This window comes from Micromonospora sp. NPDC049139 (assembly GCF_055586845.1).
Genome location: NZ_JBVJHK010000011.1, coordinates 1 through 57,671, shown reverse-complemented (window position 1 = coordinate 57,671; position 57,671 = coordinate 1). Strand labels below are relative to the sequence as shown.

The 57,671-nt window shown below is 69.1% G+C and carries 43 protein-coding genes (1 of these 43 running past the window's edge); 25 read left to right on the top strand and 18 right to left on the bottom strand.

Going from position 1 to position 57,671, the window contains the following annotated elements:
* The 12 genes from ACZ6Q9_RS19555 to ACZ6Q9_RS19500 all read left to right on the top strand — a co-directional run.
* On the top strand, window positions 1-630 hold the end of the coding sequence (locus ACZ6Q9_RS19555; RefSeq protein ID WP_396827220.1) for a hypothetical protein. 1,392 nt of this gene lie to the left of the window's left edge; 630 of the gene's 2,022 nt are visible here — the last part of the coding sequence; its start codon lies off the left edge, out of view; its stop codon occupies window positions 628-630.
* Between the two features lie 18 nt (window positions 631-648).
* Complete coding sequence (locus ACZ6Q9_RS19550) at window positions 649-2,118, top strand: SCO6880 family protein (protein WP_396827219.1); 1,470 nt, start codon at window positions 649-651, stop codon at window positions 2,116-2,118.
* Complete coding sequence (locus ACZ6Q9_RS19545; protein ID WP_396827217.1) at window positions 2,115-3,686, top strand: hypothetical protein; 1,572 nt, start codon at window positions 2,115-2,117, stop codon at window positions 3,684-3,686. Before ACZ6Q9_RS19550 ends, ACZ6Q9_RS19545 begins: the two co-directional genes overlap by 4 nt.
* Window positions 3,686-5,536: a type IV secretory system conjugative DNA transfer family protein gene (locus ACZ6Q9_RS19540; RefSeq protein WP_396827215.1), complete on the top strand. Its 1,851-nt coding sequence runs from the start codon at window positions 3,686-3,688 to the stop codon at window positions 5,534-5,536. The genes ACZ6Q9_RS19545 and ACZ6Q9_RS19540 overlap by 1 nt, the downstream gene beginning before the upstream one ends.
* Window positions 5,536-6,138, top strand: a complete 603-nt coding sequence (locus ACZ6Q9_RS19535; RefSeq protein WP_396827213.1) for a hypothetical protein — start codon at window positions 5,536-5,538, stop codon at window positions 6,136-6,138. Before ACZ6Q9_RS19540 ends, ACZ6Q9_RS19535 begins: the two co-directional genes overlap by 1 nt.
* Window positions 6,135-6,389, top strand: a complete 255-nt coding sequence (locus ACZ6Q9_RS19530; RefSeq protein WP_396827211.1) for a hypothetical protein — start codon at window positions 6,135-6,137, stop codon at window positions 6,387-6,389. The genes ACZ6Q9_RS19535 and ACZ6Q9_RS19530 overlap by 4 nt, the downstream gene beginning before the upstream one ends.
* A complete protein-coding gene (locus tag ACZ6Q9_RS19525; RefSeq protein ID WP_393270006.1) occupies window positions 6,386-6,625 on the top strand; it encodes a hypothetical protein in 240 nt (79 codons plus the stop codon). The genes ACZ6Q9_RS19530 and ACZ6Q9_RS19525 overlap by 4 nt, the downstream gene beginning before the upstream one ends.
* The gene (locus tag ACZ6Q9_RS19520) at window positions 6,622-7,113 is read left to right on the top strand and encodes a hypothetical protein (RefSeq protein ID WP_396827209.1); all 492 of its coding nucleotides are present in this window, start codon (window positions 6,622-6,624) and stop codon (window positions 7,111-7,113) included. Before ACZ6Q9_RS19525 ends, ACZ6Q9_RS19520 begins: the two co-directional genes overlap by 4 nt.
* Window positions 7,110-8,189 carry a M23 family metallopeptidase gene (locus ACZ6Q9_RS19515; protein WP_396827207.1) on the top strand — a complete coding sequence of 360 codons (1,080 nt, stop codon included), beginning with the start codon at window positions 7,110-7,112 and terminating at the stop codon, window positions 8,187-8,189. Before ACZ6Q9_RS19520 ends, ACZ6Q9_RS19515 begins: the two co-directional genes overlap by 4 nt.
* Window positions 8,190-8,381: 192 nt before the next feature.
* Window positions 8,382-8,906 carry a MarR family winged helix-turn-helix transcriptional regulator gene (locus tag ACZ6Q9_RS19510; protein ID WP_396827205.1) on the top strand — a complete coding sequence of 175 codons (525 nt, stop codon included), beginning with the start codon at window positions 8,382-8,384 and terminating at the stop codon, window positions 8,904-8,906.
* Window positions 8,907-8,997: 91 nt separating this feature from the next.
* Window positions 8,998-10,317 (top strand): MFS transporter, encoded by a 1,320-nt coding sequence (locus tag ACZ6Q9_RS19505; RefSeq protein ID WP_396827203.1) that lies wholly within the window; start codon window positions 8,998-9,000, stop codon window positions 10,315-10,317.
* Window positions 10,318-10,755: 438 nt separating this feature from the next.
* Window positions 10,756-13,860 (top strand): NACHT domain-containing protein, encoded by a 3,105-nt coding sequence (locus tag ACZ6Q9_RS19500; protein WP_396827201.1) that lies wholly within the window; start codon window positions 10,756-10,758, stop codon window positions 13,858-13,860.
* 325 nt (window positions 13,861-14,185) lie between these two features.
* On the opposite strand, the gene ACZ6Q9_RS19495 is transcribed toward ACZ6Q9_RS19500, so the two are convergent.
* Complete coding sequence (locus ACZ6Q9_RS19495; RefSeq protein ID WP_396827199.1) at window positions 14,186-17,419, bottom strand: hypothetical protein; 3,234 nt, start codon at window positions 17,417-17,419, stop codon at window positions 14,186-14,188.
* A 696-nt stretch (window positions 17,420-18,115) separates the two neighbouring features.
* Window positions 18,116-22,384, bottom strand: coding sequence for a MobF family relaxase (mobF, locus tag ACZ6Q9_RS19490; protein WP_396827197.1), 4,269 nt, complete (start codon window positions 22,382-22,384; stop codon window positions 18,116-18,118).
* Between the two features lie 235 nt (window positions 22,385-22,619).
* Between mobF and ACZ6Q9_RS19485 the strand changes: the two genes are divergently transcribed.
* Window positions 22,620-23,048: a hypothetical protein gene (locus ACZ6Q9_RS19485; protein WP_396827196.1), complete on the top strand. Its 429-nt coding sequence runs from the start codon at window positions 22,620-22,622 to the stop codon at window positions 23,046-23,048.
* A 128-nt stretch (window positions 23,049-23,176) separates the two neighbouring features.
* On the opposite strand, the gene ACZ6Q9_RS19480 is transcribed toward ACZ6Q9_RS19485, so the two are convergent.
* From ACZ6Q9_RS19480 to ACZ6Q9_RS19435, 10 genes are all read right to left on the bottom strand, one after another.
* Window positions 23,177-23,545, bottom strand: a complete 369-nt coding sequence (locus ACZ6Q9_RS19480) for a hypothetical protein (RefSeq protein ID WP_396827194.1) — start codon at window positions 23,543-23,545, stop codon at window positions 23,177-23,179.
* A gap of 195 nt (window positions 23,546-23,740) precedes the next feature.
* A complete protein-coding gene (locus ACZ6Q9_RS19475) occupies window positions 23,741-24,382 on the bottom strand; it encodes a GGDEF domain-containing protein (protein WP_396827192.1) in 642 nt (213 codons plus the stop codon).
* A gap of 238 nt (window positions 24,383-24,620) precedes the next feature.
* On the bottom strand, window positions 24,621-26,147 hold the full coding sequence (locus tag ACZ6Q9_RS19470; RefSeq protein ID WP_396827191.1) for a hypothetical protein: 1,527 nt from the start codon (window positions 26,145-26,147) through the stop codon (window positions 24,621-24,623).
* A 507-nt stretch (window positions 26,148-26,654) separates the two neighbouring features.
* On the bottom strand, window positions 26,655-27,347 hold the full coding sequence (locus tag ACZ6Q9_RS19465) for a hypothetical protein (RefSeq protein WP_396827189.1): 693 nt from the start codon (window positions 27,345-27,347) through the stop codon (window positions 26,655-26,657).
* Window positions 27,348-27,589: 242 nt separating this feature from the next.
* The gene (locus ACZ6Q9_RS19460; RefSeq protein WP_396827187.1) at window positions 27,590-28,009 is read right to left on the bottom strand and encodes a hypothetical protein; all 420 of its coding nucleotides are present in this window, start codon (window positions 28,007-28,009) and stop codon (window positions 27,590-27,592) included.
* 378 nt (window positions 28,010-28,387) lie between these two features.
* Entirely contained in the window at window positions 28,388-29,173 is a 786-nt protein-coding gene (locus ACZ6Q9_RS19455) for a hypothetical protein (RefSeq protein ID WP_396827185.1), read from the bottom strand.
* Window positions 29,174-29,524: 351 nt separating this feature from the next.
* Window positions 29,525-31,213 (bottom strand): ParB/RepB/Spo0J family partition protein, encoded by a 1,689-nt coding sequence (locus ACZ6Q9_RS19450; RefSeq protein WP_396827183.1) that lies wholly within the window; start codon window positions 31,211-31,213, stop codon window positions 29,525-29,527.
* A gap of 161 nt (window positions 31,214-31,374) precedes the next feature.
* Window positions 31,375-31,911 carry a hypothetical protein gene (locus tag ACZ6Q9_RS19445; protein ID WP_396827181.1) on the bottom strand — a complete coding sequence of 179 codons (537 nt, stop codon included), beginning with the start codon at window positions 31,909-31,911 and terminating at the stop codon, window positions 31,375-31,377.
* A gap of 198 nt (window positions 31,912-32,109) precedes the next feature.
* On the bottom strand, window positions 32,110-33,249 hold the full coding sequence (locus ACZ6Q9_RS19440; RefSeq protein ID WP_396827179.1) for a DUF932 domain-containing protein: 1,140 nt from the start codon (window positions 33,247-33,249) through the stop codon (window positions 32,110-32,112).
* A gap of 681 nt (window positions 33,250-33,930) precedes the next feature.
* Window positions 33,931-34,455, bottom strand: coding sequence for a hypothetical protein (locus ACZ6Q9_RS19435; RefSeq protein WP_396827177.1), 525 nt, complete (start codon window positions 34,453-34,455; stop codon window positions 33,931-33,933).
* A 355-nt stretch (window positions 34,456-34,810) separates the two neighbouring features.
* On the opposite strand from ACZ6Q9_RS19435, the gene ACZ6Q9_RS19430 reads away from it, so the two are divergent.
* Window positions 34,811-35,634, top strand: a protein-coding gene (locus ACZ6Q9_RS19430; RefSeq protein WP_396827561.1) for an IS5 family transposase whose coding sequence is annotated in 2 segments (ribosomal slippage) — window positions 34,811-35,098 and window positions 35,101-35,634 — 822 coding nt in all. Because the reading frame shifts where the segments join, the coding sequence is not laid out codon by codon here.
* A gap of 302 nt (window positions 35,635-35,936) precedes the next feature.
* Here ACZ6Q9_RS19430 and ACZ6Q9_RS19425 read toward each other — a convergent pair.
* Entirely contained in the window at window positions 35,937-37,343 is a 1,407-nt protein-coding gene (locus tag ACZ6Q9_RS19425) for a hypothetical protein (RefSeq protein WP_396827175.1), read from the bottom strand.
* Between the two features lie 438 nt (window positions 37,344-37,781).
* Here ACZ6Q9_RS19425 and ACZ6Q9_RS19420 point away from each other — a divergent pair, with 438 nt between their 5' ends.
* From ACZ6Q9_RS19420 to ACZ6Q9_RS19400, 5 genes are all read left to right on the top strand, one after another.
* A complete protein-coding gene (locus ACZ6Q9_RS19420) occupies window positions 37,782-39,230 on the top strand; it encodes an NAD(P)-binding protein (RefSeq protein ID WP_396827174.1) in 1,449 nt (482 codons plus the stop codon).
* Window positions 39,227-40,507, top strand: coding sequence for a hypothetical protein (locus tag ACZ6Q9_RS19415; protein ID WP_396827172.1), 1,281 nt, complete (start codon window positions 39,227-39,229; stop codon window positions 40,505-40,507). Before ACZ6Q9_RS19420 ends, ACZ6Q9_RS19415 begins: the two co-directional genes overlap by 4 nt.
* A 4-nt stretch (window positions 40,508-40,511) precedes the next feature.
* A complete protein-coding gene (locus ACZ6Q9_RS19410) occupies window positions 40,512-41,387 on the top strand; it encodes a class I SAM-dependent methyltransferase (protein ID WP_396827170.1) in 876 nt (291 codons plus the stop codon).
* Window positions 41,384-41,998, top strand: a complete 615-nt coding sequence (locus ACZ6Q9_RS19405) for a GTP cyclohydrolase II (protein ID WP_396827169.1) — start codon at window positions 41,384-41,386, stop codon at window positions 41,996-41,998. Before ACZ6Q9_RS19410 ends, ACZ6Q9_RS19405 begins: the two co-directional genes overlap by 4 nt.
* Before the next feature lie 197 nt (window positions 41,999-42,195).
* The gene (locus tag ACZ6Q9_RS19400; protein ID WP_396827167.1) at window positions 42,196-43,587 is read left to right on the top strand and encodes a UDP-glucose dehydrogenase family protein; all 1,392 of its coding nucleotides are present in this window, start codon (window positions 42,196-42,198) and stop codon (window positions 43,585-43,587) included.
* A gap of 436 nt (window positions 43,588-44,023) precedes the next feature.
* Here the strand turns inward: ACZ6Q9_RS19400 and ACZ6Q9_RS19395 are convergent, their stop codons facing one another.
* Entirely contained in the window at window positions 44,024-44,857 is an 834-nt protein-coding gene (locus ACZ6Q9_RS19395) for an SAM-dependent methyltransferase (protein ID WP_396827165.1), read from the bottom strand.
* 161 nt (window positions 44,858-45,018) lie between these two features.
* Between ACZ6Q9_RS19395 and ACZ6Q9_RS19390 the strand changes: the two genes are divergently transcribed.
* Window positions 45,019-46,029, top strand: coding sequence for a DUF6545 domain-containing protein (locus ACZ6Q9_RS19390; RefSeq protein ID WP_396827164.1), 1,011 nt, complete (start codon window positions 45,019-45,021; stop codon window positions 46,027-46,029).
* Here the strand turns inward: ACZ6Q9_RS19390 and ACZ6Q9_RS19385 are convergent.
* From ACZ6Q9_RS19385 to ACZ6Q9_RS19375, 3 genes are all read right to left on the bottom strand, one after another.
* On the bottom strand, window positions 45,988-48,378 hold the full coding sequence (locus ACZ6Q9_RS19385; RefSeq protein WP_396827162.1) for an EAL domain-containing protein: 2,391 nt from the start codon (window positions 48,376-48,378) through the stop codon (window positions 45,988-45,990). The two genes, ACZ6Q9_RS19390 and ACZ6Q9_RS19385, sit on opposite strands and share 42 nt — an antisense overlap.
* Before the next feature lie 546 nt (window positions 48,379-48,924).
* Window positions 48,925-49,725 (bottom strand): class I SAM-dependent methyltransferase, encoded by an 801-nt coding sequence (locus ACZ6Q9_RS19380; RefSeq protein WP_396827160.1) that lies wholly within the window; start codon window positions 49,723-49,725, stop codon window positions 48,925-48,927.
* Window positions 49,722-51,356, bottom strand: coding sequence for a helix-turn-helix domain-containing protein (locus ACZ6Q9_RS19375; protein WP_396827158.1), 1,635 nt, complete (start codon window positions 51,354-51,356; stop codon window positions 49,722-49,724). The genes ACZ6Q9_RS19380 and ACZ6Q9_RS19375 overlap by 4 nt, the downstream gene beginning before the upstream one ends.
* Before the next feature lie 1,036 nt (window positions 51,357-52,392).
* On the opposite strand from ACZ6Q9_RS19375, the gene ACZ6Q9_RS19370 reads away from it, so the two are divergent.
* The 5 genes from ACZ6Q9_RS19370 to ACZ6Q9_RS19350 all read left to right on the top strand — a co-directional run bounded on the left by ACZ6Q9_RS19370 (window position 52,393) and on the right by ACZ6Q9_RS19350 (window position 56,873).
* Window positions 52,393-53,691 carry an aminotransferase class I/II-fold pyridoxal phosphate-dependent enzyme gene (locus ACZ6Q9_RS19370; RefSeq protein WP_396827156.1) on the top strand — a complete coding sequence of 433 codons (1,299 nt, stop codon included), beginning with the start codon at window positions 52,393-52,395 and terminating at the stop codon, window positions 53,689-53,691.
* 3 nt (window positions 53,692-53,694) lie between these two features.
* Window positions 53,695-54,606, top strand: coding sequence for a dihydrodipicolinate synthase family protein (locus ACZ6Q9_RS19365; protein ID WP_396827154.1), 912 nt, complete (start codon window positions 53,695-53,697; stop codon window positions 54,604-54,606).
* A 191-nt stretch (window positions 54,607-54,797) separates the two neighbouring features.
* Window positions 54,798-55,796: a hypothetical protein gene (locus ACZ6Q9_RS19360; RefSeq protein WP_396827152.1), complete on the top strand. Its 999-nt coding sequence runs from the start codon at window positions 54,798-54,800 to the stop codon at window positions 55,794-55,796.
* The gene (locus ACZ6Q9_RS19355; RefSeq protein ID WP_396827150.1) at window positions 55,789-56,514 is read left to right on the top strand and encodes a B3/4 domain-containing protein; all 726 of its coding nucleotides are present in this window, start codon (window positions 55,789-55,791) and stop codon (window positions 56,512-56,514) included. The genes ACZ6Q9_RS19360 and ACZ6Q9_RS19355 overlap by 8 nt, the downstream gene beginning before the upstream one ends.
* Before the next feature lie 53 nt (window positions 56,515-56,567).
* Window positions 56,568-56,873, top strand: a complete 306-nt coding sequence (locus ACZ6Q9_RS19350) for an antibiotic biosynthesis monooxygenase family protein (protein ID WP_396827148.1) — start codon at window positions 56,568-56,570, stop codon at window positions 56,871-56,873.
* On the opposite strand, the gene ACZ6Q9_RS19345 is transcribed toward ACZ6Q9_RS19350, so the two are convergent.
* Complete coding sequence (locus ACZ6Q9_RS19345) at window positions 56,836-57,519, bottom strand: phosphotransferase (RefSeq protein ID WP_396827146.1); 684 nt, start codon at window positions 57,517-57,519, stop codon at window positions 56,836-56,838. The two genes, ACZ6Q9_RS19350 and ACZ6Q9_RS19345, sit on opposite strands and share 38 nt — an antisense overlap.
* Window positions 57,520-57,671 lie beyond the last annotated feature (152 nt).

The following is a 57,671-nucleotide window of genomic DNA, read 5'->3' as shown; positions in this document are numbered from 1 at the left end:
TTGGCCGGGCTGCAGCCCGGCGGTGGTGGGGATACGGACGCGGCGTCGCTGATGCAGGGCAACTCCGAGGCCATCCCCACCAGCCCGACTCCTCCCGGCGGGCCCGCCGCTGCGCTTGCCGGGCTACCCGACGCGGTCGAGGCCCTGGACGGCCGAGGGGACAGCAGCCAGTTCGGCGAGCCTGCAGGGGAGACGGGCGGCGAACAGGCCGGGGGTGAGAACGCCGACGAGGCCGCCGGTGTGGAACGGGACTCCCGCACCGCTCAGGGCGACGTGACACGTGGGCAGTTGACGGTGCCCGGTGACGCAACGGGTGAGCAGGGCGCGTTGCCGGTGACGCCGAAGGCGGCCCGCGAGCAGGCGTCCGCGCTGACCGGACCGGACTCCGGCCGGGACGCGGCGGGCACCGGCGCGTCACCTGCCGGTGACGGTGGTTCCGGCGCGGGCAGCCATTCGTCCGGACCGGAAGCGGGGACGCCGGGTTCCGGCGGTACGGCGCTGCCTCCGCCCGACGAAGACAGCGCCGCCGGGCGGGCGAACGGCGGGGCGGCTGGCCGGGCCGGCGGAGCGGCCGGTGGGCAGAGCGCCGCAGCTGGCGGGGCCGCCGAAATCCCGATCGTGCCGGTCTAAACGGGAGAGGAGGAGGACATGACCCAGTTCCACTTCCCACCGCGGTCCACCCGCGGGTCGATGCTGGGCTTCAGCTGGGGGCAGATCGGCACGGCGGTGGCAGGGGTGATCTGCCTGGTCATCGCCGCGAACCTGCTGGCGGTGGGCCGGCAGGCCGCGGCCGGGTGCCTGCTGCTGGCGGCGGTGCTGCTGATCACCGTGGGGTTGCTGCGGATCCGGGGTCGGCGGGTCACCGAGTGGACGCCGATCGTCGCGGGGGCGCTAGCGCAGCGGGCGGCCAGGCAGGACCGCTACCGCGGTGCGGTGTGGGCGGCGAACCCAGGAACCGCGCATCTGCACCTGCCGGGCCCGGCGGCGGGCTATCAGTGGCTGCCGGCCGTGGCTGCGGACGGGTTGACCGAGGTGGGGCTGCTGCACCACCGGCGGGAGGGCACGGTGACCGCGGCGCTGGCGTGCGCGGGCAGCAACCTCGTCTTGGCGGACACGTCGGTGCAGCATCAGCGGCTCACCTCGTGGGCGGACGTGCTGAACCTGCTCGGCACCGAGTACGCCGACAGCGGCCTGGCGCGCTGGTCGTTGACGGCGCGTGCGGTGCCGGACCTCAGCAACCGGGCGCAGCGGTACCTCGCGCAGCGGGCGGTCGACACGAGCACGGCGGCGTACCGGTCGCTGGCGGAGCTGACCGCAGCGGCCGGGCCGGGAACGCAGCGCCACGACGTGTTCCTGACCGTGGTGTTCGACGTGCGGAAACTGTCGGCGGAGATCGCGGACGCGGGCGGCACGGACGCGGCCATCGCCACGGTCGTGCTGGACAAGCTCACCGGCGTGCAGGCGGCGGTACGCGAAGCCGGAATCGATACCAGCGGCTGGTTGACGCCCCGGCAGTACGCGGCGGTGCTGCGTAGCCAGTTCGACCCGGAGGACACCGAGGCGGAGGTGGCGCCGCACACGGCGGGGCCGGTCGCGGCAGAGACGGTGGGCTGGTCGTCGTACCGGCACGACTCCGGCTCCTCGCAAACGCTGTGGGTGTACGAGATGCCGCGCCAGCCGGTGCCGATGACGTGGCTGACGCCGCTGTTCACCCGTACCGTCGGACGGCGCGCGGTGACGATGGTGGCCGAGCCGGTGCCGGCGCAGTTGGCGCAACTGGCGACACGGCGGGACAAGGTCGCCCGCGCCGGTGACGAGGTGACCAAGCGGCGGATGCGGCTGGTCCGCACCGCACGGGAGGACGAGGAGGCCCGCGCGGTCGAGCAGATCGACCGGGAGCAGGCCGCCGGGCACGTCCGCTACCGGTACGCGGTGCTGGTCACCGTCACCGCCGACAGCCCGGAACAACTACGCCACGACGTGCGCGCCGTCAGGAGGGTGCTGGGCCGGTGCGGCTGCCAGGCGGTGGTGCTCTACGGCGAGCAGGACCAAGCATTCGTAGCCGGCGCGCTGCCCCTGGCGCGCGGTCTCAAGCCGATGCGGGGTTGGTTCGCATGACCCGCACACGCAGGAACGCGACGCCCCGGGTACGCCGGGAAGGGTCGTGGTCGCAGCGCCTTGCTGATTCCGCCGCCCGGCGCGACCTCGCGGCGGCGCAGGCGGACCTCGCACGGGAGCAGCGGGCGCTGCGGCGGCTGACCGGGCAGCTGCTGGGCCCGCCCTCCGTGGACGGGCGGGGGGCCTTTGGACGGGCCGCGGGTCGGGTGTTCTGGCGGTTGCGGCTGCCGCCGCTGGTCACCACCAGCGCGCAGCTGTGCAGCGTGTACCCGTTCGTCGCCGACCCAGGCCTGGGTGTGGACGGGCCGCTGATCGGGCAGGAGGTGTACTCCCGCGCCGGCTTCGTGTTCTCTGTGCACGAGCTGTATCGGGCGGGCGTGCTCAGCGTCCCCAACATGGTGGTCACCGGGGAGATAGGGTCGGCGAAGTCGTCGCTGCTCAAGACCATCGCGTTCCGGGGTGTGCCGTTCGGGGTGCGGTTCTACATCGTCGACGTCAAGGGCGAGTACGACACCCTCGCCGACGCAGCCGGCATCCAGCCGGTGCGGGTCGGCCCCGGCTCCGGGGTGGTGATGAACCCCCTGGCCGGCATCCGCCGCCTGCCCGATCAGGGGGAAGCGGAGTGGTTGCAGATCCAGCGGGCACGCAGGTTACTGCTGCTGGAAGGCTTGTTGGAAATCCAGCTCGGTGGCCCGCTTAGCGAGGCGGAACGGTCCTTGATCGAATATGCCCTCGACGCAGTTACCCGCGCCGACGACGGCACTAGCCCGGACCGGATGGACACCCCGACCCTGTCCCGGGTGCTCGCGGCAATGGGCGATCCGCCGCGGTGGGCGCACCGGCTGGCCGGGGTGCACTACGACGTCGACCAGTTCACCGCCGACAGCCGCCGCGTCCGGCTGGCCCTGGAACGGCTGATCACCGGCGCGCTCGGCGGGATCTTCGACGCACCGGACGCGTCGACGCTGTCGATCGACTTCGACCAGCCGGGCGCGATCCTCGACCTGAGGGCGGTCCGCGCGTCGGACCAGATGACGGCGATGGCGATGACCTGCGCGCAGTCCTGGCTGGAGGCGGAGCTGACCCGCCCGAACGCGCCGACCCGGGTCTGCCTGTATGACGAGTTCGCGCTGGTGAGCCGCCACCTGGGGCTGATGCGGCGGATGCGGGAGCAACTCAAGCTCGCCCGCGCGCTGGGTACGGCCAACATTCTCGCGTTCCACCGGTTCTCGGACCTGGCCGCTAGCGGCGGCGCTGACTCCGAGCAGGTCCGCATCGCCCGAGGGCTCATCGAGGACACCGGTGTGCGGGTGTCCTACCGGCAGGCGCCCGGCTCCCTGGACGCGGCACGGGAGTTTCTGGGCACCACGGACGTGGAGACCAACCTGCTGCTGCACCTGCGCCGCGGCGTCGGGCTGTGGAAGGTGGGGCTGCGCTCCTACGTCGTGAAGCACCAGCTGTCGGCGATCGAACGCGCGATGGTCGACACCGACAGTCGGATGCGGCAGGACCCCGAGGAAGCGGCCGCGCCGAAGGGGGAGTTGGCCGAGGCAGGACAGGTGCGGTGATGGCTGGCTCACTGATGTCCCCTGGGCACCGGCTGCCCCGCCGTGGAGTGGCCCGCGCCGACGTCCTCGCCCGGCTGACCCTGGCCGGCATCGCGGTCCTGCTGGTGTCGGCGGGGACGGTCACCCTGTGGCTGGCCGGGCAGGTGGGTGGGTTGCTCACCCATGCCACTTGGCCGGACACCACGCCCGCCGACGTTCCAGGCGTCACCGTCCGGTTCATCGCTGAGCCGGGCGATCCGACGCGGGCATGGCCTGCCGCCGCCCGTGACGATCTGCCGCCTGTCCCGCTGCTGTATGGGCTGTGGGTCGTCATGTTCAGCGCATCCCTCGTCGGAGTCGGCGCGCCGACGGTGCGGGTCGCGCGCCGCTGGGCACGGCGGCGCGGGTTCGCCGGCCGCCGGGACCTCGACCGGGTGGTGACCGCCGAGGCGGTGCTGCGCCGTGTCGACGTGCTGCGGCCGGGCCTGGCCATCCGCGACACCGACCCGCCCCAGACCAGCGCTTTGAAGGAACGGCGGCGGGCTGACCCGCTGGAGGTGGCCAGGCTGCTCGGCCGGCACGTGCTGACAGGCGAGCCGCTGTACCTCGCCAACGAGTACACCGAACTCCTGGCCGGCGCGGCGCGGTTCGCCAACAAGACAAGCCGCTACATCATCCCGAGGGTCGCCGACGCTCGCGGCGCGGTCATCTCCACCTCCACCCGCCTCGACGTCGCATCCGTCACCTACGACCTGCGCGCGCAGATCGGCCCGACGTGGATCTTCGAACCGCAGGGCCAGGTACCCAGGGTCCCTCGGCTGCGGTGGTCACCGATCGACGGCGCGGAGGACCCGGACATCGCGGCGCTGCGCGCCAAGGGCTTCGCCGCGGGCGCCGGCCTCAAGGGCAATGTCGACAACGGCCAATACTTTCAGGACCAGGCGGCGTCTATCATCCGTGGACTGCTGCACGCCGCCGCTTTGGACGAGCGCGCGACGATGACCGACGTGGCGAGCTGGGCGGCCAACCCCGCCGACCCGCGCGCCGAGCGGATTTTGCGCCACCACGGGCAGACGGTGTGGGCCGACCGGCTGGCATTCCACCGCGAGACCACCGGCCGCAGCCGCGACGCCATCCAGTCGGTGGTGTTCGGCGCGCTCGACGCGTTCAGCAACCCCCGGATCCTGCACGCCTGCTCACCGCCGCGCGGGCAGCAGTTCCACCCCGAGCAGTGGCTCGACGAATCCGGCACCCTCTACCTGGTCGGCACCCGCAGCGGGCAGGCGCTGATCGCGCCGCTGTTCGCCGCCATCGCTGAGGACATCATCTACCGCACCCTGCAACGGTCGTTCCTCGCACCCGGCGGCCGGGTCGAGCCCTGCCTGTACCTGATCGGCGACGAGATCACCAACATCGCACCGCTGCCATCGCTGCCCGCGCTGGCATCCGAGGGCGGCGGCGCCGGCATCGCCCTGTCAATCGCCTGCCAGAACACCCACCAACTCGAGGAGCGGTGGGGTCGCGACGGCGGCCAGGCCCTGCGCGACGGCGCGAACGCCCGCTTCGTCATGGGCGGCACCCAGGACGTCACCGCGCTCAAGGACGCCCAAGCCCTGCTCGGCCAGGTGCAGGAGCTGTCCTCGGCGGCGTCCTGGGGCGGCGGCCGCGCCAGCGTGCAGGAGAACACCCGCCGGGAACACCTGGTCGACTTGGCGGAACTGCGCACCCTGCCGACCGGGCACGCCCTGGTGCTACTGGGCAACATGCCGCCGGTCGAAGTGGTGCAACCGGCCTGGTGGGAACGCCCGGACGCCGACCGCTTCCACACGGCGCAGGAAGCCTTCACCGCCCGACTGTCGGGAGCAGGCTGATGCCGGACCGCACCTTCCTGTTCGACATCCCGGAACAGGTGTCGCCGCAGGAGCGCGCCACCGCCGAGCTGGCCGTGCTGATCGACACCCTGCGCGGCGCGGTGGAACAGCTCGCCGAGGCACACGTGGCACTGTCCGACCGCGTCGACGCCCTGGACGCCTCCACCGCGTTCGTGCCGGATCGGCATTGCTGGCGGGACCTTCACCGCGAGGACGCCCGCGAGCTGTGGGCGTGGCTGATCACTTGGACCCACTGGCTGTCCGACCGGTACGGGCTGGCACAGGACCTCGGCACGTGCTGGCCAGCCCACCCGGCCCTAGTGGAGGAGTTGACCGCCCTGGCGGTGTCGTGGCATCACGCCTACTCCGCCAAGGCGGACCCCGACGCGCCGCTGCGGTGGCACGAGGCGCTGCACCGCGCACGGACCCGGTGGCAGCACTGGGACACCAACCGATGCCGGCACGGGCAGCACACCCCCCGCAGCCCGGACACCGTCTGGGAGCAGCCCTGGCCTGACATCGCCGAGCGGGCGGTCAGCGAGGACATCCGCACACGGTCGGCGCCTGCGGTGGCGGCCGAGGAAACAGGGGGCAGCAGATGACACACCCAGCCGAGGTCACCAGCGTCTGGGACTGGCAACGGTTCGAGGCCGCGCTGGCAGGCCTGCGCACCGGGATCGACACCCTCGATGACTTCATCGCCGGCATCCACGAGGCACGCGACACCGGGCGCGACGACGAAGAGAGGCAGCAGTGGACAGACATCGACGAGCAGACACGACGGGACACGGAGCTGGACTGGGCCAGCGACGGGCACCTCGACGGCGACTACACCCGCGACGTCGACGAGTGAGCACCAGCGACTCCTTCGATGCACCACTCACCGCCATCAGCAACATGCTCACCCAACTACGCGTCGACGTCGTAGCCCTCATCGACACGGCGACCCGGCATCCCACCGCCCAGCGACGCGCGGCGCTGGTCGACGTCCACCACCAGCTGCGTCTACTCGGGCAGCGCGTCAACGCCGCACTCGGCACCCCGCTGGCCCAAGACGCGCCGGCCCACGAGCCTGCGGAGCCGACATGACCCACACCAGAAGCGCAGGAACAAGTTTGGCGCTCGCCGTGTTCCTGGTCGCCGGCTGCAGCAGCCCCACCACCCGGGCTCCCGCCGCACCAGACACCAGCACTCCGGCTGCACCAGCGGTGACCGGCCTGCTCCCGGACCCGGACGGTGTCCAGCCCACCCCCTCCACCGCCGCGGACCCCGCAGCCGTGGCCAAGGCGACAAAGTTCGCCGCCCGGTGGGCCCGCCCACACATGCCGGCCGCCCGGTGGCGCGCCGAGGTACGCCCCTACGCCGTGCCCGCCTACGCGGACCTGCTCGACACCGTCGACCCGGCCAACGTGCCCGCCACCCGGATCACCGCACCCGGCCGCGTCGTCACCGCCACCCCAGACCGAACGGAGGTCGACGTCGGCACGGACGCGGGCGTGCTGCGGGTGGTGTGTGTACGCAACGGCACGCGGTGGCTGGTCGCCACCCTCAGCATGCCGAGGGACACCCGGCGATGAACGGGCAGCGGGCCGGTGTCGGCGTCGCTGTGGTGGCTGCGCTACTCCTGGTGTGTGGTCTGCCGCTGGCGTCGGTGATCACCGAAGCGCCGGCCGCAGCCTGCGCTCCCGCTGCTGCCCAGGCCACGAGCAGCGCGGGCACGCACGGCGGGATCGGCCGGTGGAACAGCGAGCAGGTCACCAACGCGGCCACGATCGTCACCGTCGGCCAGCAGCGGGGGATACCGGCCCGAGGCTGGGTCATCGCGGTGGCCACGGCGATGGTCGAGTCCAGCCTGCGGAACCTGCGCGGCGGCGACCGCGACTCCGTTGGCCTGTTCCAGCAGCGACCCAGCCAAGGATGGGGCACCCCGGCGCAGATCCTCGACCCGGTCTACGCCGCCGGGAAGTTCTACGACAAGCTGCTGCGCATCCCCGACTGGCAGCAGCTGCCACTGACCGTCGCCGCGCAACGGGTCCAGGTCTCGGCGTTTCCCGACAGGTACGGCGAGTACGAGCAGGACGCCGAGCAGGTCGTAGTGGCCGTGACCGGCGTCGCCACGATCAGCGACCTGCCCGGTGCCAGCCTCGCCGCTTGCGGCAGCGCTCCAAACGTGGCCGCATCGGGGTGGACCGTGCCTGTGCAGGCGGCTGTTGGTAGTGGCTACGGGCCGCGCGCCGGACGGCTACACGCCGGCGTGGACCTTAGCGTTCCCCGCAACACGGTCATCCGAGCGGCCAGCGCAGGCGAGGTGGTGTGGTCCGGCTGCGACCCCGGCACCGGCAACTGCGACATCGACGGCAGCCCGAGCACCCGAGGATGCGGCTGGTACGTGGACCTGGTGCACGCCGGCGGCTACGGCACACGGTACTGCCACATGGTCCGCCGCCCCGACGTGCGCGTCGGCGACACCGTTCAGGCGGGCCAGCCGATCGGACTGGTCGGCACCAGCGGCCATTCCTCCGGCCCGCATCTGCACTTCGAAACCCACCAAGCGGTCTGCGACGGATCGCGCTGCGACCTCAGCAACGCCAACTCCACCGATCCGGTGCCGTTCATGCGCGAACGCGGCGCCCCGCTCGACGAAAGCAGGTGAGGCCCGACCTCGCACCACGACACGACATCCGACCGCGCACACATCACGGAGGTGAAACATGCGCATCGACCAGAACCAGCATCCATACCTGCCCACACCTGAACCGCCGCCACCGGTCGACCGCGCCGGCAGCAAGGGCCAACATCGCAACCGGCACACCCTGCGCCGACCGCGACACCTGCGGAGGCCACGATGAGCGCCTCCACCCGGCGGCAGATCGCAGGGGTCTACCGCCCACCCGTCAACTCTCGACCGGTCCCGCCGCCGCGCCCGGACGCAGTGGCGCAGCTCTGCCGCACCGCGAACACCGTCCGCGCACATCTCGAACGCACGGTGTTGCGGGAGGCGGGCATGACCTGGACCAGCTACGACGTACTGGTGCTCATCTGCGCCCGCCGAGTGGTCGAGCCCCGCGTCATCGCCGTGGAGGTGGGCATCGCCAAGGCCACCCTCACCAACACGCTCAGCGTGCTTGTCGATCGGGACCTTGTGCGCCGCCAGCTACACGAGCGTGACCGCAGGCGCGTAGTCGTGCGGCCCACCCAGGCCGGCCTGGACCTTGCACGGGAGCTGCAGCGCCTCGTGCACGCGCGGCAGGCGGAGCTTTTCGCTGGGCCGGGGATGCCACCAAGAGACAACATCGCCCACGTGTTGCGCGTGGTGGCCACCCGATCCCGCCCGGATGACGCCACCCAAGGTCGGGAGGGTGCCCGGTGACCGGCAACATCCGATCGCCGCGCCTCTCTCGGCGGCGTCCGTGCCCGTGGGACAGCGGCGAAGGCGGGGTCCGATGACACGGCGGACGACCATGCTGGCCGAGGAGGCCGTTCCCCGTAGCGACGTGCCCAACGCACCCGGACCCGGTTGGCGGCTGGGCGTCCTCTACGGGCCCGCTGTCTACGGCGTCAGCGCCGCCGCCGTCGCGCTCCCGGACGCAGCCCAGCATCTCCACGCCAGCGGCCCAGCGCTCGCGTGGATCCTCACCGCGTACGCCGTGGGCATCGGCGTCGGTGCGGTCACCGCCGGACGCATCACCGATCTGTGGGGCAGCCGCCCAGTCCTCCTGATCGCCGTCACGCTGCTTAGCGCCGGAGCGCTGACCTGCGCCGTCGCCCCCAACCTGCCCGCCGTCGTCACTGGCCGCATCCTGCTGGCGGTGGGCTCCGGCGCGGTCCAAGCCATCGCGCTCGCGACAGCTGCCCACTTGCCGGCATCGCAACGCCCGGCGGCATTGGCCCGGTTCGGCGTCTGCCTAGCCGCATTCAGTGCCACCGCGCCGCTGGCGGGAGCAGTGGCGGTGGCCTGGTCGTGGCGGGTGGCACTCGCCCTTCCCGTGCTGTCCATCGCCGCAATCCCGCTCTGCTGGCCCCTGACCACCCCACGCCGGCACCGGGAGCCGTTGGACTGGCCCGGAGCGGCACTGCTCGCGGCCGTCGCCGCCGGGCTCCTCCTGACCGCCCAAACCGCGGCCCAACACAGGAGCGCGGTCACCATTACGGCGACGACTGCCGCCACCGCAGCCACCGCGCTCATCCTCGCCATCCGCAGCCGACGCCACCCCGGCGGGTTCGTCCTCGGCGGCGTCCTGTCGGCCGCATGGTTTCGGCGCGCGGCGCTCACCGGCGCGGGCGTCTACGCCGGCCTGTTCGCCATCCTCTACGCGGCACCCCACCTGCTGACGAAGCTCGGCTACAGCACCACGCACATCGGGCTGCTCTTGCTTCCCGGTGCCGCCGTCGGTGCCGCGCTGGCCCGAGGCGCCGCAGCCGCCGCCCGCCGCCTGCCTCCACGGTACGTTCTGTCGGCAGCGAGCCTGCTGTTCGCGGCCACACTGTGCTACGCCGCCATCGACCCCGGTCCGATCGGCGTCACGGCAGCCGCCACGGCCGCATTCGCCGCCTCGGCGATCGCGCAGATGCTGCTCACGGCAGAAGCCACCAAACACGCCCCGCCACCTTGCCGTGGCGGCGCGATCGGACTGCTCACCCTGGCCACCTTCGTAGGCGGTGGTGGCGGCGCTGCACTCTGCGCCGCACTGTGGCAGCCATGGGGACCAGCCGCCGCGCTGGCCCTCATCGCACTGCTGCCCGCTGCAGCTGCCGCAGCGGCCTGGCGACTGCACTCCTGAGAGTGAGGATGTACGAGAGAGGCCTCTCGGCCCGGTCTGACCCTACGCCTGACTGAATTCGGGTCTTCAAACGCGATTTGTCTACGGGGCTGGGAGGACTGTACTCGCCGGACGACGCCTGCCAGTGCTCGGATCTAGCCGATAAGCAGACGGGTCTGACCGGCAGTATCGCCTTCTCGGCGGCGAGCCGCCCGTCCGCTGCGTGGCATCGGGCTAGCGTCCGAGCCGGGCATCGTTCGGAGTCGCCGGTAAAGCCGGGAGGTACGCTGGACCGTCGCTCGGGAGAATATGGCGGTCGTGATGGAGGGTCTACACGGGGGCGCCGGCAACGACGGCGGCGCAAACCACCGTGCTGCAGTCGCAGCGTACCTCGCGTGTTGTGGCCTCCTGCAGAAGCCCACGGTACACGTTACGGGCGCCGACCTAGGGCCGTATCCGGTGCGGCTGGAGTTTGAGACCGGCGCCGAGACTGACGACCTGGCCTGCATCTTCAGCGACGGATCCCGCATGGACATCTCCGCGAAGAGGCGATGCGGAGACGACCGCCATCTGCGCAAGACAATCGAGCAGTGGGTAAGCCAGGCCGAGAAGTTAACCAGGCCGCTGCTGCTCGGCCTCGCTGTCGCTGAGCCGGTGGGGATCGTCAGGGACTTGGGCAAGGCGCTGAAGCGGCGCAGAGATGGCGTGCCCGTGTTTCCCGCCAGCGAGAAGGCTGCGCTGGAAGCGCTGACCAGCCGGCTGAGCGGCGTGGATGAGCAGATGCGTGCCAAGATCCTGGATGCGGCTCACGTTTTGAAGATTGAGGCCGTCGAGCCCGGTGATCCCGAATACGAGCTCGCGGTAGCGTCGATGGAGGGAAGCCTGGTCAGACATGGCGACGGGGCCAAAGCCTTTAGGGCTCTCAGTTCACTGATGCACATCGACGCCGGCAAAGCGTATGTATGTGGAGCCGAAGACTGGCTCAATGCCATCGACGACGCCGGAGTACCGATCTTCGCCGATCTGCGAGGACCCCTCGGGGCAGCACTACATGCTCAGCGCATCGCTCTTGCTGAGTATCGGGCCCGGCTGTGCGCATCGGCAGGCTTGATCGATCTCACACTGCTCGCCGACGACCTGCCTCCGTTCGTTGTGGAAGGACTCGCGGACGGCCTCCGAGTTACCGTGCCTGCACGCAGCGATCGTCCTGTTACGGAGAAGCTGCTGCATGTGGCACGGCGGTGGACGCGCATGTCCCTCATCGGTCTGCCAGGCATGGGCAAGACCACGGCCGTGAATCAGATCGCCGCCTGCTGGGCGGCCGACGAGGATGCGCCGACACCGGTGGTCGTCCCGCTTCTATCAGTGGCTGAGCGATGCCGCCGGCCATCGGATGTCACCTTGAGCGTCTTTTGTGAGATCGCTTCCGCAAGTGCGGAGGGGGCTCAACGTGACGCCCTGTGCCGGGCACTGGAGCGCGAGTGCAGTGAGGGTCGCGCCGCCTTGATACTTGACGGTCTGGATGAGTGTGGCTCAAGGACCGGCACAGTCGCGCAGGGACTTCGAGCGGTGATCGACGCCCTGCCGACGCATACTGGAGTCCTCTTGACGACGAGATTCTGTGCTCAGAAGCAGGCTCGACTCGTCAACCTGCCGGCAGCCACGCTCATCACGCCAGCTGACTTGAACGACGTGCTCGACCGGCTTCTATGTCACGTCGCCGACGTCAGAATCGACGAAGCGGCTCGGGAGAATTGGACAGAGCTGCGCCGGACATGGCTAGAGCAGACACGGCACCGCCACCGGGACCTCGGCGATGTGCCCTTGCTCGCAACCCTGCTTGCACTCGTTGTCGCGGAAACCGGCGATGCGAAGCTGCCGGCTAGTCGGGCCCTGCTGCTGAAGCAGGCCGTCGAACTCAGCGTTTCTCGCTGGGAGCGGCGACGTGACCATGCCCACGACTTAGTCGAGGTGCAGCCCACTTCCGATCAACTACTCGCAGCGTACGCCGCGATCGCGCATCTGCTCGCAATATCGAACGGCACCGTCTCCGACGCCGAACGCAACGCCGCAGTTATCGAGGTGCTGCGTGAGCGGTGGGAACTATCACTAGGCGCTGCAACGGAGACCGCTCGGGAAATCGCACGTTTCTGGGACGACCGCATTGGTGTTTTCGTCGCGACCGACAGGGGGGTGGCGTCGCGCAGCCGGGTCTTCACCGAAATCGGAATGGCCATGAGGGCTCGCCAACTAGACGATTCTCAGATCGCCTCCTGGGTCAGGATGGCGGTGCCGGCCGATGATCAGCGGGAAGCCCTGATGCTCGCCGCGGATCTCGAGCCGCGTGTGATGTTCACGCTGGTGCGCGACCTCACGGACGAGGGGTCCGCACTAATCGCCGCTGCGGCATCCCGAGCTGGTGCGGCCATTCAAGACGACCAGACAATCCTGTTGATGGAGCGCCTCGCGCGGGCTGCACAAGAAGCCATGACGGTTGACGCACAGGAGAAAGACCACGGCTCGAACCCGTCCCAGCGGCGAGAGCAGGCCGACCGCGACGGACGTTACTGGAAGTTCGTACTGGCCCTTGCCTGGTTGCGGGTTCCCGGGAGGTTGCGCCCCCGTCGCGCGGAACTCATCGGGGGTTTGGCCTTAGAGGAGGAACGAAGGACAGTCGCCGCAGGCGTAGTTGCACTTGCGGATGCCGACAATGATGGGCGCGCGCTGACGGTGGCGGAGGCTGATCAAGTACGTGCCATGCTGCGACTCCCTCGCCCGGAAAGACCACCCCTGCTCAAAAACGCCCACGGCGCCTTCGAATTCCAGGATCACCCGCTATTGCTCACCGGTTACGTTGACGCCGCTCTCGCTGCAGCGCCACACCTGGACCTCCTCGGCAATGACCTAAGGAACGAGATTCGCGAGATTAGCGGCTGGGTGGACATCCGCGAGTATGAAGAGGCAGCAGGAACTCTAAAACGACACGGAGTATCGCTGGGTCTTGAACGGACCATGGCTTCCTTCGCCACTTTGTTCGAGCCTATTGAACGGGCTGGCTGGGAACGGCCCCTACTCGAGGCGGTCGCCGCGCTATCGACGAAACCTGTCAAGCCCACCATGGCGACCTGGCGTTACAGTAGTCTCGGCATCCTGATCGCTGCACTCGGCGCCGACCACGTAACGATAGGTGGCTATACAGATGCGATCACTGTCGACAGCGCCGACCGCCTACAAGGTTGGGTTGGTGCGGTCGCCGCTGCCGCCGGGCTGGATGCGGCTGAAATCGCGGGGCAGGCGCGGCGCGCAATTGCCGAACGCGAGCGCGACCTGAATCAGAAGGATCTTTGGGTGCTCTTGACAGTGCCGCTGCCTGCCGAACTCACTCCGTTAGACGCCAACCGGCTGGGTGCGAAGGAGCTGGAGGCCCTCATCGACGCGTTGCAGGCATCCTCGGGATGGATTGCTAACCTGGCTCGAAAGCTCTTGTCTGACATAACCGACGAGGCCCTCCGCAGTCGTATCGCTACTTCGGTGCGGAGCCGTGGCGTGGACCAACCCAGATAGATCGGGCGACCTTGTCCACAGCGAAGCTGCAACCACGTTCCTGGCGATCGGCGGACCTACGGCGGGAGCCATACCCCGCCCCCAGCCCCCAGGAGCGGCAACACCAGCCTGCCGCCGTCGTCGGCACGCACCTCGGACACGATGTGCGAGAACCCGGAATCAAGGTCTCGCCCGAATGGCGGGCGCGAAACGGTGCGCTGCTTTACGCCACCACACTCTGGAGCGGCGCTCTACCTCGCCCCGCCCGCCCGCCCCGCTGACCGGACGGCAGCCAGGCCGGTCCCTGCCGCGGTCTTTCCAAAGTTGCCCGAGGGTTACCTCGAGTTCATAGCCAGAGGTCGGTAAAGTTTGTATAGCCGCGGGCGACTAGCCTGCTGATGGTTTCGCTCGCGAGCCGTTGAGTGCGGGGATCAGGTGACCGTAGGCCGTCGCGGAGCACTGCCGCGATGTCGTCCCTGGAGCCGGTGATGAACCAGGGTTCATCGGGAGAGTCGATTATCGCCGCCATGGCCATGACGACATCATGCAGCGGCTCTCGCCGAAGCGCTGCGAGCCGTTCGGCGATGTCGTAGCAGGGCGTGAGGGTCGCTCCGGCGGCGAGCGCGTCGTTCAGTTGCGTCAACGCCCAGTCGTCGGGGAGTGCTCCGGAGCTGAACCATTGGCCGAAGCCTGCGAGCTGGGCCAACTCGCCGCCGGGTTGACGGGCAGCGTCGAACTGTCTCGTCCAGAGGACTCTGAGCCGCTCGACTTCGGCTTGGTCGAGACGGTCGGATCCGTGCAGTTGTTCGCCGATGACTTCGATGAGTCGTGCTCGCAGGCGCAGTGGAGCGTGGTCGAGGAAGCATGCGAACGATTCGGAGTCCAGTGAGATGGCGCCGTGTTGGTAGAGAATCGCGAGATGCTGTATGAGCCGGTCCTCGGGCTGATCCTCTCGCGGGCCGTCCGCGTGGCTGTCCACTTCTGATGACTCGGTGACGGTGGTGAGGTGTTGTTCGTACATCGGAGCAAGGAGCTGAGCTGTCGGCGGGGACGGCCATGAGAATTGCAGGTAGGCGTTCCAGGCTGCGGAGGCGACGCCCGGATCGGTGGTGTGCGGAAATATCCGTGAGATACGCTGGCGAGTCCAATTCTCGTCCAGGCTGGCGAGTAGGCGGATCTTTTCGCCGTAGAGGCTGCGGATCGCGGGGCTCGGGTCGATCGTGGTGTCGAGGTGCCTGTCAAGCAGTCGGCTGATGGCAGGGTCGAACGTGGGTATCGCCGGGTCGTGTCGGCGGATGGCGTATTGCAGCAGGGCGAGGAGGGCATTGCCCCGGACGCTGTTAATGGCGGTGCTGAAAGGTGAGCTGCTGTCGGGTCCGGCGTCGTCGCGGACAGTCGGATCGGGGTCTTCGAGAAGCCGTGCAATCAGTTCGAAGGCCTGGTCGAGCAGGTGTGTCGGGATGTCGTGGCGCACGCCGACGGCGAGCAGCTCGGCGAGTTCTTGCCGAGTCCAAGCCCAGCCGGAGTCACGTTCCCCGTCACCGTGTTCGGGGCGGCCTGGTAGCACGCGCGGCTGGGACATGGCGGACGCGCCGAAGGCTAGGACCTGTGGCCACTCGAGGATCGACGCGATGCTGGCGTCACTTCCTTGCGCGGTGTTGATTGCCTGGCGAAGCCCGGCGAGTAGGCCGCGGGCGTACGTGGGATCAAGATCGACGAATCGTGGGGCGAGGGCGGCGAAGCGGCCAGGGTCTCGCCCTGCGGCCGCGGTGATCTGCTGCCGTAGCTCGCTGGCATCCGGATCTTCCCACTTGCCGGTCGGCACCCAGTTGGCTAGGTAGGTGATGAGATTGTCGTCGGTCATGGGATCCAGGGCCGCGAGAGGCGCGCTGGATAGCGCGAGCACGTCCGACCGCGAGGTGAACACCACACCCCTGTTGGCTATGTCTGGTTCACCGAGCTTGTCGATGAGTGCGGCCCGTTCGGTCCGGTACCGCTCTGGCAGGGCATCCCCGAATCGAGCAAGTTGTCGCGTCCTCCAGCGCTCTACAGCATCTGGATCCTCGGTGTTCGCTGGCCCTTGATCGACTAGACGCAGGATGCGCTCCTGGTCTCCGGGTAGAAGTTCGGCGAAGTGTGCTCGTAGCAGCGCACCGTACTCGACGAAGCTTTCCCTGTCATGAAAGGCCGCGGCGTCGGTGAGCCGCGCGGCGACGAGCATCGGGTCTGGCACGAGTAGAAGCACGTGCAGGGCTAGGCGGCGGAAGATGCCATCCGGGTATGCCTCGAGCACGCAAACGACGGGGGCTGGTCCGGTCTGAGCCGCAACGGAGGCTGCGGCGTCTCGCAGCATGGCCACCAAATGGTCGCGGGCACCCAGTACCTTTGACGAAGCGATGTCCGGCCACCACAACCGCGAATGAGTCAAATCGTCTCGGGCGTCTGCCGCCTTCTCGGCGAGCCTGCTCGCGATCGCGGCAACCCCAGGCACACCCATCCCGGGAAAGAGCTCTGGGACAACATCGGGCGGAAGATATCCGCCGCGCGAGCCCCGCCGGGCGGGCGCGGGCAGTAGAGCCGCCAAGACAGCGGCGGCGTGATCTTGCTGGCCGTCGGCAACGAATACCGGCAGCAACTCCACTGCTTTCGAGGGCAGTCCCCATTGGGCCGGCGATGCGAGCAGCTGCGCGATCTTGACGGCAAGTGGGCGGGCCAGTTCGGCGGGTACCGCAAGCGCGACATCGGCCACGGTCTCGGCGGCTTCAGGGTTATCGGTGTCCAGGGCAAGGACGACGTCAACCACGTCTTGCGCGAGGTTCGGATCCCGCGCGATCCGGGCCAGGTACCGCCCTGGAGGCCACGGCTGGTAGACGACGTAGCCGTCCTTGTTGGCCTGCAGCGGCGGCGGTGAGCGGAAGTATCCCTTCTTACGGAGTTTCGGGAACCAGGCCGGTGTGGCCCGGTCGAAGAAACGGCCTAACGCCGGCGTGCTGTTCGGGACTCGGTTGAGGAGGCGCGATACATGGTCATTGGTGACCGGGTCGGCGGCGGCCAACTCATCGATCACGGGCAACGCACGTACGAATACCGCCTCGTAGCTGCGTAGGACCACCTTCAGCAGCGCTTCAAGTTGCAGCCACCTCTCGACCAGTGCATCGTCGGCTGGGCGAGGAGCTAGCAGGGCGCCACGATGAGCGACATCATGCCACTTGCCCGACTTCCTCCAGAGCTCTCGGACTGGATCGGCCTCATTGAAACCAAGCGCCGAACAGATCGCGTCGATGACCAGCGCGGCTTCTGGGTCTCTCCGCCCCGGCGGCTTCTGCGCATCCAGCTCGGCCCATTTCTCGAACGGGATGAGCGCGCCGAGCAACTCACGCAGTGCCGATTCGATCTCGCGAGCCATGTGACCGAGCAAGTGAGAGCGGGTCTGCAACGGCGGGGTCCCGCGAAGGATGCGGATAGCGTCGGCGTACTGTGCAGCTGGCGCGCCGCCCATCAGACCGAGCAGGCGGTGAATCTCCTGCTCCTGCGGCTCGAATGGCACCTGATCGAGCTGCTTGTCGTCGTCCGCCGGCATAAGGGGCACTTCCTTGACTTCTCGTCCAGCCTCCCCTGCGGGAGCCGGCTACGGATCAGAGACTACGTCTGGGGAAGCCAGAGCCTCGCGTCAGGCTTACGTCACGAGCTTCTGCTCGGCAAGATGCTCCAGCACCGCGAGAGTCAGGTCCGCCAGGTCCACTCGGGTGATCCAAGTGACATTCGAGCTTGAACTGGGTTGGCAGCCGTAGCCCGCAGTCATGGAAGAAGACCGGGAGGTCTCCGGGCAGTGTGGCCGCCGGACACGAGCCGACCGCGCCACTCGGCGAGCACCAGCGGGTCGGCGGGGTGCGCAGGCCCCCGTGGCGCTCGGCGTACAGCGCCTCGGCCAATTCAGAACGGCCACGCGGTGTCAGCGTGTCGCGGATTGCCGGTAGCGGGATCGCGGGACTCAGCGCGATGGCCAAGTCGTGCTCCTCTAGCCTCGACCGGCTGCTCTCGGAACGGCGCACCCAGCTCCTCCTCGACGTAGAGCTGGGCGCGCGCGACGCGACACGGCCGCGTTCGCCGAGGGCTTGCGGTTGTCATGCCCTCGATTCTCCCTCGGCCCGTCCCAGGGGGCGGCAACCGTAGCGGCCGTGACCCGTTTGGCGGCGCCCTCGGCAGTCGCGGGCACGGCCCCTCCGGCACGGTCACAGCCCTTGCCCTGGACTGCGGCGAGGACACTCGGCTGGCGTTAGGCGCCGACCCAGTCGATCTCCGCCTCGCTGATGTCGGCAGGCATGGTGATGTGCTGGTGCGCGTCGTGGGCGTGCTGGCGCAGGTGCTCGGGGATGGGTGTTGTGTGGGGCGTGGGGCGGGTGTCGTTCACCGCGTGGACGCGGGCGATGGTGGCGGCGACGGCCTCTGCGAGGCCCGCGTTTCGGTTGGCGGCGCGGCGGGCCTGTTCGGCGGCGGCGGCGAGGCCGGCGTAGCGCGCCGGTAGTGCGCTGTCGTACCAGCGTTTCCATTCCGCGTGCTGGGCGTCGAGGACCGTGGCGCGTCGGGTGTGCTCGGCGATCTGGTGGTCGAGGCTGGCCAGCTTCTGCTGAAGGCTGCTGACCTGGTCAGCCGCTGCGGCAGCGTGGGTGTGCAGGTCGCGTTGCGCGGTGAGGCGCCGGATACGTGAGGGGCCGCGGTGCCACCACCGGGGTTGCAACCGTTGCGCGCGCAGCGCCGTGTGGCGGTGCATGGCGTCGGCGGTGACGAGCAACTGGAGGAGGTCGCGGCGGTGGTGTTCGGTCTCGGTGAGGGCGCTGTAGGTGGTGCGTAGCTCGTCGGCGACGTAGGCAGGGGCGGTGCCGTCGGCCTCGCGTTGCGCGGTGATGAGGCGGGCGAGTTCGACGTCGGGTGCGGTGGCGAGCTTGCCGGCGAGGGTGGCGGCGCCGAGAACAAGGCGAGCGCGGTGCCAAGCGTTCCAGCGGGTGATGTCGCTGGTGCGGGGTTCGGGTCCGATGGGGTGCTGGCCGGTGAGTTGGTAGGTGTCGCGGTAGGCGGCGACGACCTCGGCGCGGGTGAGCCATTGTTGGCGGCCGAAGTCGTCGGTGGGGATGTCGCCGAGGGCGAGGCTCCAGGCGGGCCGGGTCTGTGCGGCGAGGTGCGCGAGTGCTTCGGCGCGGCGGTCGCAGATGGCGGCGACCTGGCGAAGCGCGTCACCGATGTCGCCGGTGAGGTCGGCCGGGAGGCGGTCGGTGTGGGTGCGCCAGTGTTCTGTGCGTTCGGCGACGGCGGGGTCGGCGGTGGCTCGTTGCATGAGGCGGTCGATGCGCCAGCTGAGGACGGCGGCGATGTCGTCTGCGGTGTCGAGTTCGCGTACTCGGATGACGCGGCGGAGGACGTCGCGGGGTTCGTGTCCGGCGGCGGCGTAAGTGGTGAGTCGGTTGATGAGCGCTGGTAGGGCGAGGTCGTGGGCGAGCCGGTCGGCGAGGGCGGGGCCGCTGAGTTGGCGGACGATGGCGAGGTGTTCGGGGATGCGGGCGCGGGCGGTGAGGTCGTCGTAGATGGGCGTCCAGGTGTGTAGGGCGTCGGCGTCGGCCCAGAGCTGCTGTTCGGTTTCGGTGGCGGAGCGCTCGGGTCCGCCGCGGCGCATGACGTCGGCGAGAACGGCGACGCGGGCGGTGGGCGGCGCCGGTGGGGTGCCTTCGCGGGGGTCGTCGTCAGTGACGACGTACGCCTCGTTGAGCGCTCGGCCGCGGGTGAGCATGACGTAGACGCGGGCGAGGGAGGTGTTGTCGTCGATGAGCGCGCGGGCGGTGTGGACGGTCTGTCCTTGGACCGAGTCGACGGTTTGCGCGTACGCGAGGTGGGTGTGCTGGGCGGTGTAGGCGGCGGGCAGGACGGCGTCTGTTCCGGTGGTGATGTTGGTGATGTGGAGTTGCCCGTCGCGGGTGATGGCGTTGATGCGCCACTGGTCGCGGTTGGTGACGTAGTCGGGGCCGGCAGCGATGCGCCGGTCGTTGCGGCGGGTGACGATAATGTCGCCCACGCTGGCCAGGTTGCCGTCCCGCAGGCGTACGGCGCGGCCGGGCTGCACGTGGCCCGTGGTGATGAGCAAGCTGCGTGCGCGGTGGGCGATGTCGCTGGCCTCTTTGGTGGTGTCGACGAGCATCATGCTGCGGCGGCCGGCGGTGATGTCGGCGAGCCACCGGGTGAGCATCTGGTCGACGAGGTGGCGGCGGTGCCCGCCGACGAGGCGCCCGCGCCGGTCGTACTCGGCTAGGACGGTGGGGTCGCCGTGGCGGAGCCGCAGTGAGGCGGGGCCTTCCCAGGCGTGGGTGAAGCGATGCACGTGCGACAGGGAAGTGGTGACGCCGAGGGTGGCGAGGTAGCGGAGCAGCCCGCCGGGTCCTACGGCGGATGTCTGATTGGGGTCGCCGACGAGGATGAGCTTGCCGCGTACATGGTCGAGCTGAGCGGTGATGCGGGCCAGATCGTGGCTGGAGACCTGGGATGCCTCGTCGATGATGACCCATTGCCCTGGTGCGAACGTCCAGTGGCGGGCTCGGGTGCCGGGCGGGGGCCGATGTTGGGCGTGCAGCCACCGCGCGACGTTCTCGGTGCGCAGAGTGGTCCCGTCGGGTTGGCGGGTGGCGTCAGCGAGCAGGTTGGCGGCGGCCTGGCCGACGGTGAGGCCCAGCACCGGTATGCCTGCGGTGTGGGCTGCGGCGACGACGGCCCGCTGAAGGTGCGTTTTTCCGGTGCCAGCGGGACCGATGACACCGGTGATGCGCCGGTCGTCGCCGATGAGGAACCGCAGCACCTCGGGTTTCTCGCCGGACAGGTCCAACCGGTCGACGGCGGCGTTGATGACCTCGGCGGGGGCGGGCCGCGCGCCGCGTCGACGGGCGTAGGCGATGACCTGGTGCTCGGCAGCGAGGACGGCGTGGGTGGTCAGGTGCAGATCCCGATGGCGGGTGTATTCGCTGTGCAGGTCGCTGGCACGTTGCAGGATCGGTCCCCACTGCACGAGCGCTGGGGGAGTCAGGACGCGCAGGCCCGCAGCCCCTTTGGTGACGGCGTGCGCGGCGAGGCGCTGCACGCGTTGCCAGTCCGCGGCGGGCGAGTGCCCGGGTGTGATGTCGAGGACCTGACCGATGGCGAGTTCGAGGTGGTCGCGGCCGAAGACGGTGCGCTGACGGCTGAGCGTGTGTACGGCACGGGTGACCGCCAACCGGTCGTCGGCGCGAACGGCGGCGTCGATGACGCGCGGGCGGTGCGCGCGGGCGACGCGAAGCTGGGCGGCGGCGTCCCGTAGCGTGGCCTCGTCCAGGGCGGCGGGGTCGGCTGCGAGACGGCGGGCCCGGCGCAGCACCCGCAGCGCGATGGCGGCGGTGTCATCGTGCGCGTGACCGGCGAGAATACGTTGAATCTGCCCTCGTGTGTCGAGGCCCATTTTGCGGTCCTCGGCGAGCCAACGGCGCACGGCCTCGTGGGTCGACTCGGCGCCATTATGAGGGCGGCGGGTGCGCAGGGTGGCGTCCTGGGCGCGAGTGCGCCACCGTCGCGGTGCCATCCGTTGAAGCGGGGATGCGCCGCGGTGGATCTCCTCGGTGATGGCGGCGCGACGTCTGGCGTAGTGGCGCAGGGAGTTGACGCTGATGCCGACGATCTCCCGGATGCCGGTGTCAGGGCGTGGGGCGAAGGTGATACCGCGGCGCTGGCGTAGCTCGGCTTCGACCGCACGTTCGTAGGCGACGCGGGCGCCGATCGCGGCGCGGTAGAGGGCCCGGCCGTCGAGGGCGAGCCACTGGCATTTGCCGTCGGCGCTGTGGGCTTGGACTTTGGCGGAGACCACGATGTGCGCGTGAAGTTGGGGGTCACGTTCACGGCTGAGGCGGTGGTCGAAGACCATGGCCGCCAGGCCTGCGGTGTCGAGTTGGCGGACGCCTCCGGCGCCGGCGCGGGCATAGGCGCCGTGCCGTTGCAGATGGTCGAGCACGACGCGAACGCCGGCGTGGTGGGCGGCCATGACGTCGCGTTTTACGTCGTCGTCGCCGAAGGCCCACAGCAGCGACACAGACTTGACCGGAGACACGGTGACGTCGAACGCGGACACCGCGCGGCGCTCCGGGGCGGCCATCGCGTCGTACCACGCCTTGTCCCGCTGTTCGACCGTGGCGTCGTCGGGCAGGCGCGACAGCGCTCGCTGCGCGGCTGCGGCCCGGTACGCGTCGGTCTGCGGCGCGTACGTGCGCCATCGCTGCCCGAGCTGGTAGCCGGCGAGGGGATGGCGTCCCTGGCCGACGAGGAGGCGCATCTGGGTCTCGGTGACCCAGCCGCTCACTCCGAGGACCGTGGCGCCGTCGCCAGCCCACCAACCGGGGCTCTCACCTCGCGCCGTCGGGTCCAGGTAGTACGGGGCCGGGTTCCCGATGGTCGGGGCGCGCATGTCGTGCCGGCCGGCCGCGACCTGCTCCATCAGATAGCGATATCCGCTGCCGGGCGAGATTCGCGTGATGGACAACATGCGAAAACCTTAGAAGATCAACTAGAGGGTGGGTGGCGGAGAATGCAAGAGGGTGTGTCGCCTTTAAGGGAGCAGGAATCGTGGGGTTGGGCATTTTTGCAGGTAGGGCGCTGTGCGGCTGGTCTGGGTGAGGCTCTGAGGTGATTCCTGAAATTGCGGCCAGGCTCGAACGAATAGGCAAGATGGCAGGCTCGGGATGTGTTGGTGGGGATCGGAAAGCCGCTACGGTCGGGATATGGCGAGTCGAACGGGGAATGATGCGGTCCGCGCGCTTCGGGCGCGGCAGGAGGTCGAGCGGCGTGCCGTGCGGGCGGTCGAGCAGTCCGCCTCGGCGCTTGCGGATGCTGCCGAGCGGCGGCGCGAGTTGCTGGCAAAGGTAGACGGGGAGGTGCGGGACGCAACGACGGCACACGAACTGTCGGTGGCGGTCCTCGCGACGATCCTCCGTGACGACGGATTGGCCGCTGAGCTGGCCGGTGTGGACGTGAGCAGAGTCCGGGCGCTGCGGCGGACGGTGGACGGTAAGGCGGTGCGCGAGCGCATCGCGCAGTTGGGGTCGGTGATGCCGCGGCGTCGTGGTCGGCCGTCTGCGCTGGAGGTCGTGTCGCGAGAGGGCGTGATGGGTGATGCCGAGTCAGCCGCCGGCCTGGTGGACGGCGACTGACCTGCGGATGCGCTGTGGGACGTGGGGTGAGAGTCGGGAGCGGCAGCCGGCGGCGGCGTGCTCGATGCGCGCCGACGACGTCCCGGGTGTGCCGCCCGGCCGCTGCGGGCGGCCGGGCGGGCGCGGGGTCAGGGATGCTGGCCGAGCAGGCGTCCGGGGTCGCCGGTGGTGGTCCATCCGGCGCAGTCGCTGAGCAGCCGGTGGGCGCTGTGGGCGAGCGTGACCGGGTACAGGTTGGGGCGCTGCACGTAGTGCTTGCCGTGCTGCCAGAGGTCGAGCAGCATCGCGGCCAGTCGCAGGGCGGCGCGCATTCGTCCGGGGTTGCAGTCGTCGCAGTGGTGCCGGCGGGCGTACTTGATTAGTGCGACGGTTGCGGCGCGCAGTTGTACGGCGGTGGCCAGGTCGTAGACCGGCTCAGTTGGCCACGCGGGCCGGTGGTCACACAAGTCGAGGTGGCTGATGACGTGGGCCATGCGGCGGCGGGCGTCTTCAAGCATGGCCAGGATTTGACCGGCGCGGCGAACGGCGGGCGTTGCCGCCGGGATCAATGTCGTGGGTGCCGTGAGGGCAGACATAGGGCTCCTCCTGTTGGCGTTCGTGTGGGCGGTGTTCGGCGTTCCGCCCGGATGGCGCGCGTGGTGCGAGGGGGAGGGGCGGCCCGGGTGGGGTGACCCGGGCCGCGCTTGGGGGTGTTAGCGGTAGCGGCGGCGTGAGGTGGCTGCTGTGGTTGCGGTGGTTGCGGTGGTGTGGTGCCACACCTGGACGGCTGTGCCATGGCGCTTGGCGTCGTACATGGCGGCGTCAGCCCGGGTGAGGAGGTCGGAGGCCGTACGGGTGCCCTGGTCGGCTATCGCGAGGCCGATGCTTGCGCGGCATTTGACGGGCTCGCCGAAGATCGCGAGGGTGCTGCGGTCGAGGGCATCGGTGGCGGCGGTGGCGTTCTCGCGGCTGGTGCGTTCGCCGTCGCCGGTGATGATCAAGAACTCGTCGCCGCTCATTCGGCCGATGTAGGCGGCGGGTAGGTCGAGCGCGGTGAGGGTGTCCGCGACGTGGATGAGCAGGCGGTCGCCTGCGGCGTGCCCGTGCTGGTCGTTGATCGCTTTGAAGTCGTTGAGGTCGAGAAGCGCGACGCTGACGGGCCGGGTGTGGTCGGCCAGGAGCGCGTTCAGGTGGCGCAGCAGCGCGCGGCGGTTGGGTAGCCCGGTCAGCGGGTCGTGGTCGGCCTCGTGGCGGGCGGTGGTGAGTGCGGTGCGAAGTCGTCGGTTGTGTACCAGGAGTGCGACGAGGTTGGCGGTGGTGACTGCGAGCAGGATCGTTTGCCACGCCGTGTGCATTCGGGTGCTCCTTGGGGGTTGGGGTTTGTGTGGTGCGCGGTGGGGGTTCGCCGTCCCCTCCGAACAGTCATTACTATACCTATTTCGATGGTGTGGGTCTATCCAATTCGGCCCGCACGGTCGAGAAAATTGGATGACTTGATGTGCTGGCGGCTACGCTGATCGCGCTTTCATTTGTCGAGGTGTTGCCATTGACGGGTAACAGGGGAGCCGGCGCGGCCGACTCCCCTGTTACCTTCTACGGCTGCTGTCGCTTGCGGGCGTCGCCGAGCACGTGAACCTGATCGGTCAGGACGAGCGGGGCGTCGGCCGGTCCTTTGATGTGAGGGCGGACGTAGGTTCGGCGGCGGAGTGCGCGGCCGGGGCCGTAGGGCTGCTGCCGGAAGAACCCGGCGACCCACCATCGGCGGGTGTAGACGCGCGTGGTCGTGCTGTCGGGGCTGTCCTGGCGGGCCTGCTGCTTGCGTCGCAATCGCACGAGCCGCACCGTTGGCGCGGGTCGGTTGGCGCGCTGGTACGCCTTGCGCGTCGCCTTGTCGGCTGGCTCCTCGGTGACTTCAGCGTCGGGCTGCGTCGACAGGATCCACGTGGCGATCAGCGAGCACAGCATCACGCGCGTCTGTTCGCTGCCAGGTGCGTACGGCTGGCCGAAGCGCAGCCCAGCGCCGCTGCTGACTGGGGCGAGCCAGCCGATGCGCTCGCGTAGCCCCTGCAATTCCAACTCGGTGGGCTGGCGGCCCTGCACGAGGGTTTCGGCGGGGGTGTAAAAGGTGATCCAAACGCCACCGGGGATCGGTCCCCACTGCGCCGCGACGATTGGCACCGTTAAACCGGTCTGCGGCTCCACCGGCTGATAGATCGGCGTGTGCCAGACGAGTAGGCCGTCGGATGCCGGCATCTCGACTTGCTCGACGCGCACGTCAGGAAGATCGCGTGCCGCGTGTGCGGCGAGGGTGGTGAAATCGGGGTCGATCCAGAACACGCGTCCGTTTTCTGCATGATTTGCCATTAGGGCGGTGTACTGGCGCAGCGCTTCGGGGTTGCGGGCGTCAACGATCGCGGCGGGGGCATCGACTGGGGCACCAGGGAACAGGTGCCCGGGGATCTTGTATGTCTTGCCACCGTCAAGTAGGCGCAGGAGATACGAGCCGCCGGACGTGCGCCAGAAACGCACGAGTCGATCCCGCACCTTGGGCAGCATCTGCGGGCGCAGCGACCGCACCTCGGGGGCGGCGGTGGCGTCCTTCGCGGGAGGGCGGCTGTGGTTGTTCGCCACGTAGGGGAGCGGTTGCCGTTTCGGCGTGGTGGGCGTGGCGGCGAAGAGGGCTTGGTGCAGGGGCCGGAAGAAGCTCTGCGCGTCATCTGACAGGCCGCGACGGCGGGCGCGTTTGATGGCGCGAGCGGTCAACCCTTCGGGGTCGCGCTGCTCGACCAGGCGTGCGCATCCCTCGCAAGCTGCCCAACTGCCGCCGAGGTTGTGCATCGCCATGCCGCTGACGTCGGTGGGGGCCACCATGGCGACTTCGAGTTTCCCGAAGGTGAACGACGCGACCGGGCGAGGCGCGGAGCAAAAGTCGCAGGTCATTTCGACGTGCGCGAGCTGTGCGAGTGGCACTGGGTTGGGCTCGTGGTCGTCGTTGCCGTTGCGGGAATGAAGGAACGTCTTCCCGTGGTCTGGGGTGGTGATCATGGTGAGGGGTACGCCGCACGTCGCGCAGCCGTACCCCTCGACGATCGGCAGAGCGCCGACGCCGTGGGAGTCCATGCGTCTCCTTTGGGTTGGGGTTTGTGTGGTGTGCGGTGGGGTTCGCCGTCCCCTCCGAACAGTCATTACTATACATCATTCTGCGGTATGGACCTATCCGATTTGGCCCGCCCGGTCGATGAGCTTTTGATGATCTTGCTGGTGGTTGCCGGCGGCTACGCCGATCACGCTGCCGTGTACGGACACGGCGCGTCCCCCACTTCCTTCGGCGGTGGGGGGCGAGTTCACTCGACCCGCGGCGCGCGCAGTGGAGGTCAAGTTCGGGCGCGGGGTTTCGAGGAAAGATCATGCGGGGTGTGCATGATGTTTCCGAGCCGCGCCCGGACTTGACCGGAGCGAGCACGTCGCTAGCCTGTTGCGGCCCCCACCGGTGAAGGGGGTTTGGGCAGTGCGGCCGGAGGCCGCTTCCGGCTTACCCGGCCCGCCAGGGCCGGCCGTCTCGGTGAGCGGAACCGCGGCGATCGGTCGGGGTCGACGGCAGCGCTACGTCGAGGGAGGCCGAGCGGGTCACGGCTGGGTTGGTTTGCTGCCCTGCTCGTCCAGGATGGCCCACAGCGTTTGGCGCTTCCACTTGCGGCGGTGGCGTCCCTGTGGACCGGTGGTCTGCTCATCGGCGCGTTCCAGTACGCGGTTGGGTAGGGCGTTGGCGGTGCTGTAGCCGAGCACTCTGGCGGCTTCGGCTTTGCCCACCAGTTCGTCGGGGTCGCCGGAACGGTCAGGGTGGCCGTGGGGAGTGCCGGCTGGCCGTCCGGTGTGCGTGGCGCCTCCCTTGCCGATGCGGCTTTCCGCGAGCTCCCACACGGTGCGACGCTTCCATCGCCTGCGTTTGCGGCCGGCGGGGGTCAAGGATTCGTCATCCACTTGCTGTTGCAGCCGCAGCCACACCGGGTTGTTTCCGGCGAGGGCGCTTCGGTCGCGGTAGCCGAGGATGCGGGCCGCTGTGGCGGTGTCGACCAACTCGTCCGGGTCGCCGGAGCGGTCGACGCTGTCCCGCGCGCCGCGCCTGGCCTGGTCGCGAGGCAGTTCGTATTTCGCGATGTCGTCGCGGTGCCATGAGCGGCCGTCGGCCGCGCGCTCGGGGAAGCCGTTGCTGTCGCGCTCGCGGTAGAGCCGGTCGAGGTGGCTAACGGAGATGCCGAGCATCGCCGCTGCTTCGACCCGGTTGACGACATCGCGGTCGTGTGGGGAGCGCGTGGACATGGAGTGATGATGCCGTACGAACTGGTTGGCGAATCGGACGGCCGGCGGGTGGCGGCTGAGGGCGCTTCTCATGGTCTGCTTCGCGGCCAGGGGGCAATACTGCCGTACGATGGGCGGCACGTGTTCGGCGTATTGGCTTGTTGGGGCCTGTGTGGCGTCGGACGCCAGGCGGCCGGGGGGAGTTCGCCAAACTAACCCCCCGGCCGTCGCCCAGCAGTGGTCCCAGGGATGCTGCTGGGCGGTCACTGTTCTTGCGGCGGCCGGTGCCTGGCGTTAGGTAGGCAACGTCGCGCGGCGCGCGCCAGGACCCCGTATTGCGTGTCGCCGCTGGCGATCACATGTCCGGTCGGCAGTCTGCGAGCCACATACTCGCGCCGCTGGGCGTCCCAGCCGCCAGCGCAGACAGGCGACGGCTCGGCGATCATCTCCCAGCGTTCGCCGCCAGCGAAGGTGACGTGGGCGTGGAACTCGCGGGTGAGCGTCCACCCGTCGTCACCGCCGTCGAGCCGGAGGCCGTGGGGATTGTTGTCCCGGAAGAGGCGCCACCGGCCGTCACGTCCGACGAGCCGTACGATGTCTCCGAGCGCGTCGAGCGGAGCCAGCGTGCCGATGGGCGCGTGGCGTGTTGGCGCAGTGTTCTGAGCGGGCGGCTTGTTCGGCATGGTTGCGTCCCGATCGGGTTGGTGGGTTGGGCTGGAGGTTCGCCAACTCCATTAGTAATCATTACTATACATGCTCATGTTGATCTGGTCAGCCTGGCTGCGGGACTCGGAGGCCGGGCGAAGGGATCGTGGTGTGCGCGGAGTCGGCAGGGCGGGCCGGCTGCGGACCTGATGCGGCGCGGAGGTGCTCCGGCCCGCCCGGTGCCCGCGGGAGCAACGGTCTGGAGCGCGACGGGCCCGGGAGAAAAGCCGCCAGTGCCTGTGTTGGAGGTTGTGGCCTGCTCGGGCAGGGCGCGGTGGCCAGGGCGTCGTAGTGGTCCGGGCCGCCGCGCGCGCAGGATCAACTCGCGTTCAACAGGGGATGCGCACGGCGGGCGGTCATGGCTGGCCTCCTGCGGCGATGCGTTCGCGCAGATTCCGTAGGGGCAGCCGGTGTCGTTGACCGTGGCGTTGTTCGGTGAGTATGGAGACGTCGCCGAGATGTTCGCGTAGCTGTTGTTCTGCCGCTTCGGCGGTGGCGTACTGGTCAGGGAGTACGTCCAGCAGGCGCGCCCAATGGCGCTTGCCGGCGCGGACGCACGCGCCGGCGCAGTTGTTGTGGGGCATGCCGAGTTCGTAGAGGCGGGGCGGGCGTAGCCCGAGCTGGCGAGCCCAGTCGAGCAGGTCGTCCTTGGTCAGGTGGGGCGGGTCGAGTAGTGGGAAGCGGGTGGTCCAGGGCGTCCAGCCGGCGGCGATGGCGGGGGCGCGGTTGCGGTCGCGGGGGGAGGCGTCGAGGCCGATGTAGAGGGTGGTGGCGGCGGGGTCGGCGTGGGTTTCGAGCCAGCGGCGACAGGGGGTGATCTTGAGGGTGTGGGTGCAGGGGGCGATGCGGCTGTTGCCGAGGTAGCGGATGTCGTGAAAGAGCTGCCAGGGGGTGCGTCCGTCGGCGACGCGGGTGATGGGTACGCCGAGTTGGGTGCTGCTGTCGTGCAGCCAGCGGTACAGGTCGGGGTCTTCGGTCAGGACGTCTGCGAAGAGTAGAACCATGTTGGTGGTGCCGTGTTCGGCGGCGATGCGTTGGGCGGCGCCCCAACTGCCGATGCCGCCGGAGTACTGGACGACGTGTAGGCCGGTCGGCGGACTGGCGGGTACGGGCTGGTTGGTGTGCGGGATCAGCGCGGGCATGGGTCTCCTTCTGCTGGGGCGGCGGGCGGGGGAGTAGGCGCTGCGGCGGCTGCCTGCCGCAGCAGCAGGGTCGGGCGGAGGGTTGCGAGGTGTGGCTCCGGCGGCTGTAGAGGCGGGTGCGGCAGCACGGAGCGCGCATGCTCGGCGTACGTGGATTCCGGGCTCGCGTGCTCGGATGGTGGCCGGCGTGAGCACAGCGCGTCCTTGGGCACGAGTGCTGGCCTCGGCCGGGGTGAAGGCTGCTGGACAGGCTGATTCGTCGTGGGTGGTGTCCACGGGGCCTGGCCTGCGCGCGGCTATGCCCTCGGTGCTGCCGGTCGGGGGCCGGGTGCGGCCCCCGACCGGCAGCGGTTAGGCGGCGAGCCGGTGTGCAGTGTCGGGGTCTGCTTCCTCGTCGGTGTCCACGCTGTCGGCGGTGGCGCTGGTTGCCGCGTCGACGTCCTGGGTCGCAGTGTCGGGCTGCTCGGGTTCGTCCTTGTCGTGGGTGGGCTTCGGGTCGTCCGGCTCCGTGTTGGTGGTGGCCACGGTGAGTTCGGTTCGCCGGTTGGTGGTGCGGTTGGTGACGCCGTCGATGATGAGCTGTTCGACCTTGCCGATCTGGAAGCCGTTGGTGATGCACCACTGCAACCACTTCGCGACGGCCGGGTCCGGGGCACGCCAGGAGCTGCGGGTGATGGCGCTTTCGTTGGCGGCGGCGATGGCTGCCAGGGAGATGACCGTGTAGCGGGCGTCGCTGACGCGGGCGGGGACTCGGCTGGTGCCGGCCCGCTTGGTCTTGCCGGGCGAGAGTAGGTAGTCCAGCATCTTCCGGCCGCCGTTGATCCAGGTGGACAGGGTGTACCCGGAGTCGGCCAGCATCTCTGCGATGAGCTTGTTGGTGCCTTTGGGCGGGGTCTTGCCAGCGAGCAGGTTGGTCAGCCACTCACGGCGGACGGTGTTCGCGGCTTCCATCAGCTTGTTGTTCTCGATGACGCGTCGCCGCTCGGCTTTCTCCTGTTCGGTCATGGGCCCGCTGCGGGTGGTGGTGCTGTAGCTGTACTGGGTGTGTCCGTGCTTGCGCCAGTCGGTGCAGTAGGTGCGTTCGGTGAGGCGGTGGTCGTAGGCCAGGTACAGCAGGACGGCGTGGCCGGGGCAGGCGCTGTGGTCCTCGGCGCTGATGTGCTGGCCTTCGGCGTCGCGGAGGTCGCAGATTTCCTTGACCTTCGTGTCGTGGTAGCCGGGGTGTTCCGGCAGCAGGGTCACCCCGGCGGCGGTCAGCTCGGCGCGGCGCGCGGCTTCGGTTTCGCGGGCGTTGCGGGCGGAGCGGGCCTGTTCGACGGCTCGGGCGAATGCGAACGGCCCGCCGTCTTCGGCTTCCTCCAGCAGCGTTCCGATGGTGTCGGGTTCGTCGGTGAACTCGGCGAGGGCGGCGGCCTGGGTGAAGTCCAGTCCGAGTGCGTGGGTGCGCTCGGCGGTGTGCTTGTCCAGGGCGGCGACGCAGCGGCCGGCCTTGACCTGTTCGGGGTGGTAGCCGGTGCTGCGGGCGATCTCCTCGTCGCTCATGCCGTCGAGGGCGAGCTGCTGGATGCCTCGGGCCTGCTGCGCGGCGGTGGGGTCCTTGCGGTGGACCTGCCGCAGCATGCTGATGATCTGCTCGCGGTTGCCGGCCAGGTCGTCCCGGACGATGGCCGGGAGGTACTCCTGCTCGGCTTCGACGGCGGACCAGTATCGCTGCTCACCGTCAATGATCAGGTACGTGTCGTCGTCGAGCGGCGTGACGATGACCGGGGCGAGCAGCCCGCGTACGCCGTCCTGTTGCAGGTTTCCCACGATGCCGGGCAGGGCTTGGGCGTCGTCGCGGACGTTGTCGGGGTTGGGCCTGATCTGCTTGATGGGCAGCAGTTCGTAGTCGCCGGGCAGGGCGGGCTTGGCGACGGCGTGCTCGGTGTCGGCTGCCTCCGCCGGGTCGGTGGGGGTGGTCGACAGGTCGGGCAGCCCGTCAGGGCTGAGCTGGTCGGTGTCCGCGCTGGGCTGCGCTTCGGTTGCGGTGATCGGGAGCACGGGTGTGTCCTTCCGGTTGTGGGTGTTGGTTGGCCGGTCAGGCCCGGGTTGCCGTCCGGGCCGGATCGGTGGTTTCAAGGCCGCTGCGTTCAGCGGCTCTGGTGGGTCCGTGTCGGGTAGCTGCGGATTTGTCAATGAACGGTGGAACGTCGCGCGGCGGGTCAGGCGGCTGTGGCGACGGCGGTGAGGCGGAGGCGGGCGGCTGGGGCGGGCATCGAGCATTCGGTGCAGGTGGTGCTGTTCCAGCGGTGAGGGCTTGCGCCGTCGCCGGCTGGGCAGGGGCGGGTCTGCAGGGTGCCGAGATCGGCGGCGTTAAGGCAGGTGGGGCAGAGCCCCCAATTGGCGCTCGAGGGACCGGCGATGGGGGAGTCGCATTGGGCGCAGTACAGGCCGGCTTGGCGCAGTGCCTGGCCGATCACGTCGGCGGTGGTGACGGCGCGGCGGGCTGTTGCCGCGAGGTTCTTCCATGCGGCGGTGTTCTGGACGCGGTGCCAGTCCTCGGCGTTCAGGGCTGGGTCGTGGAGGCTGCCGGGGTTGTCGGCCTGGGCACGTAGGTACGCCTCGACTTCCGCGCGGCCGAACAATGGCCCGGTCCACTGGTAGGTGCGGGCGAGTACGGAGACGAGGTGTCGGGCGTCGGGTTCGGCAAGGTTGCGGGGCAGGGATACGCCGTGGGGCAACCCGATGAACAGGGGCATTGCTTCTCCAAAGGTGCGCAGCGATGGGTTGCAGCGCACGACCGCGGGCGGGTTGAAGCCAGGTTGCCGGGGCCGTGCGGTGCGGGAGCGGTAGCCCGCGTCGGCGTGCTCGATGCGCGTCGACGCGGTCGGCCGTGCGGCTGGGCGCTGGGTCCGGGTGCCGCCGGCGGGTTGCGCCGACGGCACCCGGACATCGGGTCAGAGCGTGGCGGCGAGTTCCATTGCCCGGATGCCGGCGCCCTCCATGTCGTAGGCGGCGTCGGGGTCGGTGAGGGTCTGGGCGGCGCTGGTGACGGCGTGCAGGATGCCTCCGGCCGTGCGGTCGCCGCCGTCGATGAAGTGGTCCAGGATGAGCCGCTGCTCGTCCTCGGTGAACCGCAGCCGCTGGGCGACGACCCGGATCGTGTGGTCGGGGTCGGGGATCCGCCGGCCGGCCTTCTCCTCGATCTCTTCGATCTTGCGCTGCACGTAGCGGACGTCGAGGAAGCGGCGTACGGCGTCGCGGGTCTGCTTGCCGATCAGGTTGAGGTTCGCCTGGTGGGTGTCGTTGCTCCACCGGATGGTGCCCTCGTCCATCTTCGCGCCGAGGTGCACGGCTCGCAGGGCATCTTTGGTGATGGTGAGCCCGTTGTCGCAGACCTGCACGACGATGCGGGGCGTGACGGTGAACGCGCCGGAGCCGGTCTCGCTGTTCGTGAAGACGAGGCCGGCGAAGACGGTCGGGTTGTCCGCGCCGGTGGCTCCGGTAAAAGGGCTGCGGTAGTTGCGCAACAGGTTACGGGCGAGGGTCTTGATGGCCTCGGAATGCACGCGGACGACCATCCGGCGTTCGCTGAGGTCGCATTCCAGCTTGACGTTCATGCCCGACTCGCGGATTCCAGCGAGGACGGCCATCAGCACGTCGAGGTTATCGATGATCTTGTATCCGTCGCTGAGGAAGGCGCGCAGGATGCCGCCGCCGTTGCCGTCGGACAGGCAGCGGGCGAGGTAGCGCTTGCCCTGGCTGAGGCCAAGCCAGCCGTTGACGTTGGCGTCGTAGAGGGGTAGCGCCTGGGCGCGCGTCTTGCGCAGGTAGCTGGTGGGGATTCCGAGCTTCTCGCCGAGTCCCGCGTCGCCCAGCTCGGTGGGCCGGTAGAGCCCGTCGGAGGGGGTGACGCCGGACTCGCTGATGATGGGTTCTGCGCCGGTGATGCGCAGGTGCCCGGCCTCGGCTCGCAGCATGGCGGTGCCGGCGACGATGTCGAGCTTGTGTGCCTGCTGGATGTTGAGGATGCGGTGCAGGTCCGGCAGGGTCGCGTGCCGGGCGGCCAGGGGGATGGTGTCGAGCGTGTTGCTCACCGTTGATCCCTTCGGTTGAGGCTGTTGGTTGTGAGGTGGGGGGTGCCGTCCCCCTCCCTCATGTATTTAATGATACATGATGTAGCCTTCTTGGTCCACTTCGGATTTTCTGAGTTGGAGGTTTCGTTGGGTGGTCGGTGTATAACCGTACGGCGGAGGTCGGTCGGCTGAAACCTGACGGCCTAACCTCTTTGAGCTGCCGGGAAGGCGAGTGCCCTCGCCCGGACATCGGGCGAACGACCGGGACCAAAATGGGGGACTGGTGGCATGGTCATTTATTTGGCGTACGTGAGAGAGCCTTCCCGGTGGCCTGATCGCCGATCGACCATGTGCGGCTGTGGGGGTCAAGCCTGGGGTGCGGCTTGACCCCCACAGCCGCACATGGTTGCCCTTTGGGCAGGTCGCCGGGAAGGCTCGGCGAGGTCCTCACCCTTCCCGGAGCCTGCTTCGCCGGCGAGGCGCCGCGGTTCAGCGGCGGGACGCTGACCCGGCTGGAGGCCATCGACCGAAGGTCGATTCAGCCCAACCGGCGCGGCGGCTTCTGGATCCGGCGTACCCGGCAGGGCGGCGAGCCCGGCTGGTGCGAGCTGCGTACTCGAGGTCGCGTGGCGTCTGCCGTACAACAGATCCTTTGGGCGTTGACCCGTCGTGTGGGTCATGCCATCGGCGGATCGTGATGTGTCAGGGGGCAGCTGTCGGCTCGTCGGGCAGATCGGCGCCGAGCACCTTCCCGGTCCGGGCGTTGATCCACTCCTGTACGCGGCGGCGTTTCCAGTACCGGACAACTCCTTGCACTGGCGCGGGCTCCTGATGGTCAGGCAAGGGAAGGTAGCCGTCCTCGTTGCGGTCCCACGCTGCCCGGCTGAGGCCGACGTACTTGTCCCATCCGCCTTGCGTGATGGTGAGCAGCTCCCGGAACTCGGTGGCGGAGATTAGTTCCTCGGGGTCGCCGTCAAGGTCGACGTGATGGACCCGTGCGCGGGAAGCCTCGACGATCTGCGGTAACAGAACGTCTCGGACGCGCTCCAGCTCATCGATGGGGAACCACGCCTTCTTGTCCTGCTTAATCGATGCAGGCCAGCCTGATCCCTGGGCTCGCTGTTTCGGCGACGTCTTGAGTCGCACTGTCTGTTCAGACCGTCCGGTCAGCTCGGCTGCGCCGGCAATGTCCGTGTGCGGCCGACCACCGATGTCCCGGATTTCCATCCCTGTCCCTGTCCGTGTCGGGCCAGTGGTTGGAGCGGCCGGGGGAACATCGTCCGCGAACGAACGAAGCGGCAACCCCCCGACCGCTGATTCACCAACAGCCCCATCCGCGCGCCGTACCGCGCGAGCGGTAGGCGTGCGGCCGAAGTGGTGCCGATCGTAGCAGCGTGGTTCGTGGTCACCCCGGAAGTTGCGCAGGGTGGTGCGGTTGCTGAAGCGGCTGGACATTGCGTAGCTGTACTAGGGCGTGTCTCCTGGATCTTTGGTTTCGGTTCGGCTATTCACAGCTGTCGTGGGTGGACGGTTCGAGTTGACTGATGTCGAGTACGCGCGGATCGCGTCGTTGTTGCCGGCGATGACGCCGCAGCGTGGTGGGCGGTGGCGTGATCACCGACAGGTGATCAACGGGATCGTGTTCCGGGTACGCACCGGGGTGCCGTGGCGGGACGTCCCGGCACGGTACGGGCCGTGGAAGACGCTGTACAAGCGCTTCACCCGCTGGCAGGAGGACGGGACCTGGGCGCGGATCGAGGCGATGCTGCAGGCCGACGCGGACGCTGCCGGGGACCTGGACTGGCACGGCAACGCCGATTCCACGATCGTGCGTGCCCACCAGCACGCCGCCGGCGCGCGTAAAGGGGGCTGAGCAGCCGTGATGCAGCGCGACGGGAAGGACTCGGCAAGTCGCGCGGCGGGTGGACCACGAAGATCCACACGATCGGTGACGGGCGAGGCCGAAACCTGACCAGCCACCTGACCCCGGGCCAGGACCACGACACCCGCCAACTGGTACGGCTACTCGACGACGTGGCCGTAGCCCGCCCCGGCCGGATCGGCCGCCCCCGCAAACGCCTCGATTCCCTCTCCGCGGACAAGGCGTACAGCTCTCGCGGCAACCGCCGCGCGCTGCGGGACCGGCGCATCCCCCACGACATCCCCGAGAAAGACGACCAGAAGGCCAACCGCGCCCGGAAAGGGTCACGCGGTGGTCGCCCGCCCACGTTCCGCCCGCACCGCTACCGGCAGCGCAACACCATCGAACGGCTGATGAACCGGCGCAAGCAGTTCCGCGCCGTGGCCACCAGGTACGACAAGCTCGCCTGCCGCTACCGCGCCACCGTGCAGATCGCCGACATCCTCATCTGGCTACGCGCGAAACCGGACCACCCCAAGCCATGATCCAGGAGACACGGCCTAGACCTGCGCGGCTAGTGGGGCCAGCAGCACGGTAGGTCCGAGCCGACGGTGAAGCATGGCGACCTCCACCGCCCAGGCGAACGCCTTCGCGGGTCGGCGGGCTGGCCGGGGCGACGATCCGCACCCGATCCCCGTGACGCAGCCGCCGGGCACGGACAGATGGAGGCACCTCGTGGTCGCTCATCGAATGATCCCTCGACGCAGATTGTAGGTGAGGCCGCTCACTGGTCGTTCGATCGATATCGGGTGCGGGATAAGGGTGCGCTGCGTAGCCGCGGTACGTCCTACCGCCCTGGTGTTGGCAGGGTGCGTAGTTCGGTGACGAGGTCGCGGACGGCTGGGCAGCGCGAGGCAGCGGGAGCGAGTTCGTCGTGCAGTCGCAGCAGCAGCTCGACGCTGCGGGCGGAGTTGACAGCGGGTAGACGTCCGAGGGCGAGCCGGGCGGTGCTGACTGCGAGGTCGAGGTCACCGGCGGCGTGGTGGGCGAGGCTGAGCCATGCGCCGTGGCGTAGGGCGGAGCGCTGTGGCGCTTCATCGGCTCTGGTGTGCGCACGGGCGTGTAGGAGCTGGCCGGCTTCGCGGAGGAGTTGTTTGCGTCGTGTCGGCACCCGCTCGGCCAGGACCACGAGGCCACGGCCGGTGATCGCGTCGAGTTCGACGCGCTCGATGTAAGAGGCCCATCGGGGAAGCGGCGCGTCGGGTTTGGCATTGAGAAGTTCGAGGGTGTTGTGGCGCATCTGTGAGTAGCTGGCGATGTCGCCGGCAACGGCGTGGGCGAGGCTGCTACGGGCGGCGATCAACGCGCGAACGGCGGGTGGTGTGCTCCTCGCGGATTCTTGCGCCGCTGCCGCGAGTTGCAGGGCGTCGAGGGCGTGGCCTCGGTCTGCGGCTTGGTTGGACATGAGAGCCAATACGCTGGCGGCGAGACCTGGGTCCGCGGCTGCGTGCGCGGCGCGCAGGGCGGTGAGATACCAGCGCTGCGCGACGCCGTCTTCGCCGGCGTCGAATGCCATGAATCCGGCGGTCTGTGCGAGCTGTGCCAGGGCGGCGGCGAGACGGCGGCCGGCGGCGGCGTTGTAGGAGGCGCGGCGCAGGAGCCGGGCGACCGCGTTGAATTGATCGCCGACGAATCCTCGCGCGGCGCCTCCCTGGTTGTCGTCGAGTCGCTGAGCGTGGGCGACGACAGTGTCGATCATGTCCAACAGCGGTGTGGTGACGGGGCCGCCTTCGCCTGCGGCGGCGACCAGGTCCGGCACGGGCTGCTGTAGCGCGGTCCAGGCGGGGGCGGTCAGCGCGGCGCCGGTGACGGCGATGATGGTGCGACGGGTCGGCACGGGTCCCCCTACGAGGCTGAGCAGTCCGTTGCAGTCCCAGGGTAGATCCATTGCGTGGTTCGCCGGCAGGGCCGGCTGCGCACGCGAGGCGACCTGACCCCAGACATCGGCGTAGACCAGCTCGGTCTGCAGGTGGGTGGACAGCATCTCGACGACGAGGTCGGGTATGTCTCCGTGCGGCACGGCGCCGTCGGTGATCCACTTGTAGGGGGTCTTGGCGTGGACTCTGCGGCTGTTGCCGCGTGCCGCCAAGACGGCGTTGATTCGTCGGGCTAGGGCCTCCGGTCGCCATCCCGCGTCGTGGAGCAGGCCGGACAGACGCTGGTTGATGCGGGCGGGTGTGGGGTCGGCTTCCACGGTTGGAGCCTCTCTTCCGGGCGCCGCGGGTTCGGTTCGACGGTAGCGGCCCGCCTGGCGGCGGAGAAGCAACCGCACCATCCGCACCAGGTTCCGCGCGATCCCCACCGACGGCACCGTGCCGACACCTGCCCCGGGGGCGCGTCAGAGGCGACAGTCGACAGGCGGATACCAGGTTCCGCACCTCGTCGCGAGGTTCACGCCTGCTCTCCGTCGGCAGCCCCGAGGAGGCCGCAATGCCCGCACGTCGTCCGCCGCTCGGCTCGCAGTGTTTCCTGGGCGCCCTTTCCGGGCGGTGGCTCTGCCACGCATTGGTTCGGGCTGCCGATCCACGTCGGCTGCAGCGGTGTACCGAGGGTGCCGCTACCGGGCCCGTACCGAGCGTCCGGGTGTGCACGGCGGCTGCTCACCCCCGATCTGAGCAAGGAAGGATTCCCTATGTACGTCGATGTGGTTGTTGTCGGCGCCGGCCCGGGTGGTCTGGCCTGCGCCCACACGGTCGTGCGCCAAGCCCCGGGTAGGCGGGTGCTGCTGCTCGAAGCCGGGCGGGGAATACGGAATCGGCCGTGCCCGGTCGACCGAGGACTGCGGTGCACGGGGTGCGCCGGGATCTGCAACGTGATCAGCGGCTTCGGCGGCTGCGTGCACTACGGCGACGGGGTGAAGTTGAGTCTGCTGCCGTCCGGCCGCCGCCTCATCGAGCACTTCGGTGAGGACCACGCCGGCGAACTGTGCGAGCGCGCGTTCCAGTTCCTGACCGCGCCACTGCCGGAGCAGCCGGTGCTGCACGGCACGAGGCTTGGTGCGCCGGTGATCAAGGCGTTCGCCGGTAACGGTCTGACCATCCGGGAATACCCGGTCGCGGTCCTAGGCGAGACGCAGGTCCGGGACATGCTCACGGCGCTGCATGGCTTCCGCGACGACGCGCTGACCGTGTGGGAGAAGTCGGAACTGGTCGCCGCTGCCCTCAGCGAGGATCGCCTGACGGTGACGGTAGCGACGCACGGTGGCCCCGTCACGGTCGAGACAGCGCATCTGGTGCTGGCCACGGGCCGGCACGGGGTGACCAGCACACAGAACCTCCTGACGGCGTTCGGGGTGCAGACGATCGCGCCGGACATGTCGCTCGGCGTACGTCTCGAGACGAGGGCCGAGGTGCTGGCCGCGATCGGCGTCGAGCACCCCGACCTGAAGATCACCCAGATGGAGCAGGTGAACCGGAAGACCAAAACGTTCTGTTTCTGTGGCGGCCCGAACGGTGGCCGAATCAAGTTCACCAACTACCAGCGCTCGTTCGGGCGCGAGGTGATCACTCTCGACGGGCACGAAACCACCGAACGTGCCCCCGGGGCACGGCCGCTGGCAGCCAACTTTGGCCTGTTGTGCCAGCTTGCCCGACCCGGCACCAGCACCGAAGCTCGCGCGAAGATCCTGTCCGACTACTGGCGGCTCAGCGCTGGCCGGCCGGTCGCGCAGAGCCTCCGAGCGTTCATGGCCAAGACGGCCGAGCCGCGTAGCTGGCCGGAGTTGGCTGCGTCGATGACGTTTGAGCCGTCCGTCAAGGACTTGAGTACCGCGCGGCTTGACAGCCTGTTCAGCGGTGCCGAGCACGCCAGCCTCATCGAGAGTTTCCGCCGTGTCATGGGCTCGATTCTGGACCACGCCGGCACCGGCATGTCCGTAGATGATCTTGTCGATGACGTTCTCGTGATTGGGCCGGAGGTCGAGTTCCTGTGGGACCGGGTCCCGGTTGACGAGGACTGTAAGGTGCCGGGCCTGCCGATTTTTGTGGTCGGTGATGCCGCCGGGATCGCCCAGGGCATCGTGCAGGCCGCCATGATGGGCGTTGCCGCCGGCGACGCCATCGCGAACGGCAAGCCGGCATGACCGCCGCCACGACCCGCCATTCGGTCGCGGACCGGTTCGGGCCGCTCTACCCGGCCTCCGCGATGACGTTGCCGGTCATCCCCAGCCTCCCGATGCCGCGACTCGCCGCGCCGCCACCGGACGTGCGCAACCTCAGCCCGCACTACCGCGACCACTACGGCCCCAACATTCTGTGCGAATACCCCGCCGGACATTCCGGGGACCGGATCGCGGTCATCGACAAGGCGTTCCCGCACAGCGTCTACGACCTGATGCTGCTGGCCACGGTCGGCGACGACGAAGTGACCGCGTCGTCGGTCAGTGATGTCCCCGAGGCCATGCTGACTGCGCTGCTAACGATCTGCGGGAGGTTCGTCCGCTACGTCGATGCCGGCCCGACTCGGCGCCGGTTCGGTCTCGACAGGGCGCAGCTGATGATCGGCACGAACTACGACCCGTGCACGACCGACCGAGACAACGGGCAGTGGTGGGACAAGCGGATGCACTGGCACCTCAACTGCTGGCCCGCCACCGCCTACCGCGACGCCTCGATCGTGCCGCTGGGCGAGGTGAGCGACGTGAACCGGCGGCGGGCGCTGATTGACCCCATCGCGCACCTCGCCGCGCAAATCATGCGCGACGCAGTCCGTGGACAGCCGCTGCCCGCCGGCTGCCGCCTGGCGGCCGACGCTGATCTTTACCCCGGTAGTGGTCCGGTCGGATTTAAAATCGCCCTCCCGGGCTGGGAATTCCTGTCCGATGCCGCCTGCGCGCGGCTCCTCGTCGAGCTGCATGACGTCGCTGCGGGCGCGTACGCGCAACTGCGGGAGTGCTTCACCGGCAACTCGGCGCCGTCACCGCCGTGGACTCGGCCAGGACTGCTGCCGCCCGGTCAGGTAGCGGCGAACCTCGACGACCTCACGTGGCTATCGGAGCCCGCCCGGCGCGGCCTGGTCATGCTGAGGTCGTTGATCCGAGACGTCACTGCCCGCGAGCTGGACCTGATGCGGGCCGACATGGACCTCGCGAACCGGTGCCTGAGCTTGGCCGGCCTGGACTATCACCTCGGATTCTGGTCCCCACCGCAACCCGACAGTTCGCGCGGCCACTCGCCGGTGTCAGTCGTGATGCAGTTCAAGCTGTTCAGCGCCGTCGGTAGCAGCCCTGCGATCGGAGGCGGCGTTGCCTCGATCCTCGACCGTTTCCGCGGTCCGATCATGTCGGCGCAGCAGACCCGCTTGCGTCGACAGTTCCAGGACGGCTTCCTCGCGGTGCTGGACTGCGATGGCCGGAGGTGACAGCGTGGCCAGCCACCAGCCCGACGCGGCCACAGCAGCGAGCATTAGCCCGGAGATCCTCGCCTTCTACACCCACGGGGCCGAGCAGGGGCGATTGAGCGACTCGCGTCGCCGCATCGAGTATCTGCGTACCCTCGACATCCTGATCCGTCACCTTCCCGCAGCGGGAACGGTCGCTGACGTCGGCGGCGGGCCCGGCGCGTACGCGCTTTCGCTGGCCGCGGACGGCTGCCATGTTCACCTCGTGGACCCCGTCCCTCTGCACCTGGAGCAAGCCGCTGCCGCGTCCGCCCACGCCGAGTCGCCGCTTGCGTCGATCCTGCGCGGGGACGCACGCCGGCTGCCGCTCGGCTCCGGCAGCTGCGACGCTGTTCTTCTGCTTGGTCCGCTGTATCACCTCACCAGTGCCGCCGATCGCGCCCGCGCCTGGGCCGAGGCTCACCGCGTCCTCGTTCCGGGCGGAGTGGTCATCGCCGCAGCGACGTCGCGCTTCTACACCACCTGGGAATACCTCGCCAAGGACCTTTACGACGAGCCGGCCGTAGAGGCGATCCTGGCCCGGCATCTGCGCGACGGGCAGCACCGCAACCCGACCGGTGACCGGCGGCTGTTCACCACCGGCTACTTTCACACCCCGGACGAACTTGCCGCAGAGGCCACCACCGCCGGCCTGCGCCCGCACGCTCTGCTCGCGGTCGAAGGCGCCGCGAAACTGCTACCCGACCTCGCCGAGCGCCTACGCGACCCGCTCCGCTGCGAGCTGCTCCTGCGCGCGATCCGCCGGATCGAGGCAGAGCCCTCACTGCTCGGCATGTCCGAACACGTTCTGCTGATCGCCCATAAGCCCACCCCAGGCACCACCGTGGAGGAGACGAGATGACCACCACCGTCCGGCTGGCCGGCTGCGACCTGCCCACCGCCCACGGGCACCTTCAACTGCACGTTTTCGGCTCGCAGACGGGACCCGAAGAAGTCCTCGTCGCCGTGCACCGCCCCCGGCCCGCGGAGCAGCAGATCCCGCTAGTACGGATGCACAGTGCCTGCGCCACCGGTGACCTGCTCGGATCGCTCAAGTGCGACTGCGGTCCTCAGCTGGCCACATCCCTGCGGCTGATCGGTGCATCGGACTACGGGATCCTGCTCTACCTGCTGCGCCATGAAGGCCGCGGCATCGGCCTCGCCGCCAAGATCCGCGCCTATACTTTCATGGACCAGGGCTACGACACTGTCGCCGCGAACGCCGCCGTCGGCGCACCGACCGACTGTCGCGACTACCAGTCGGCCGCGGACGCGTTGACCTGGCTCGGCGTCACCTCCGTCGACCTCGCTACCAACAATCCGCACAAGATTGACGCTTTGCGCGCCGCCGGGATCGCCGTGGACCGTGTCCCACTCTCTGGTTTCGTCACCTCCGCGAACCGGGACTACCTCGCGCAGAAGGACACCCTGCTCGGGCACTTGAACAGCAGCGCGGCCGCCGCTGCTTCCTGACCGCACGTCCTCTGGACGCCGCCCGCCGCGCGCCGGTGATATGTATCATTCCGGCGTGCAGCAGGCGGGGCCTGGCTTTCACGCCGGCCGACCCCCACCTGAATGGTGGCGCGCCGACGTCTGGTTTATGGCACCGCTGATATCTCGAATCCGGATCACCACACGTCGCTGTCGCTGGCGGGGAGAGGAAACGCTCAATGAAGGTCTGCGTTGTCGGTACCGGATATGTCGGTCTGACCACCAGCGTCAGCCTGGCCTTCCTGGGCCACGACACCACCTGCATCGACCTCGACAAGCAGAAGATCGACACCCTGCGCGCCGGCCAATGCCCGATCTACGAGCCGCACCTGGAAGCGCTTCTCGAGCAGGCTTCCTCGCACCTGACGTTCACCACCGATTACGCCGTCGGCGTGCCCGACGCCGACGTCGTGTTCATCGCCGTGCAGACGCCGCAACTGGACAACGGCAATCCCGACCTGCGGTACCTGCGATCCGCCGCCGAAAGCGTCGCTGAGCACCTGCGCGGCGACTTCACCGTCGTGGTCAACAAGAGCACCGTCCCGATCGGCTCCGGCAACTGGGTCGACGCGATCCTGCGCGAGGCGTACGAGCGCCACCACGGCCACCGGCCTGACGGGCAATTCGCCGTCGCGTCGAACCCCGAGTTCCTGCGTGAGGGCACCGCGCTCGCCGACACGCTGTACCCGGACCGGATCGTCATCGGCTCCGACAACCAGACCAGCCTGGACGTCCTCAACCAGCTCTACCGACCCATCCTCAACCAGTCCTTCACCCCGCCCACCGTGCTGCCCCGCCCTGCCGGCATCGGCGCCGTGCCGCTGGTCTCCACCGATCTGGCCTCCGCCGAGCTGATCAAATACGCGGCCAACGCCTTCCTCGCCCTCAAAATCAGCTACATCAACGAGATTGCCGCCATCGCCGGCAAGGTCGGCGCCGACATCCGCGAAGTCGCCCGCGGCACCGGCCTCGACGCCCGCATCGGCCCCCGCTTCCTCAACCCTGGCATCGGCTGGGGCGGATCCTGCTTCGGCAAAGACACCGCAGCGCTCATCGCCACCGCCAGCGAGTACCACCTTCCCACGCCGATCGTCACCGCCGCCCGCGACGTCAACCACCGCCAACGCAGCAAGGTCGTCGACCGGCTCCTCGACGAACTCCACATCATCAAAGGCCGAAAGATCGGCATCCTCGGCCTCGCGTTCAAACCGGACACCGACGACCTGCGCGACTCACCCGCCATCGACATCGCGAACCTGCTCCTCGAACGCGGTGCCCGAATCACCCTGCACGACCCCGTCGCCGCCGACCGCTTCCGCCGCGAACAACCCACCCTGGCCGAGCACCTCGCCGCCCGCGTCGAAGACGTCTTCGACGACGCCGACGCCATCGTGGTCGCCACCGAGTGGACGCACTACCGCGACCTCGACTGGGCTAAGTTCGCCCCCACCATGCGCTCACCGCTCGTCCTCGACGGACGACACTGCCTCAACGCCGACAGGCTCACCGAAATCGGATACCGATACCTGACCATGACCGCACCAGCTATCGCCCCACGCCCTCACGGCTAAAGATCCACGACGCATGATCGACATCGTTCGAACCGACGACGGAGTGTGGATCTAAAGGCTCGCAACCGCAACGACATTTGCGCCTTCGACGTACGACAGCTGTGTGCGCGAGCGCGGACGGCATCGGAGCGCGCGGATCAGATCGCCCGCAGCTGTCGAACAAGCCGCGCCTCCAGTCACCTTGTAGGCGCGGTTAGTCGGATGACGGTGACCATCTGCATGCAGATCGGAGCGCGATCCCTGCGCAGGCCCAGCTCAGGACCGCGGGCCCGTACCCGGAATCCGGTGTCGTCGGCGCCTGGCGGGGGTTGCTGTCGTTCGGGTGCGGCTGCAGGGGTGGCAGGCACACCCCTCCCTTGCGGGAGGGGGCGGTGGGCCATTTCGCTAGCGGGATGACTGTTGCAGGCCACGATGGCGCGGCCCGGTGTCGCGGCGGTCAGCAGCGGATGGCTACCGCTCCCCGCATCGGTGAGGGCATGGGTGCGGCGGCGTAGGGGTCCGGCTCGCTGAGTTCGGGTCGCCAGTCGTTGAGCGGCACCAGTCCCGGCTCGATCATGGTGAGGTCGCCGAACAGGGCGGTGAGCTGCGCGTCGGTGCGCAGTGTGATTTCGGTGGCGGCCTGGGTGCGAAACACGTTTTTCCCCGTGGACAGGGTCGATTCGCTGTACTGGTCGGTCACGACCGCGCTCACGTGGGAGATGACCATGGCGCTGCCGGCAACGAGCCGGTCGCGGATTGGCGCGACGACGTCGTCGATCCGGTCGTTGGGGACCTGGTGCAGGACGGAGCAGTACAGCAGCGCGGTGGGCTGGTCGAGGTCGATCATGGTGGCGAGGTCACCGCCGGCGAGCGCGTCGAGGATCAGGTCGGGGCGGGTGAAGTCGCCCTCGATCGCGCGGCAGGTGGGGTTGCCCATGAGGATCTGGTTGGAGGCGACGACCGCGACCGGGTCGATGTCGACGTAGAGCACCCGGATGGCCGGGTCGATGGCTTGGGCGATCTCGTGCACGTTGCCCTGGGTGGGGATGCCGGAGCCCAGGTCGAGGAACTGTTGAATCCCGGCCTCTGCCAACGTGTGCACCGCGCGTCGCAGGAACAGCCTGTTGGATCGGGCCATGTCCGCCGACTCTGGGATGGCTTGCAGGATTTGCCGTGCGGCCTCGCGGTCGGCCTCGAAGTTCTGCCTCCCGCCGAGGAAATAGTCATAAATCCGGGCGACGGTGGCCCGGCCACCGACGGGGCTCTGTGCGCTCGTCTGCTGGTCGGTCACTGCTGTCTCCCGTCGCCGATGCTGTCCTTTGTGGAGCCGCAGCCTAGCCGAGATCGCTGCCCACGGTAGTACCTCGAGAAGCGAGGTACATCGTGTGTAGCCCTTATGCGGCTACACTTTGATCTTTGGTCCGGCACTGATCGTAGTGTCAGGAGGTCTGGATGCTCTTGGCCCGGGCGCGTCTCGCGCGGCGTCTGCGTGCGGCCAAAGTCCCACCGCCGCCCGCCCCCTACACTGTGGACGCCTGGTGCGAAGCGATCGGACGAACGCGCGGGCGCCGCCTGCAGGTTCACGGCGTGCGGCTGGACGCGGACCTGCCGTCGGGGTTGCTCGTCAGGCGTGACGACGCCGATCACATCCTTGTCGACGCTGCGCTGCCCGCGCTCGCGCGCGCGCAAACCGTGTTGCACGAAGTCGCGCACATCGTCCTCGATCACGACGGTGACGCGGTGCACGGCGACATCGATCCTGTTGTCGAGGCCGAGGCCGAACTGGCCGCCGACCTGCTGTACCAGCAGTTGATACGGGCGGTGTCCTCCGCGGCGCGCGGCGCGGTAGCCGGTCTGCGTCTGCGGCTGCCCGGCCGGCCTCCGGCTTGGTGGGCCGACCGGCGCACCGATTGGCATCTCCTGCAGTTGTGGATGACGCTGCGCGACGGCATGCCTGACGCCGCGATCGTCAGCACCAGCACCGCCGCGCCGGTCCCGGTCGAAATCGGCGGCAGGCGACAGCGCTACCGCATGGTCATCGAGGTCCACGACGCGCTGCGAGTGCTGCGCCCGTGGTGCAGCGCACAGGTACATGCCAGCGCGACCCGACGCGCGCGGCGCCACCGGCTCGATGCCGCCGCCGTGGCGGCCGTCGCGGCGGCGGCCACCGTCGCTGTCGCGCTGCGCCGTCGTCATACCTCGCTGCCACCTGGAGCCGACGATTCGCCTCTGCTGTCCGAGCTCCATGACCCGCACGATGTGCGTGCCGAGGCCTGCCGTCTCGCCCGCATGGCCCGCGCGTTGCACGAATCCCCGCTGGTTGCTGCGGAGATCGCCCGGTGGGTGCCCGTGGTCACCACAGTCATCGCCGAAGACGCGATGCCGCGTCCGACCGTCATGGGTGGCACTCCGGTGATTTCACTAGCTGCGGCGCGACCGGATCGTTCGCCCAGCGCGGTGTAGCTGCAGCACCTGCGCCCCCGCGTGCAGCGGCGCGGGTTGCCACACCTGCGCGTGGCTCCTGAGCTGGCTGGGGAACATCTCGCCGCCGAACAATGGACCGCTGCCCAAGGCGCAGCCGAGCCCGGCCAACTCGCACCGTTCGTCCTCGGTGGTGATCCCTGGTGCGATGACCGTGAGGTCCAAGTCGATGGCGAGATCCACGGCCGCGCGGGTGACCGACCGGGCCGGCCGCCAGCCCGCATCCAGCGCGTAGGCCGGATGCACACGCAGGTAGCTCCACGTGGCGGCGTTGAGCGACTCGATCCCCACGTGGCCACTGCCATAGTTGTCCAGCAGCAGCCGCACCCCAAACTGCCCGATCCGCTCTGCCACGTCCTGTGCGTCCAAGTCTGGTGGCTGGCCGAGCGCCAGCACGAGCGACGTGCCCGCCACGGCATGCTCCCGCAACAAGTCACGCACGGCGTCGGCGAATGCGGGCGTGAGGGCGCCGGCCGGCACCGGCACGACCAGCGCCGCGTGCGGCAGCACGTCACGCCAGGTCGACGCAGCCGATAGCGACCGCGCCACCACCTTCCCGGCCAGGTTCTCCAGGCTGTCTGGATCATCGATGAGCTGGTAGACGTACTCGTCGGCACGGAGCACGTCATGCCGCGAATACAGCCAGCGCGGCACGGACTGCACCATGGCGATGCTTCCGCTCACGAGGTCTACGACTGGCTCGAACGAAACCGACGTCCGCGCCCGCGACAACTCTCGGGGGAGTGACCACTCGCGCACGGGACCCGCCTGATACGACACCAGTCGGTCCTGACCTCGCCGGATAGCCCGCCACAACACCCGCTCCGCCGCGTCGAGCAGTGCGGCCCCGGGCGCGCCGGATGCCATCCCCGCGCTCGCCCGCACCATCAACCGGAAATCACCGACGCGGACCTCGCGACGCAGCGCCGCCACCGCCCAGCAGGCCCGCTGATAAGCGGCGTCCGCCGCGATACCCGACATCACCAGGGCGAACGTCGCATCCCCCACACGTGCCACAGCCGACGTGACGTCCCTCGACGCGTGACACAGCCGACCCGCGAGAGTGTTCAGCAGCGCCAAAGCCCGGTCCCGGCCGACGGCTTCGGCCAGGAAGTGATAGTTCTCCAGCCGGATGACCACGGCATGACACGGCCCGACGGCCGTCTCATCGATGCGATTCAGCAGGCCGGCGCGGTTTCGCATGCCGGTGTCCTCGTCGTGGGTCGCCGCCGTTTCGTGCCGGCGCGCCTCCAGCGCCAGCAAACCGTACGCGTGGGCGATGTCCAGGCTCGTCGACAGGGTCGCCGCGAAGGCCCGCAGGGTCGCGCGCTCCCGCACCGAGAGCACATCACGCGGCGCGTTCAGATGCAGCCGCACCACCCCGCGTACACCGTTCGCATCGTCTGCGATTTCGTGCCGGACCACCGCCCGCGTCTCAGCGATGTCGGGGGCGCCAGCAGCCGGGCCGTCGTAGACGACACGGGCGACACCGGCATGTTGACTGGCGCGCACCAACCGTTGACCGCCTGCGATCTCGATGTCCGCCGATCGGGCGTTGACCAACTCGACCGCCCCGGCCGCCGCGGTGTGCAGCACTACATCGAGGTCACGCGCGGACAAGGCGTCACTCAACGCGGCCAGGTGTTCCCAGGCCCGCCGCTCCTCGCGGACCCGCAGCCGATACGTGAGCGTGAGGTGCAGGACGAGCATCACCACCGGCAGCGCGATCAGCGCCCGCTGATCCAGTCCGGCGACGAACGTGACTACGCCCGCCGTGCTGATCTCCGCGACGGCGACGACCACCCGGGTCCGCCACAGAGTCCGTAGCACGACCAGGAACGACCGCTCGGTCGTCAACGTCACGGCCGTCTTCGTGACCAGCTCCTCGAACACGAGCACCGCGACCGCCGCGACAAGGAACCCAAGGAGGTGACGTGACGAAGCAGCCGTCGACGCGGGCTCATCAAGATCTGGACGGATACCGAAGGCATGCATCACCGCGCCGGCCAATGCCGCGGCGATGACACCCATGCTGGGGTTATGCACCGCCTTGTGCAGGCCCGACGACCGCCGGTATCGCGTCAACAGCCGGGCCACACTGACCCCGGCCGCCGCACACACAATCACCCACGGAACCGGCAACGCCGCCGCGCACACCAGGCACGCCGTTGGCATCAACGTCACCCGGGTCGACATCCGCGGCCGTAGCGGCACAGAGAAAGCCGCGCCCATCGCCATGAGCGCGGCACCCATCCACAGATACACCTGATGGTGAGGCGCTGGCGCCTCCACGTTGCGCACCGCCCATGCAAGGCACGCCAGCGCCGTCACGACACCTGATGAGGTGAGCAGAACCAGCGCCCACCCGTCACGTCGGATCGGCATCAATCAGTCACCCGTGATCACGACTCCGGCCTCCTAGAAAGGACCGTCCACAGTAGCAGTTCATCGCCAAAGCTTAGTTCCATTCGGCGCCCTTACCCATGGCACCCATCCGTCGTTGGTAACTAGGGGAACATGTGGCTACGTTTGGGAACCATCAATGCCAAAGAGCCGCTCTTGTCGGTCCACGCGTGGGGAAGTTGGGATCCGTGGCGCAGGGTAGTCGGATGAGTCTCGCGGCGAACCGCAGACGCCGGTCACAGGCGACGCCTCAACAACGCCTTCTCGCGCGAGTCGCTAAGAAACAACGATCCGGCACGGCGCTATTGACATGCGCCTACATTGGCGAGCGGCTCGCATTCTTCTATGCCTAGGACCAGGCGTTTACGACCGATGCGGGGAGCCGGCACGACCAGGTCCGCTCCAGCCGCACCACGCTCAAACCGTGGCCTCGTGGGCATCGCGATGCTCGACCGCTTGGGATCCGATGCTGACTCATCGGCGGCATACGAGGATGCCTCCGTTTCCAGAGATGACGAAGACGCCGTCTCGGTCGATCGCTTCGGTGAGGCGTTCGCGTACGCGGTGGAGGGTTGGTTCGAAGGGCACGCCGGTTTGGTGGGCCCACGCCCGATATGAGGCGAGGTGGTCGAGGACTGGTTGTGGTTCGGTGACCGTGATGGTGCCCCCTAGATCGATGAGGTGTGTGTCGGTGACGTAGGGGCGTAGGCGGTCTCGGGCGTGGTTGAGGGGGAAGCGGCTGCTCAGCGAGATGCGCCGTGGACCGGTGGGGGTGCCGAGGACGTCCGCTGCGGCGGCGGACCACAAGTCGTCGAGCTCGTGTTTGTCGTCGGTGGCGTTGGTGGAGATGATGAGGATGCCGTGTGGTCGCAGGACGCGGGTGAGTTCGGCCAGGCCGGCTTCGGTGTCGGTGACGTGGTAGAGCATGTGCATTGCGAGCACGGCATCGACTGATTCGTTCTGCAGTGGCAGGGCGGAGGCGTCGGCGACTGCCACGGGCGGGGGGATCTCTCGGAGGATGCCCGCGGCGATGTCGATCCCGATGGTTGTCAGGTCAGGGCGTTCGGTTCGTAGGCGTCGTAGGTAGCGGCCATTGCCGCAGCCCACGTCGGCGATGGTGCCGGTGACGGTGGCCAGGTTCTCGATGACTATGGCGGGCAGGTCATAGGTCGGTGTCTGGTAGCGGTAAAGCGCCTGCCTGGCGGCGAGATGCTGTTCGCAGGCGTAGGCGGCGTTGGCGAGTATGGCGCGGTCGGTCGTCGGTTCTCTGCTCATGCGCCTGCTCCGTGGCTCGTGGTTGTGGCGTTCATGGCGGTGAAGTTCGTCAGGCTCTCCCTCACCCGTGTGGCCTGTGGCGAGGTAGCGAACCGGGGGTGGGCCAATCCCGTGGCAATGCCCAAGCCGCGTCGGATGAGGCTGGCGGTGCGTTGACTGGGCGAGGTGGCGAGGACCGGTGCCAGTTCTAACTCGGCGCCGTCGAGGTCGTCGGCGGCGATGTGGGCCGTCGTCAGATCGAGTCGTGCGGCGAGGACATCTCCCACGGAACGGTCCGGTGGGGCGCTTGCGTGGTAGAGGGCCAGCGCGCGTTGGGACTCATCGGTGGCACGCGGGAGCAGGGCGGGTTGATTCAGAGTGAGCAGTGTGGTGCCTGCGTATGCGGCCTGTTTGGCTTCGGGGAAGGTGAACAGCCCGCCGAGGTGATCTTCTGGGGCCAGGGTGTTCCGGGCCTTGTTGGCGGCGTCGAGCGCGGCGAGGGCGTTCGGAACGCGGTGTCGGCGGGCCTCGGCGCGAGCGAGCAGGCTGAACAGCCGGACCCTGACGGTTCCCTCGCCCGTGTATCTTGTGCCGTCCTCGGCCGCGGCGACGGCCTCGTCGAGGCGATCGTCCCAGTAGGCGATGAGGCTTTGCAGCGCTCGCACCCATGCCTGCATGCCGGTATGGCCCGCGAGTTCCGCGCAAAGCCAGCCGGCGCGGGCGTGGGTGTCGGCGGCGGTGTAGTCGCCGAGGTCGAGGCAGAGGTGGGCGGACAACCCGGACAGTTGGCTGCCGGCCAGGTGTAGGTCCCTCAGCTGCTTTGGGTACTTGTTCCGCAGGATGGCGTCGGCCACGTTGAGACGCAGGTCGCGTATCTCGTCGAAGAGTTCCGTGAGGGGCCTCGATATGAAGGAGCGGACGAGGCGACGGATGTCCGCCGAGATCTGGTCGATCGCGATGGGCTCGACGGCTGAGGCGGTGACGAGCCGGGTGAACCGGGCTGCGGACCGGGCGTCCCGCGCGACCGCGTCCTCCAAGGCGGCGGCGGTCGGAGGTTCATGCAAGATGACGATGGATCTCACCGGGATTGGTTCAGCGGGTTCCCGGTCATCGTGGTCGTGCGGCTCGAGTGCCGTAACAGAATGCACCTGCGACGGCTGTCGTCCAGCGGCAGCCGGAAGGTTCGCCCGTTCGCGCGGACCTACGCCTTGGCTGCTGTTGGCCGCCTCAGCGGTTTCCCCAACGGTGGTCTTCAACAGCTCGTGACGCCACTGCGCGGGCGATTCGGTCGTTTGCGCCAGTGCGCCGCCGGAGATAGTAGGTGCCGGTGCGTGATCCGCTGTCAGTGGCGGCGGTAACGCCACGAGCGCGCTGCTTCTGGCCCGCTGATACTCGCGTTCCAGGATCACGATGCGGTCGTAGCCGGCGGTGAGGATCCCGTCGGTGTGCAGAACCTCATCGCAGCGTTGCCAAAAGGTCCGGTCCGGCCGCTGGTGTCCCGTCTCCGTGTTCGCGATCGTGCTCCGCCCATACAGGGTGAGGGGCGCCAGCGAGTGCTGGGTGTGGCCAGCGGCCTTCCGCAGCGCGGCGAGCTGCTGCCCGAGTCTGCGCCGCGCCTCGCGAATGTTGTGAGGGCCCACAGTACCGACCACGTCCTACCTCCCCGTCCCACAGCTCGCCACGGCTGATTGTGTTGCCGATGGAGGTCTTGCGTGAACCCTGACACGGCCGTGCAGGAAGGCAGGGTCACTCACGGCCTGCACCCGCTGGCCTCTTCAGAAGCGTCCGCCGAGTTGAACATGCAGCTCAACGCGGGGTGGGTGGGCAAGTGTGGGTACCTATGGCGGGTTGGTTGGGCGATGTCAGAGTTTTGTTGGAGTTCCGGGCAAGCCGGCCAACCACGACGGGGGATGGCCGGGTGTGCGTTGGAGGTTGGACAGGGTGGAGTGCAGGGCCTTGGGGTTGGCGCCGGGAACAGGGGTGATCAGCACCCTGGTGATCCTTCCCCTGCGGCCAGCCCCAGCGCCAGCACCACAGCCGCGAGCCCATTTGTCCTCGCGGATTTTCGCCCCAGACGGGCGGTGGCTCCCCCACGATGGCTTGGGGGCGAGGAGATGAGGAGATTTCACAGCTCGCGTGGGCGGTGAGTGCGGCCCCGCGCCGGGCCGGGGCGGCGGCGGAGCCGGTGCTGCGGCGGCCGGTGGCGCCAATGCTCGCGGCGCCGGTCGACGCGGTGCCCGAGGGCCCCGGGCTGGTGCATGAGCCGAAGTGGGACGGTTCTCCAGAGACTTTGAGGTGTCTCAGGTGAGTCTCGGCCCCGGCACGTATCTGGTCCGGATCGGGCGCTGTTGAGCGATTGTCATGCTCGTCGACCGCTCGCGAAGTCCCCGTGTATCTGTTCTTCGCAGACATACGAGAGACCGTTCCGTCAGTGGCCTTCCTGGTCTGAGTGCGGCCGATGTGTCCGAGTTGCTCGGGCGGTCGATGCCGTACCACCGGTGCGCCGGTGCTGCGGTCGGAGAGTCAATGGCGCCGGTCGAGCCGTTGTGCGGTTGGTTCCTGGAGCTGAGCCTGAACCTTGGCAGCACCAAACGATGCGCGCCTACGCCTACACCACGTTGAACGGCGGGACAGCTTTGCCCAGCCGGGTCGATGTTTTGTCCTAGGACATAAGTGTATGGTGGGGGCGTGGCGACCATCCAGGGTGAGACGGCAGCGGACATCGCGGACTCGGTTCGTGTGCTGGTGCAGCGCGGCGACCTCCCTGCCGGTGCGACGCTGCCCGCAATTCGGGCGCTGGCTGCCGAGCTCGGCGTCAACCGCAACACCGTCGCGGCCGCTTACGCCCTCCTGGCTACCGCCGGCGTCGTCGACGCCCGCGGCCGGGCCGGCACGACCGTCCGCGGGCTACCCGAGGTCGGCGGCGAGGGACAGGGCGGCAGCGAGCCGGCGGCGGTCAACCTGGCGTCGGGCAACCCTGATCCGGCGCTGCTGCCGGACTGGGCCGACGCGCTGACCGGCTACACCCCGATCCTCTACGGCGATGATCCGATGGACCCGCGACTGCGCGACTGGGCGCAGCGGACCTTGCCGCTCGGATCGGGGGAAGGCCGTGTCGCGGTGGCCGGCGGAGCCGTGGACGCGGTGGAGCGGCTTCTCGCCGCGTATCTGGTCCGCGGTGACGCGGTTGCTGCAGAGGATCCCGGCTTCTTCCTTTCGGTGGGCACGCTGCGCGTCAGCGGATACCGGACGGTGAGCCTGCACGTCGACGCGGAGGGCGTCACTCCCGGCTCGCTGCGCGAGGCTCTCACCTCAGGGGTACGGGCGGTCGTGATCACGTCCCGAGCGCAGAACCCCACCGGTGCGAGCCTGACGGCCGAGCGCGCCGGCCGGCTCCGCGCCGAACTGGCCGCGTATCCGGATGTGCTCGTCATCGAGGACGACCACTTCTCTGCGATCGCGGAGTCCGGCTTCCACTCGGTGATCGCGCCGGACACCGCACGATGGGCGATCGTCCGATCGGTGTCGAAGTTCCTCGGGCCCGACCTGCGCCTAGCCGTGCTGCGCGCCGATGCTGCCACCACCGCCCGGCTGGAGACCCGCCTCGGCCGCCCGTCCTGGGTCAGCCACCTGCTGCAACACGTGGCCGCCGGTTTGCTCACCTCACCGGCGACCGCAGGCCGGCTCGCCGCGGCAGCGGCCACCTACACCAGACGGCGGGTGCTGCTGGCCGACGCGCTCGCCGAGCGCGGCCTGCCGGTGTTTCCCGCCAGCGACGGTCTCAATCTCTGGGTCCCGGTTCCCGGACAGGAGCAACACGTCGTGGACGAGCTGGCACGTGCCGGCTGGGCGGTCCGCGCCGGATCCGCGTTCACTGCCGGTCTCCCGTCGCAACCCGCAGCCGTCCGCGTCACGACCGCGACGATCACCGCGGAGCAGGTGAGCGGGCTAGCTGCCGCGCTGCACACCCTTACGAAAGGACACTGATCGATGCTCACCGGGCTCAGCGCCTTCCCCCTCACCCCGTTCGCGGCGGACGGCACCGTCGACGAGCGGGCCTTCTCCGGCCTGGTGGACCGGCTGGTCGCGGCGGGGGTCGACTCGATCGCGCCGCTCGGGTCGACCGGGTCGTACGCCTACCTGCGCCCGGAGGAACGTGCCCGGGTGGCACGGCTCGCGGTGGAGCACGCTGACGGTATCCCCGTCATGATCGGTATCGGCGCCACCCGCACCCGTGACGTCCTCGCCCTCGCCGAAGACGCGCAGAAGGCCGGCGCGTCGGCAGTGCTGCTCGCGCCGGTGTCCTACCAGACGCTCACCGCCGAGGATGTCTACGGCCTCTACGAGGACGTCACACGGGAACTGTCCGTGCCGCTCACCGTGTACGACAACCCCGGAACCACCCACTTCACCTTCACCGAGCAGCTCTATCAGGCCATCGCCACGCTGCCGAACGTGGCCTCGATCAAGATTCCCGGTGTGCCCGCCGACCCGGCCGCGGCGAAGGCCCACGTCGACCGGCTGCGCGCACTGCTGCCCCCGCACGTCACCCTCGGGGTGTCCGGCGACGCATACGGCACCGCCGGACTCCTCGCCGGCTGTGACGCCTGGTACTCCGTCATCGGTGGCACCCTCCCACAGCCGGCCCTAACGATCACCCGCGCCGTGCAGTCCGGCGACGCCGCCGCGGCGCTGACCGAGTCAGCCCGTCTGCAGCCGTTGTGGGACCTGTTCGCCGAACATGGCGGCAGCCTGCGGGTGATCGCGGTGATCGCCGAGCACCTGGGCCTGGTGACCGCGCCGGCCCTGCCCCGGCCGATCCGCGGGCTGTCCGCAGCCGCCCGCGCCGGGGTGGCTGACGTCATCGAACGGCTGGGCCTGACCGGGCGAGGTGCGCTCTGACCAGGTACCTGATCGCGGCCACGCTGGCCCGCACCGCCGACGGCGGCGCGGTCGTCGCGATCGTCCTGCTGGTCACCACCAGCGGTGGCCCCGGCTGGCTGGCCGGTCTGCTCGGCGCAGCGATCACCGCCCCGCACCTGGCCGGGCCGTTCATCGCCCGGCCGCTCGACACGGCCCGCGACGCTCGCACCGTGATCGCCATCGCCTGCCTGGTCCACGGCGTGACCCTGGCCGGGGCGGTACTGCTCTATCCGTACGCTCCGCCGGTGGTCACCGCCGTGTTGCTGGCGGCCTCCGGCCTGGTCGGGCCGCTGCTGACCGGAGGGATCAGCAGCCGCCTTCCCGCGATCGCCGGACCCGGTCGCCGCGACCAGCGTCGCGCACAAGGCTGGGACATCGCCACCTACGGCATCGCCGGAACCGTCGGGCCCTCGATCGTCGCGGCCGTCGCCGCGTGGGCCGGCGCGGCCGCCGCGGCGCTCGTGCTGGCGGCCGGTGTCATTGCTGCCGCCGGGCTGATTCGGCTGCTGCCCTTTGCCCCGCCGCCCGCAGCCCGCGCCGAGGTGCCACGCCCCGCCCGCATGCTCGGCCTGATGCTGTCGACCGGCCCGTTGCGCCGCACTCTGTACCTCACCATGACGGTCGCCCTGTCGGTCGCCGTGCTGCCGGTCACTGCGGTCGCGTCCACCTCGGTGCTCGGTGTCGGTCACGCCGCCGCCGGTCTCCTCACCGCCGCGTACGGCATCGGGGGCCTGGCCGCCTCCATGGTGATCATGATCCGCCCGCTGCCGGGCGACGCGGACCGGGCCATGGCGATCCTCGCGGGCACCGTCGCCGCGGCCCTCGCACTCGTCGCGTTCACCACGATCTTCTGGGCCGCCGTCGTTGCGTACGCCATCGCCGGGATCCTGAACTCCTACTTCTTCGCCGCGACCCTCGCCGCGCGCAACGAGTACGCCCCCGCCGCCGCCCGGGGGCAGGTATTCGTCTGGATCGGCGCCTTGAAGATCACTGCAGGATCGGCGGGCACTGCCCTGGCCGGTGTGGTGGTCGGCGCCGGGATGCGCCTGCCGCTGGCCCTCGCCGTCGTATTCACCGTCACCGCAGCGGGCGTCTCCCGGATCGAACGAGCCATCACCAGCGCGTCGCCACTGACACCGACCATCCCAGAAAGGGTCAGCCATGGCTGAGACCAGCATCTTGCAGGATTTCGTGGACGGCGCAGAGGTGGACACGGCCGTGTTCATGTTGCGTCCGGACTACCGGGCGCTGCTGATCGCCGTCGACGGCATCGTCCCCGGCGCTGGCGACACCGCCAGCGATGCACTTCTGCGCCGGGCCGAGGCAGCAGCCGCTGAGCTGCTGGCCGAGGTCGCCGTGCAGGACCTACCGCATGTCGCCGCGTGGCGCGACGCCTACCGCTCCTTCGGCGCCAAGCCGCAACGCACCCGCAACAGCCTCGAGGCGCTGACCCGCCGGGCAGACGCCGGGCTGCCCCGGGTGAACCGGCTGACCGACGTCTACAACGCCATTTCGGTCCTGCATCAGCTGCCGCTCGGCGGCGAGGACCTCACCCGCTATCAGGGCAGCCCGCGACTGGTGCGGGCGACGGGCACCGAACCCTTCGACACCACCGTCGACGGCGAGACCGCCATCGAATACCCCGAGCCCGGCGAGGTCGTGTGGTGTGACGACGCCGGTGTGACCTGCCGGCGCTGGAACTGGCGCCAAGCACGCCGTACCCAGCTCACCCCGGACACGACCAGCGCCGTGTTCATCCTCGACGCCCTCGCGCCCATGACCGACGAAGCTTTGACCGCGGCCGCCGACGATCTCGTGGCCAACGTCCGGCGCCTCGGGCCCGACGTCCGGTTCGCCACCCGGCTCGTCGACACGACGCGACGCTGAGCCGGTACCGGACTGGATCTTCGTGACCACAGAACCCGCCCACAGGAGATCATGTGATTTGCTGCCAGTTCATCTTCAAGCCGGGCACCTACGACGACGAGTTCCACCGACTCGACGCCGAGATCGATCAGTACGCACAGAGTCTGCCCGGCTTCGACAGGGTCGAGAAGTGGCAGAGTCCGGACAGCGGCGTCGTCAACGCGATCTACTACTTCGCGGACAAGGAAGCGGTCGCCCTGCTCGCCAGGTTCCCCCAGCACCGCGAGGCCAAAGGCCAGGTGCGCCGCTGGTACGACGGCTACCGGATCATCGTCAGCGAGATCACCGCCACCTACGGCGATGACCGCTTGCCCCAGTGACAAGAGGCAAGTTCAGCGTGAGGCGTCGGGGTTCGGGTGGCGTGCGGGTGCCGAACCAGGTGGCCAGGTCTAGCAGGCCCGGGCCGGTGAACGCTTTCGCCCAGTCGACGAGCCGGCATCCGGTACGGCTGATGTGCAGCGAGCTGCGGTGGAACTCGCCGTGGCACAACCCGAACGGTGGTCGTTCGGCGCCATCGGCTCTGCGCTGTGCGACGGCGGCAAGCCGCTCCAGCAACCCCTCGATCGGGCCGGAGTCGGGAAAGCGTTCCTGCTGGCGAAGGGCGTCGAGCGCGTCGAGTGCCTGTCCGGGCAGCCGCGCCAGGCCCACCTGGTCGAAGACCGGCAGTTGGGTGATGTCGGCAACGGCGTGGACCCAGCGGGCAGCGGCGGCGGCTTCGGCTGCGGTTGCCGTCCGGATCGGGTCGCCGAGGTCGTCCATCAGCATGCCCAGCGCCTGGGGCCGCATTGCGTAGCCGTGGAGCGCCGGCACGGCGGCGTCGTGTTCGTTCAGGGCACGCAATACGGTTGCTTCGCCGGTGAACGGGGTTGCGGCGACTTTGCAGACTAGACTGCTGCCGTCGGAGAGGAAGAGCCGTTCGACTGCGGACAGCTCCCATTCTTGTATGGCCTGCCGTCCGGTCGGCACCCGCCGCGCTGCAGTGAGCAGGTCGCAGCGCAGTTGAGCGACGATGTGCTCGTCGAGCCTAAGGGACGTCTCGTAACCGGGTGAAGGCGTTGCCTGGGACGGGGTCGGCGGTCAGCCGGCGAGGATGATGTTGTGGAGGTTGGCGATGCCGG

Excerpts from the sequence above, each read along its gene's own strand:
- ACZ6Q9_RS19420 (WP_396827174.1), top strand. The coding sequence starts at position 37,782 with ATGTACGTCGATGTGGTTGTTGTCGGCGCCGGCCCGGGTGGTCTGGCC.
- ACZ6Q9_RS19380 (WP_396827160.1), bottom strand. The coding sequence starts at position 49,725 with ATGAGCAGAGAACCGACGACCGACCGCGCCATACTCGCCAACGCCGCC.
- ACZ6Q9_RS19400 (WP_396827167.1), top strand. The coding sequence starts at position 42,196 with ATGAAGGTCTGCGTTGTCGGTACCGGATATGTCGGTCTGACCACCAGC.
- ACZ6Q9_RS19535 (WP_396827213.1), top strand. The coding sequence starts at position 5,536 with ATGCCGGACCGCACCTTCCTGTTCGACATCCCGGAACAGGTGTCGCCG.
- ACZ6Q9_RS19435 (WP_396827177.1), bottom strand. The coding sequence starts at position 34,455 with ATGGAAATCCGGGACATCGGTGGTCGGCCGCACACGGACATTGCCGGC.
- ACZ6Q9_RS19405 (WP_396827169.1), top strand. The coding sequence starts at position 41,384 with ATGACCACCACCGTCCGGCTGGCCGGCTGCGACCTGCCCACCGCCCAC.
- ACZ6Q9_RS19390 (WP_396827164.1), top strand. The coding sequence starts at position 45,019 with ATGCTCTTGGCCCGGGCGCGTCTCGCGCGGCGTCTGCGTGCGGCCAAA.
- ACZ6Q9_RS19480 (WP_396827194.1), bottom strand. The coding sequence starts at position 23,545 with ATGCTTGAAGACGCCCGCCGCCGCATGGCCCACGTCATCAGCCACCTC.
- ACZ6Q9_RS19515 (WP_396827207.1), top strand. The coding sequence starts at position 7,110 with ATGAACGGGCAGCGGGCCGGTGTCGGCGTCGCTGTGGTGGCTGCGCTA.
- ACZ6Q9_RS19505 (WP_396827203.1), top strand. The coding sequence starts at position 8,998 with ATGCTGGCCGAGGAGGCCGTTCCCCGTAGCGACGTGCCCAACGCACCC.
- ACZ6Q9_RS19455 (WP_396827185.1), bottom strand. The coding sequence starts at position 29,173 with ATGCCCGCGCTGATCCCGCACACCAACCAGCCCGTACCCGCCAGTCCG.
- ACZ6Q9_RS19540 (WP_396827215.1), top strand. The coding sequence starts at position 3,686 with ATGGCTGGCTCACTGATGTCCCCTGGGCACCGGCTGCCCCGCCGTGGA.
- ACZ6Q9_RS19530 (WP_396827211.1), top strand. The coding sequence starts at position 6,135 with ATGACACACCCAGCCGAGGTCACCAGCGTCTGGGACTGGCAACGGTTC.
- ACZ6Q9_RS19355 (WP_396827150.1), top strand. The coding sequence starts at position 55,789 with ATGGCTGAGACCAGCATCTTGCAGGATTTCGTGGACGGCGCAGAGGTG.
- ACZ6Q9_RS19475 (WP_396827192.1), bottom strand. The coding sequence starts at position 24,382 with ATGCACACGGCGTGGCAAACGATCCTGCTCGCAGTCACCACCGCCAAC.
- ACZ6Q9_RS19470 (WP_396827191.1), bottom strand. The coding sequence starts at position 26,147 with ATGGACTCCCACGGCGTCGGCGCTCTGCCGATCGTCGAGGGGTACGGC.
- ACZ6Q9_RS19485 (WP_396827196.1), top strand. The coding sequence starts at position 22,620 with ATGGCGAGTCGAACGGGGAATGATGCGGTCCGCGCGCTTCGGGCGCGG.
- ACZ6Q9_RS19550 (WP_396827219.1), top strand. The coding sequence starts at position 649 with ATGACCCAGTTCCACTTCCCACCGCGGTCCACCCGCGGGTCGATGCTG.
- ACZ6Q9_RS19545 (WP_396827217.1), top strand. The coding sequence starts at position 2,115 with ATGACCCGCACACGCAGGAACGCGACGCCCCGGGTACGCCGGGAAGGG.
- ACZ6Q9_RS19465 (WP_396827189.1), bottom strand. The coding sequence starts at position 27,347 with ATGTCCACGCGCTCCCCACACGACCGCGATGTCGTCAACCGGGTCGAA.
- ACZ6Q9_RS19415 (WP_396827172.1), top strand. The coding sequence starts at position 39,227 with ATGACCGCCGCCACGACCCGCCATTCGGTCGCGGACCGGTTCGGGCCG.
- ACZ6Q9_RS19365 (WP_396827154.1), top strand. The coding sequence starts at position 53,695 with ATGCTCACCGGGCTCAGCGCCTTCCCCCTCACCCCGTTCGCGGCGGAC.
- mobF (WP_396827197.1), bottom strand. The coding sequence starts at position 22,384 with ATGTTGTCCATCACGCGAATCTCGCCCGGCAGCGGATATCGCTATCTG.
- ACZ6Q9_RS19520 (WP_396827209.1), top strand. The coding sequence starts at position 6,622 with ATGACCCACACCAGAAGCGCAGGAACAAGTTTGGCGCTCGCCGTGTTC.
- ACZ6Q9_RS19510 (WP_396827205.1), top strand. The coding sequence starts at position 8,382 with ATGAGCGCCTCCACCCGGCGGCAGATCGCAGGGGTCTACCGCCCACCC.
- ACZ6Q9_RS19445 (WP_396827181.1), bottom strand. The coding sequence starts at position 31,911 with ATGCCCCTGTTCATCGGGTTGCCCCACGGCGTATCCCTGCCCCGCAAC.
- ACZ6Q9_RS19460 (WP_396827187.1), bottom strand. The coding sequence starts at position 28,009 with ATGCCGAACAAGCCGCCCGCTCAGAACACTGCGCCAACACGCCACGCG.
- ACZ6Q9_RS19495 (WP_396827199.1), bottom strand. The coding sequence starts at position 17,419 with ATGCCGGCGGACGACGACAAGCAGCTCGATCAGGTGCCATTCGAGCCG.